Raw genomic sequence first — 53,546 nt, 5'->3', positions numbered from 1 at the left:
AGAGACGCAAATGAAGAAAGATGCGAGCGCTTGTCTCGAAGCAGAGGAAGGGCCTTAGCGCTGATGGTAGCCGGCTTACGTTCTAAAGTAAAATAAGTATTTTTAATACTTAATTTTACTTACTTAATGGCCAAAGCCATTAAGAACCAAAGAACCAAATGCCAGATAGTAATATACCGCAAGCTTTTTTTATTTAAGAACTAATAGAAAACAGATGAAATTGGGTCATACGAAAAAGCTTGAAAATAATACTTACAATAGTAAGATTATTTTCAAGCTTTCCTTGTACCTTTTAAATTAATAAAGAGTATAACATTTTATTTTCATTAATATATATATTTGATGGATCAAATTGATTTACGCGTTCTTTTAATTGAATGAGATCGTTATGGTGCTTAAGTTGAATACCAATGATAACAGTACCTGTTGTTTGAGAGGACTTTTTAAGATATTCAAATTTAGTAATATCATCTTGAGGACCTAGTACATCATTAACAAACTCTCTTAAAGCCCCTGGTCTTTGAGGAAAATTAAGGATGAAGTAATGTTTCATCTCTTCAAATAATAATGAACGCTCTTCAATTTCTTTCATTCTATTAATATCATTATTACCACCGCTTACAACACATACAACAGTTTTACCTTTAATTTTTGCTCTATAGTTTTCAAGAGCAGCTACACTTAAAGCGCCTGCGGGTTCAGCTACTATAGCTTGTTTAGAGTACATATCTAGTATAGTAGAACATACTGCTCCTTCATCTACTTGTACATAATCATCTACATTATGCTTAGCTATATCAAATGTAATATCTCCAACTCTGGCTACTGAAGCACCATCAACAAATTTATCAATGTGATCTAAAGTGATGACCCGTTTGTTTACGACTACAGATTCATACATACTGCAGGCGCCTGCAGGTTCAACACCAATAATTTGTGTGTTTGGGGAATAAGCCTTGAAATATGTGCTAATACCAGATATTAAACCTCCACCGCCTATAGCAGAAAATAAATAATCAAATTTTACTCCATCTGCTTCGGATTGTTCAATAATTTCTTTGGCAAGTGTTCCTTGACCTGAAATTGTAAATACATTATTAAATGGATCAATAAAATTCATTTCATTTTCTTTAGTATAAGCTAAAGCTTCTTCTAAGCAATGATCAAATGTATCACCAGTTAGCACGACTTCAACATTATCGCTACCAAAAAATTGAACTTGGTTTATTTTCTGAAGAGGTGTAGTAACTGGCATAAAAATTACAGCTCTAAGATTTAATTTCTTAGCAGTGTATGCCACGCCTTGAGCATGGTTACCAGCACTAGCACAAGTGATACCTCGATTTTTAGCTTCTTCAGATAATACTGAAATAGCATTATATGCGCCTCTTAATTTGAAAGAACGAACCCACTGTAAGTCTTCTCTTTTTAAATATACTTTACAATCATATTTTTGAGAAAGATAGTGGTCAAGCTGTAATGGCGTTTCTTTCACGATATCTTTGAGGCGTAAAAAAGCTTCATCTATATCTTGTGTCGAAACGGTTGTTTTAACTGTCATAATATTCCACACCCTTAAAATGTTTTTTCATATTTTTCTATTAGATCTTCATATTGTAAAGTAATGGCAATATCATCAAGTCCATTTACTAATTTATTCTTCCATGTTTCATCTATTTTAAATTCAAAAGTTTGTTCTGAAGATGATACGGTTTGCGAAGGTAGATCTACCGTAATTTCTTCAAATTGAGCCAGATGTTCTCGTGCTTCCTTATCAAGTGTAATAGGGAGCATTGCATTCTTCGTACAATTCATATAGAAGATATCACTAAAACTACCTGCGATAATAATATTAAAACCATAGTCTTTTAAAGCCCAAGCGGCATGTTCACGACTTGAACCACACCCAAAGTTGTCTCCCGTTATTAAAATAGAAGCATCTTTATATTCTGGCTTATTAGGGTTAAATTCTGGATTATCAGAACCATCAGGTAAATAACGCCATTCATCAAAGGCGAAGGGACCAAAGCCGGTTTTTGAAATACGTTTGAGATGAACTTTGGGTATAATTTGATCTGTATCTATATTGTCGTAGAAAAGGGGAACAACTTTACCTGTGTATGTTGTAATAGGTTGAATTTCCATCTATACGACCACCTTTCTTACGTCTACAAATTTACCGTTAATAGCAGCAGCTGCTGCCATAGCAGGAGATACAAGATGGGTTCGTGCACCTTTACCTTGACGTCCTTCGAAATTACGATTACTTGTGGAAGCACAGTGCACACCTTCAGGAACTTGATCGGGATTCATACCTAAACACATTGAACAACCTGGTTCTCTCCATTCAAAACCAGCTTCTTTAAAAATGACATCTAGACCTAGTGCTTCAGCTTCCTTCTTAACTGTTCTGGAGCCAGGCACTACAATAGCTGTGATATTAGGATGAACTTTATTACCTTTAACAATATGACTTGCTTCTACTAAATCAGAGAGTCTTGCATTCGTACATGAACCTAAGAATACATAGCCTAATTCAATATCTTCGGCTTTTTGACCTGGTTTGAGTCCCATGTAGTTATAGGCACGTTCATCATTAGAATCTTTAATTTCTGGGAAAGGAGAGCTAAAATTAACTCCCATTTCTGGATTTGTTCCCCATGTCACCTGAGGTTCTAAGTTTGAAACATCTAATTCAATAACTTTATCGAAGTACGCATCCTCATCGGAATATAAAGTTTGCCACCAATCAATAGATTGATCAAAATTAGTAGCGTAAGGACGACCTTTAACATATTCAAAAGTCGTCTTATCAGGTTGCATCATACCGTATTTTGCGCCTGCTTCAATTGCCATATTACAAATTGTCATTCGAGCTTCCATAGACAAACTCTTAATCGTTTCTCCTGTAAATTCAAGGGCATATCCTGTACCAAAATCAACGCCATATTGGTTAATTAAATAGAGTATTATATCCTTGGCATAAACGCCGGTAGGTAATTTACCATTTATATCGATTTTTAAATTCTTAGGTTTAGTTTGCCAAAGTGTTTGAGTAGCAAAGACATGTTCAACTTCACTTGTACCAATTCCAAATGCGATTGCACCAAAAGCACCATGTGTCGCGGTGTGAGAATCGCCACAAACAATTGTCTTTCCTGGTTGAGTTAAACCTGTTTCAGGTCCTACCATATGAACGATACCTTGTTCATCAGATCCCATATCAAAGATATGGACGCCAAAGTCTTTGGCATTCTTTTGTAGGGTAGTAATCTGTTTATTTGCTATTTCATCTTTTATGTTAAAAATGTCGATAGTCGGTACATTATGGTCTAAAGTAGCAAACGTGAGATCAGGTCTTCTTAATGAACGATTCTGAATTCTGAGTCCCTCAAAAGCTTGAGGAGAAGTAACTTCATGAATGAGATGTAGGTCTATATATAATAATTGTGGTTCACCTTCATTCCCATGTAGAACATGTTTATTCCATACTTTATCGAATAGTGTTCGTCCCATAATACTTCTCCTCCCTTTTATAAATAATTATTCTTTAGTAGTTTAAATATTTCAGAAGTTTTGTAACTTCCACCTAAATCTGCTGTAGTATGGCCAGACTTAATGAGTTTAAATACATGTTTTTCAAGTTCTATTGCGGCTTGTTCTTGATTTAGACTTTCTTTTAAACAAAGTGCCAAAGATAGCACCATACCAAATGGATTAGCTTTATCTTGGTTAGCGATATCAGGTGCCGAGCCATGAATAGGCTCATATAATCGTGTCCCTTGTTCCCCAAAACTTGCGGAAGGGGATAAACCAAGTGAGCCTGGTATTACTGATGCTTCATCACTCAAAATGTCTCCAAATAAATTTTCGGTAACAATAACATCAAATTGAGTAGGGTGTGTGATTAAATGCATGCTACAGGCATCTACTAACAAGTGGTTGACTTCAACATCTGGATAATCCGCTTTAACTTCATTCACCACTTGACGCCAAAGTTTACTTGAAGATAATACATTTTCTTTATCAACGGATGTTAGTTTTTTTCTTCTATTTTGAGCTAAATTAAATGCAACTCTAACGATTCTCTCTATTTCTTCACGAGTATAAGTAAGTGAATCTAGAGCTGAATGATTATCATAGTGACTTGGTTCACCAAAATAAATACCGCTAGTTAGTTCTCTGACAATCACTAAATCAGTACCTTCAACTCGCTCTTGTTTTAATGGAGATAAATGACTGGTACCCTCACTTACAATGGTTGGACGTATATTTACATATAAATTTAAAGCTTTTCTAAGTTTTAATAGCCCATGTTCTGGACGATTTTTAGGATTTGACCATTTGGGACCACCAATTGCACCAAGTAAAATGGCATCTGAAGATTTACATGCTTCTAATGTTTCATCAGTAAGAGGTGTACCATAGTTATCGATTGCCGCACCTCCAAAATGATGATGTTCTATTTGATACTGGAAGTCATATTTATGACTGATTAGTTCGAGAAGCTCTAATGTACCATTTATAATTTCTGGTCCTATACCATCGCCAGGTAAAGCTACGATTTTGTAACTCATGAATGAATACCTTCTTTCTTTTGTGTTTCAGAAATATATTTCGCATGAGCTTCTATATAGGCTTTACAAGAAGCCTGTAAAATATCATGATCAATTCCTATACCGTTGACTGGTGTACCTTCGATGATTAAACTAACGTGAACTTCTGCTTGCGCATCTGCACCTTCAGTGATTGAGTCAATCCTATAATCGATAAGTTCTGTCTTTCTTTGGAAAATACGATCAACAGCATTATATATAGATACGATTGAACCTGTTCCAATACTTGAATCTTGATAAGTTTTTCCATTTTTATCTTTAATCACGACCACAGCACTTTGTAGCCCTTTAGATACATATTGCAGTTGTAAATTTTCTAATTGATAAATCGCTCGTTGCTCATGCTCAGATCCTTGAATGATTGCATGGATGTCGCGATCAGAAACTGATTTTTTCTTATCAGCAACTTCTTTAAATTGTTTAAATAAGTTGATTTGATCCTCAGTGCTAATGTCATAGCCTAATGATTTTAGTTTCTCAGCAAAAGCATGCTTTCCAGACAATTTACCAAGAGGTAATTCAGTTGTACTTACTCCGACTAATTGAGGCGTCATAATTTCATATGTTTCACGATGTTTGAGTACACCATCTTGATGTATCCCCGATTCATGACTAAACGCATTTTGACCGACGATTGCTTTGTTTTTTGGAACTCGAATTCCTGCGTATCGTGATATGAGGTCTGATGTTTTCTTAGTTTCATCAAGTTTAATTTGGGATTCAATACCATAATGATCACGTCGAACATAAAGTGCTAATGCAACTTCTTCAAGCGCAGCATTACCCGCACGTTCACCAATTCCATTCACAGTACCTTCGATGCGTCGTGCACCACCTTCAATGGCTGCCAGACTATTAGATACAGCCATACCCAGGTCATCATGACAATGGGCACTGAAAACGATTGGTTGTTCAGAATGGATGGATTTGGTTAATGTTTTGAAAATTTGTTCATATTCTGTAGGATAACTGAATCCTACAGTATCTGGGATGTTAATAATGGTAGCGCCAGCATCAATAGCAGTTTGCACACAATCAATTAAGAACGGAATTTCGGTTCTAGTCGCATCTTCAGGGGAAAATTGTACTACTTCAAAAAATTGTTTAGCGTATGATACATGTTCTTTGATAGATGCTAATACTTCCTCTTGAGACATTTTTAATTTATGCTCTAAATGAATAGGGGATGTTGCAATAAACACATGTACTTGCGGTTTAGCAGCTAACTTTGTTGATTCATATACAGCGTCTATATCTGACTTTTTACATCTAGCTAAGCCACAAACTGCTGTAGTAGTTAATGCCTTTGCAATTGATTCAACTGATTTAAAACTTCCAGAGCTTGAAGCGGGGAATCCAGCTTCTATGACATCGACTCCCCATTTTTCTAATTGCTTAGCAATTTTCAATCTTTCGTCAAAGGTAAAGTTGACTCCCGGTGTTTGTTCTCCGTCTCTTAGTGTTGTATCAAAAATTTGAATATGGCTTTCCATTTTTAACATCTCCTTATTATTTTTGAATACTTTTAGCTTTAATAAATGGCATCATTTTTCTTAATTCACGACCAACCGCTTCGATTTCATGACCATGTTGTTGTTCACGTAATTGGTAAAATTCTTTAAAGCCATTTTCATTATCTTTAACAAAACGATTAGCAAAGTTACCGTTTTGAATATCTTCTAATACAGTTTTCATGTTGTTTTTAACTTCTGGAGTGATAACACGTGGTCCAGATACATAATCACCAAATTCAGCTGTATTTGAAATAGAGTAGCGAACGTTTTCCATACCGCCTTCGTACATTAAATCAACGATTAATTTCATTTCATGTAATACTTCGAAGTATGCTAATTCTTTTTGATATCCAGCTTCTACTAGAGTTTCAAAACCACTTTGAATTAATTTATGGATACCCCCGCAAAGTACAGCTTGTTCACCGAATAAATCAGTTTCAGTTTCTTCTTTGAATGAAGTTTCAATAACACCAGCACGTGTTGCGCCAATACCTTTGGCATAACTTAGTGCGATATCACGTGCGTGACCTGAAGCATCTTGTTGTACACCGAATAATGCTGGTACAGCAGTACCTTCTACAAAGGTACGTCTTACTAAATGACCAGGACCTTTAGGTGCTACTAAGAATACATCTACATCAGCAGGGGGTTGAATAACTCCAAAGTGAATGTTAAATCCGTGCGCAAAAGCTAATGCATTGCCTGCTTCTAAGTTAGGTTCAATTTCATTTTTATATACATTACCTTGGATTTCATCAGGTAATAAAATCATTACTACATCTGCTTGTTTAGTAGCCTCATTCACTGGATAAACATCAAATCCATCTTCTTTAGCTCTATCGAAAGAATGACCAGGTCGAATACCAACGACTACATCATAACCATTGTCTTTTAAATTTTGAGCGTGTGCATGTCCTTGTGAACCGTAACCAATTACTGCAATTTTTTTACCTTGTAAAGCATCTTTTTCAACTGATTGATCATAATAAACTTTTGTCATAGTGAATTCCTCCAATTACTTCCTAAAAATTCTTAATTTTCAAAATATTTATGTTATAAAAATATGTAAGATGATAGTTATGTCTCAATCATCAATTTTTTTACATCGCTAGCGCATCAAACAATTTTTTAAACACTCGTAACACTTAATACATTGATTTGTTGTTCTAACTTTTTTAATACAATATTGAAAGCAGCTTCGTCTTCAATATGTACTTTCAGTTCTAGATTAGAAATACCTTCATTATCTGACCTCTTAACATGCAGCTCATCAATGTTACATTGTAATCGAACAAATGCACTTGTAATACGATGTAATGTACTCACTTGGTCGGCGACCACAAATTGAATTGTACGTTTCATTATAATCCCTCCATCTCGTGATTAGATTTACCACTAGGTACCATAGGATTGACAGGTTCTACAGGAGAGATGCGAACTTCAATTAATGCTGGACCATTATGATTGAAAGCTGCATCGATTTGTGATTCAAGTTTGTCCGGTGAATCAATTAGATATCCATTGATACCATATGCTTCAGCCATTTTAATAAAATCAGGTTGATCATTAAATACTGAATGAGAGAAGCGCTGGTTAAAGAATTTGTCTTGCCATTGTTTAACCATACCTAACGTACCATTATTGATTAACACTATTTTCACGTTCAGGTTGTATTCAGGCAATAGCGCCATTTCTTGATTAGTCATTTGGAAACCACCATCTCCGACGAAGCATACGACAGTTTTATCAGGGGAAGCGAGTTGTGCACCAATCGCAGAAGGAATACCAAATCCCATCGTACCTAATCCGCCACTAGTTACCCATTGACCATGGTCTTTGAAAGGGTAGAACTGAGCAGCCCACATTTGATGTTGACCTACATCAGTAGTGACGATTGCATCGCCATTTGTAATTTTTCCGATGTATTCAATTGCCTTTTGAGGTTTACTAAATGTATCATCTTCATTTTTATCGTATTTAAATGGATGTTTTTGCTTATTCTGTTTACAATAATGAATCCATTCTTCATGATGAGCTGTTGTGACATTCTCAGAAGATAAAGCTTCTAAAACGAGTTTACAATCGGCAACAATACCTAAATCTGTTTGAATGACTTTATTGATTTCTGAAGGATCAATGTCTACGTGAACTATCTTAGCGTTTGGTGCAAATGCATCAGGTTTGCTAGCTAGTCGGTCATCAAAACGACTACCTAAATTAATGAGTAAATCACATTCAGTGAGTGCCATATTACTTGCATATGAACCATGCATGCCTCCCATTCCTAAGAACAGGGGATGTTCGTAAGGTATTGCACCAAGACCTAATAGTGTGGTTACGGTAGGGATTTGATGTTTAGTGACAAATTCTGTTAATAATTGATTTGATTTAGAATGATTGATACCTGAACCTGCGAGAATAATAGGCTTTTTAGATTTACTAATATATGAAACTAATGTCTTAATGTCTATATCTTCTGGTTCACTTTTAACTTGATAATGAGGCAAATTGATTTCATTTGATAAACCAACGTTTGTTGATGAAATTCCCATGTCTTTCGGGAAATCAATGACGACAGGACCTTTTCTTCCTGAATTAGCCACATGAAATGCTTCATGAACTATTTTTGGAATATCCTCAACATTTTTAATTTGATAATTTTGTTTAGTAATTGGTGTTGTCATAGAAAGTAAATCTGCTTCTTGGAAAGCGTCTTTTCCTATTCCTGGTGTTGCTACTTGACCTGTAAAAACGACTAAAGGTAAAGAATCACTATGTGCATCTGTGATACCAGTAATTGCATTTGTAGCTCCTGGGCCACTAGTGACAACAACTACACCAGTTTTACCTGAGACACGTGCATATCCTTCTGCGGCATGGGTTGCACCTTGTTCATGTCTTGCTAAGATATGCTTGATTTGCCCATCATAAAATGTGTCATAAAGTGGCAATACAGCACCGCCTGGGTAACCAAAAATAAAATCAACGTCCTCATGTTGTAAAGCTTCGACTAAAAGTTGAGAACCACTACGCATTTGATTAACAGTTTGTTGTTGAAGATATTCTGGTTCTTGTGATTCAGAAACATTAAATGTATCAGTATTTTCTTTACTAATCGCGGTTACCGTTGTAAAAGAGGGGCTTTCTTTTTGATTAGACATCGTAATCATCTCCTAATTAAATAAGGTTTTCTGGAACTTGCATAATACCACCTGTATTAGCACTTGTGACTAAAGAGGTGTATCTAGCCAGATATCCTGTTTTTACTTTTGCTTTAAATGGTTGTAGCTCTTCACGTCTGCGATAAAGTTCTTCTTGTGGCTGGTCAACATCTAACTTTCTATTTGTTAAATCAATTGTAATTTCATCTCCATCTCTAATTAATCCGATAGGGCCACCAGATGCTGCTTCTGGGGAAATGTGTCCCACAGCAATACCTCTTGTAGCACCTGAAAATCTACCATCAGTAATTAAAGCCACATCTTTTCCTAATCCTCGGCCAACAATAGAGGAAGTAGGAGCTAACATTTCAGGCATTCCCGGACCGCCTTTAGGACCTTCATAGCGAATAACTACAACATGACCTTCACGTACAGTATGATTGTCAATTGCTTCAACAGCTTCATCATGAGAGTTAAAACAAATAGCTTTCCCTTTAAAGACTTTAATAGAGGGATCTACACCACCTACTTTAATCACTGCACCTTTGGGAGCTATATTACCGAAAAGTACTGAAAGTCCACCTTCGTGATCATAGGGACTATCGAGAGGATGTATAACATCGAAGTTTGAAATTTCCTTTCCTTTATTATTTTCTTTTAATGTTTTACCAGTGACTGTAATTCTTTCTGGGTGTAACGTACCATCTTTTTTCATTAACTCATTGATAATAGCTGGAACACCACCAGCTTCATGTACATCGTGCATAGAGTAAGAAGAGCTAGGGGCGATTTTTGAAAGGTAGGGTGTTCTTTTCGCAATTTCATTAATACGTTCTAAGTCATAATCAATGCCTGCTTCATTTGCGATTGCTAATGTATGCAACACAGTATTAGTTGAGCCGCCCATTGCCATGTCTAATGCAAAAGCATCATCAATTGCCTCTCGTGTAACGATGTCTCTTGGTTTTATATCATTTTTAATATTATCTACTAATCGAAAAGCAGCTTGACGAATCATTTCACGACGTTGGTCACTAACTGCTAAAGCTGTTCCATTGTAAGGTAAGGCGAGTCCTAAAACCTCCATCAAACAGTTCATAGAATTTGCTGTGAACATACCAGCACATGAACCACAAGTAGGGCAGGCATTTTGCTCCATATCTAAAAATTCTTCTTTAGAAATAGACCCCTCTTTAAAAGCGCCGACTGCTTCAAACATTGAAGATAAAGTAAGTGCTTTACCGTGAGCAGATAGACCAGCTTTCATTGGGCCACCTGAACAAAAAATTGCAGGGACATTTGTACGTACCGCAGCGAGTATCATGCCCGGAGTGATTTTATCGCAGTTAGGAATATAAAACACACCATCGAACCAATGTGCATTAATTACTGTTTCAGCTGCATCTGCAATAATTTCTCTCGAAGGTAATGAATATCTCATTCCAATGTGTCCCATTGCGATGCCATCATCTACACCAATCGTATTAAATTCGAAAGGGATTGCACCCGCTTCACGAATAGCTTCTTTCGCGATATCAGCAAGTTCACTTAAGTGAACATGTCCTGGTACGATATCGATATAAGAATTACAAATTGCCACAAAAGGCTTATTCATATCTGTAGGTTTTTGAAGAGCGCCCGTCGCATGTAAAAGACTTCTTGCTGGAGCCTGTTGATCTCCTTTTTTGATCATGTCGCTTCGCATATTTGATTCCCCCGTATGAGTATTAAGAACAATAAAAAACGTCCCAATAATAATTGGGACGTTTGAAAGTCCCATTCAACTAGAAATAGGACTTAAACATTTAGTAGTTCAACTAACTAAAGTTCGAGTCCTAACGAGTATAATAAAATGATAATAATGTTTTGAGTTGTCGGTAGATAATGTGATGTATGATAAGTCATTTTATTATACTCCTTTCGTTGAATGGTAAAGTATTCTCAATAATTTGAATTGTCTTAAAATTTGATAAACTTAATTTACTACATGTGAAATAGCGTGTCAATAAAAATATAGAATTTTCTAACAATTATTTTAAGGATGTTTCTAGAATTTTCACAAAGAAATTTATAATAAAATTTGTTACAATGAATGAGTTAATAAAGGACGAAATAATAATGTATCTTCGTAAATAGGAGAATGAATGTTGATTACTATACACAATTTAGATGAGATGAAAGAATTTGCTGATGTTTTAGTGAAAAATTTAAAATCAGGAGATTTAATTTTATTGAACGGCGATTTAGGTGCTGGTAAAACGACTTTAACACAGTTTATAGGAAAAGCTTTAGGTGTGAAACGAACTATTAATTCACCAACATTTAATATTATTAAATCTTATAAAGGGAATGAACTCAAACTTCATCATATGGATTGCTATCGTTTGGAAGACCATGAAGAAGATTTAGGATTTGAGGAATATTTCGAAGACCATGCTGTTACGGTCGTTGAATGGAGTCAGTTTATTTCTGATTTATTACCTTATCAACATTTGACAATCAACATTAATGTTATAAATGAAAATGAACGTACAATAATGATTGAAGCACAAGGTGCACATTACGAAATGTTAAGGGAGGTTGTTATCAATGAATTATCTGCTCATTGATACATCTAATCAGCCGTTATCAGTTGCACTCATGCAGGATGAAAAAGTGTTAATTGAACAAACTACAAATATTAAACAAAATCATTCAGTTCAATTGATGCCTGAGATTCAAAAGTTATTTGAACAGTCTCAAGTTGATAAACAAGAAATCACAGACATAGTTGTTGCAGAAGGACCGGGTTCATACACAGGTTTAAGAATCGGTGTGACTGTGGCTAAAACGTTAGCTTACGCTTTACAAACTCGATTATATGGTGTGTCATCACTTAAAGCTCTTGCTGCAACTATTAAAGATGAGCATAGATTATTAGTACCTATCTTTGACGCAAGAAGAGAAGCGGTTTATACAGGTGTTTATCAATACGTTAATGGTGAATTAACTACAATCATTGAGGATGGATATTTATCAATTAATGATTTAAAAGATAAACTTCATGCGCTAAATCAAGAATATGTTTTTATTGGGTTTAATTTAGAAAATATAAAGCATTTATTAGATAGCGAAGTGATTGAAAGTTTACCTAAAGCTTCAGTTATGAAATCCTTAATTCAACAACCTGAAAATATCCATTCATTTACACCGAAATATCATAAATTATCAGAGGCGGAAAGAAATTGGTTAGACCAACAGAAGAACAATTAAATATTAGGAAAATGAGTGTTGAAGATGTTCCTCAAGTCTTTGATATAGAGCGCGAAAGCTTCAATGATAGTTCATGGACGATTGATGCCTTTTATCATGAAATAGAACAGAATCAATTTGCAACATATTTTGTAATTGAATATGATGATAAAATTATTGGATATTTAGGTATGTGGATTGTTATAGATCAAGCTCAAATTACAACAGTCGCCATTAAAAAACAGTATAGAGGGTACGGACTAGGTCAATTATTACTTAAATATGTTAAAAATTACGCAAGTCATACCTGTGAAGTAATGAGTTTAGAAGTTCATTTAGATAATGTAGTGGCGCAACATGTATATCAGAATTTAGGATTTGAATATGGTGGAAAAAGAAAAAATTATTATGGTGAAGGTGAGGATGCACTAGTGATGTGGGTGAATTTAAAATGACACAACAAACTTTAATTATAGGGATGGAAACCAGTTGTGATGAAACAAGTGTAAGTGTGATTAGAAATGGTCAAGAAATACTTTCTAATACAGTATTAAGTCAAATTGATAGTCATAAACGATTTGGTGGAGTTGTTCCTGAAGTCGCAAGTAGACATCATGTTGAAGGTGTAACAGCTACGATTGAAGAGGCACTTGACTCAGCAAACGTGACTATGCACGAGATTGATGCTATAGCAGTGACGCAAGGTCCAGGATTAATAGGTGCATTATTAATAGGAATAAATGCTGCAAAGACGCTCGCTTTCGCTTATGATAAACCTATTATTCCTGTTCACCATATTGCTGGCCATATTTATGCAAATCATTTAGAGCAACCACTTACATTTCCATTAATGGCTTTAATCGTTTCCGGTGGTCATACAGAGTTAGTCTATATGAAAGATCACCTGAATTTTGAAGTTATTGGTGAGACGAGAGATGATGCTGTTGGAGAAGCTTATGATAAAGTGGCTCGTACGATTAACTTACCTTATCCTGGAGGACCACAAATCGATCAGCTAGCTACTCAAGGTCAAGATGTTTATGATTTTCCAAGGGTTTGGCTTGAAAAGGATAGCTACGATTTTAGCTTCAGTGGATTAAAAAGTGCAGTCATTAATAAATTGCATAATCTAAGACAAAAAAATGAAGAAATTGTAGAAGAAAATGTTGCTACAAGTTTTCAAAACAGCGTTGTTGAAGTATTAACTTATAAAGCTATTCATGCTTGTAAATCTTATGACGTTAAACGACTTATTGTGGCAGGTGGTGTAGCAAGCAATAAAGGATTAAGAACATCACTCAAAGAAGCTTGTGATAATGAAGGCATTACTTTAACGATCCCAAGTCCATCCTTATGTACAGACAATGCTGCAATGATTGGAGCTGCGGGTCATTATCTTTATCAGGCTGGATTACGAGGTGATTTAGCTTTAAACGGTGAAAATAATATAGACATAGAAGATTTTACGATGAGTAAATAAACAAAAGAGCACTATAAAACGTATAAACTTAACTGTTAATATTACGTTATATAGTGCTTTTATTATTGTATAAATATTTCAATAGTTATTACTGTCAAAAGTCAACTTATTCATCTACTTGTGTTTTAGCGCGGTGATAAATATCATCTGGAAAATGAGTAATTCTAAGCAATTCAATCGCATTGCGCGTATTTGCTTTGCCTGGTTTGATTTTATAGTCAAAATAAATTTCATTGTTTTGAATAGACTCATTAAAGTGATAATTATGGTAATCCTTTTCTAATAGGGTGGACAATTCAATATCATGTGTAGCTGCAACAACTTGATAATTTGGCAGTTCATTTAAATAGCTGAGTACTGATTCAGAAGCAGCAATACGTTCAGTTGTATTAGTTCCTTTAAAAATCTCATCTATGAAACAGTAAATTTTAGCTTGTGTATGAATATTAAAAAGTCGTCTAATTGACTTTAATTCAGCCATAAAATAGCTGTCCCCTGAGAGTACATCATCTGCGTTAGCCATTGAAGTAAAAACGTAACCTGGTTGGTAGTTAAATGATTCAGCAGTAGCAATATTAAGGGATTGAGCCATAATAACATTCAGTGCTACAGCCTTCATGAAAGTCGATTTACCAGAAGCGTTCGAACCTGTAAGTAGAAGGTTGGTATCCAAGTTTAAATCATTAGGAACGGCCACTTCTTCATCTATTAGTGGATGAATTAAACTTTGAAAATGCATACCCTCCATGTATTGATCAGCATGAGGTATACAATAATGAGTTAACGTACGTCTATACATAGCTAAAGAGTAGTGATTATCTAGTGTACTAATATAGTCGTAACATTCTTCGACTTCATTTTGATATTTAAAATAACTATGTTGTATTAGATGAAATAAAACATAATCAACCATAAACATTAATTTGACAAGCATTATCGTACTGCCTACAACATCATTGGATTCTAATTGAGCTAGCAATCCACTAAAACGTCGAGAATTTTTAAAGTGATTAAAATTAATATTTATGTCAGGTGTTCCCTCTATCTTAGACAAAGCCTTACATTGTTTGATTACATTAGCAGTATAAAAGATTGATTTTAAATCCTGTTCATAAGTTTTCTTTAAATTTAAAGAAAGCACAATATTTAAGAAGAAGCTTCCAATAAATAAAAAGACTCCTATTTCTGGTGAAATAAATATAGATAAAAATGCAATTAAAGGTAATAAAGGACAAAACATTAAGAGATTGTTCTTAGGAATTGGTGTTAATTGATCTGGGAATAATGGGTATACAGTTTTGCCTATTTTAGAAAGTATGTAAGATACATTTAAACGAAAAGATTTATCCTCGCTATAACGCTTGATGAGTGATTGATTTTCAATCGAGAACATTCCTCTTAATGTAGCATATAATTTCATTTCTCCAATAGCGGTAAAATTAAAGTTTATTTTATGAAATAGAGCTTCAATATTTAAATCTGACCAAGTTTTATCATCTATAAGAGGATGTTGTTCAGTGTAATTATCCTTATACTCTTGGTATTGAGCATCAAACCTAGAATTAGGCCTTATAAATGTCTCTAATTTAGCTTTCCTATCCCAAAGCGTATTAATTTTAGCGATTGTTTTTCTCCTTTCGATAAATGAAACGGTGATATTTACAATCGCTATTAAAATAATAAAGATAAGAACGATGAGTCCAAACGTCTGATTATTAGTCATAAATGTCTCCTCAATATAGTTATAGTTAAATTATTTCATAAATAAATTTTAGACTCAAATCTTCATACTAAATATAAGATGTCAATAGGGAACGTGCGTACTTATCAACAAAATGTGTGTAAACTGTGGATAAACACTGTTGAAAAGTGTGGATATTACCGTGTATAACTCGAATAATTTTTAGCGAAAGTGTTAATTTACTTGTGGATAACTAGGATAAGTGTGTGGATAGCTATCAAATTAACAATATAGCGTGTGAATAAAATTTGTGTAATAACATACTAAAAGACACTAAAAAGTAAGAAATTCTACCTTTAAGTGTCTCAATAATAAATGGATATTTATAATTTTTCTTGTAATTCTTCCCATTCTAACATTACTTGTTCTAATTTTTGTTCGGTATTATTTTTTTCCTCAGCTAATTCTGCAGCTTTCATTGGATCATTAAATACTTCTGGCTGAGTTAATTGTGTTTCAATATAAGAAATATGAGTTTCAAATTCTTCAATCTTAGTTTCACATTGTTCAATCTGACGTTCGATTTTACGTTGATGACTTTTCTGTTGTTTTTGACTTGAATATGCTGAAGAAGAAATAGAAGTGTCATTATTGTTATTGGTTTTTGAAGAAGAATTCTTCAATTCTTCTTGAGCTTTTAGTGCAGCAGCTTCTTCAGTTTTCTCAATATAGTATTGATAGTCCCCGAGATATATCTGTCCACCTTCATGATTCAAATCAAATACTTTATTTGCAAGCTGATTAATAAAATATCTATCATGAGAAACAAATATTATTGTACCCTCAAAATGATTTAACGCTTGTTCTAACATTTCTTTTGAATCGATATCTAAGTGGTTGGTAGGTTCGTCTAAAATCAGCACATTGTCTTTTTGCAACATTAATAAAGCTAATTGCAAACGAGCTTTTTCACCGCCAGATAGGTCATTAATTATTTTTTTAACATCTTCTTGTACAAATAAGAAACGACCTAGTACAGCACGTACATCTTTCTCATTCATAGTAGGGTACTGGTCCCAAACGTAATCTAAAATTGTTTTATTTGATTTAAATTCAGCTTGTTTTTGGTCATAGTAGCCTATTTGAAGATTTGCTCCAAAAGTAATTTCTCCACCAAGTTTGTTTTGCTTATCGGCAATTGTTTTGATAAGTGTCGTTTTTCCTACGCCGTTTGGTCCTATCACTGCGATATGATCCCCCTTGAATACTTCGATATTAATAGGTTGAGTGATAGGTGAATCATAACCAATTTTTAGGTCACGAATATGCATGACATCATTACCTGTATTTCTTTCAAAGCCAAATTGAATATTTGCGCTTCTAGCGTCAATCATAGGCTTATCTATACGTTCCATTTTTTCTAACGTTTTACGTCGACTTTTAGCCATGCCACTTGTTGAAGCGCGTGTAATATTCTTATCAACAAATGTTTCTAATTTTTGAATTTCTTCTTGTTGCTTTTCATACTCTTGCATACGTTTTTCATAGTATTGGTCACGTTGCTCAATAAATTGTTCATAATTACCTACATAACGTTTAACGTCTCCAAGGGCAACATCATAAATTTGAGTAACTATTTTGTCTAGGAAATATCTATCGTGACTAATTATGATAATGGCGCCTTTGAAATATTTTAAATAATCTTCTAACCATTTAGTAGTCTCTAGATCTAAGTGGTTTGTTGGCTCATCTAGCAATAGTAAGTCGGGTTCATTCAATAACATTTGAGCAAGAGAAAGTCGTGTTTTTTGACCACCACTAAAATCATTAATGGGTTTATTAAAATCACTTTCAGTAAAATTAAGCCCGTGAAGAACTGTTTTTATTTTACTTTCATACTGATAACCTTCAAGTTGTTCAAACCGGTTTGTTAATGATTCATAACGTTCCATATGCTCTTGATAAGTTTTGGTTTCATATTCATTTGTATGTTGTGCCAACCAATCTGTTTCCTCTTTAATTAAGTTTTCCATATTTTTTATATGTTCAAATGGTTTTGACATCTCTTCGAAGACAGTAGCCGTGGAGTTAAGTGTCATTTGTTGCGTGAGGTAACCCATTTTTAAATTTTTTATTTTCGATATATGACCACTATCGTAACCTTCTACGCCGGCTATGATTTTCATTAATGTAGATTTACCTGCACCGTTTCGACCAACGACACCAATTCTTTCACCAGTTTTAACTTCAAAGTCTACATCAGTAAAAATATCTTCACCATCGAACGATTTCGAGATGTCATTAAGTTGTAAAAGTATCATTCGATTCTCACCTTTCTAATTCTATTAAATAGTTATAGACTATATGTAATCAATAAGATTTAAAAAATTTTAATTTTATGTGAATTTTAAATAGTTAAGCATTATTTTTTAATAATAGGGTACATCTACCTCATAAGGTATGACGATTAAGCTATTTATTGACTCAATTATCTTTATTTTACAGCATTCGCGCATTACATGAAACTGAGATATTTATTTTTAAAAATCAATAATGTATAATATTTAAGTATTCATTGAAGGCAATTATTTGTTTATTTAAACGCCTTACAACTTGCCCGATAAAACGTTTGAATACATAAATATAATTCATTCAAACTTTAAGGGGGACATATTGGATGCCAGAAAATATTAAAATTCCTCGTGCTACATTAAAGCGTTTACCTTTATATTATAGATTTGTGAGTACATTAAAATCTAAGGGTATCGACCGTGTGAATTCTAAAGCAATCAGTGAAGCTTTACAAATAGATTCGGCAACGATTCGTCGTGATTTTTCATATTTTGGTGAATTAGGTAAAAAAGGCTATGGTTACAACATCGATAGTATGCTTGAATTTTTCAAGTCTGAACTAAGTGAAAGTGATGAAATTAAAATTGCGATAGTAGGTGTTGGTAATCTAGGTCGCGCGTTACTTACTTATAATTTTTCAATACACGCTGAGATGACAATTACTGAAGCTTTCGATATTAGAGAAGATCTAATTGGAGAGAAAGTGGGTAAAGTCGTTGTTAAAAATATCAATGAAATTCAATCTACATTAGCAGCAGAAGAAATTGACGTTGTGATATTAACGACTCCTGAAAGTGTAGCACAACAGGTTGCTGATCAACTCGTTGAAGCGGGTGTGAAAGGTATACTTAACTTTACGCCAAGCAGAGTTAAAACACCACAAGATGTACAAGTTCACCATATTGATTTGGGTATTGAACTACAATCACTATTGTTCTTTATGAAGAACTATAGTAATAATAATTAATAACTTTTAGCATCCTAATTTAGGATGCTACTTTATTATGTAAAAATGATATAGTATACGTAATAAAATAAAGGGGGCACAAGCCATAATGAAATTTGAAGCAAACTGTACATTTAAAGCACATATCCCTCAAATGATAAGGGTTCCTGGAAAATTAGTAATCAATGAGAATACTTTACAATTCAAAGCTTATGGCAAAGAATATACTCCATTTGATATAGAGTTAGATATTAATAAAGTTGTGAGATATAAGTGCTCGAAAGGACTGCTGGGAAGTAAATTATTTGTTTACTATAACAATCATGAGTGGTATAAATTTAGTCATTTTTCAAAAGAGGATTTAAAATCATTGAGTAAAGAATTGAAAATACATTAGGTTTCAAAAAATATTGAACTTGCAATTTTTCATTTTTTCTAATATAATACCTTAGTATTTATATCGGAAATAGGTGATTAAATGACATGGATGATAATTAGTGGACTTATTGTCGGAGCGTTATTAGGGTTCGTAATGCAACGAACAAGATTCTGTCTAGCGGGCGGTTTCAGAGACATGTATGTCCAAAAAAGTCATAAAATGTTTTATGCATTGCTCGTAGCTATAACAGTTCAGAGTTTGGGATTACTCATATTAACGAGCTTAGGTATTATTGAAGTGCCTACGCATACATTTCCAGTATTAGGGACGATTATAGGATCATTTATATTTGGCGTTGGTATTGTATTAGCTGGTGGCTGTGCCACAGGTACGTGGTATCGTGCTGGCGAAGGTTTAATTGGAAGTTGGGTGGCATTAATTTTATATGCTATAACTTCTGCAATTACTAAAACAGGAGTACTCCTTCCTGTTATGAATATGATTAATAAGCCTACGAACGTGAATGCGAGTGTAAGTCATTCAACAGGGCTTCCTAATTGGGTACTTGTTTTAATTTTAGCAATTATTACAATTACAATGGTTGTGAAAACTTTACGTAAACCGAAAGTGATGGTGCCTAAGTTAAAACAAAAATATACAGGTATTAGACACTATTTATTTGAAAGAAAATACCATCCATTTATAGCTGGTATTGCCGTAGGACTTATTGCTTTACTAGCATGGCCCATGAGTGAATCAACTGGTCGACCTTATGGACTTGGGATTACGACTCCATCTGCTAATTTGATTAACTTTCTAATATCCGGTGACACTAAGTTCATCGATTGGGGCGTTTTATTAGTGCTCGGTATCTTTATTGGTTCATATATTGCTGCTAGAGGGTCTAAAGAATTTAAATGGAGACTTCCAGATAAGAAGACGATTCGTAACAGTGCTATTGGTGGCATATTGATGGGATTTGGTGCTTCAGTAGCTGGTGGATGTTCAATTGGTAATGGGTTAGTAGAAACCGCAACAATGAGCTGGCAAGGATGGTTAGGTTTAGCATCAATGATAGTTGGTGTATGGTTCATGAGTTATTTTATTTTTATTAAACCAATGAAAAAGTTTCAACAATCATCTAATGAAAAATCTAAACGTAAACAAGTGAGTCAACAAACTCAGACAACATAAGGTAAGGAGGATAAGAAATTGGTACATGAATTAGGTACTGTAGGAATGGTGTGTCCATTTCCACTTATTGAAGCGCAAAAGAAAATGGAAGAGTTAGAGCAAGGCGATGAATTAAAAATAGACTTTGATTGTACGCAGGCAACAGAAGCCTTACCAAACTGGGCAGCTGAAAATGGATATCCAGTCACTAATTATGAACAATTAGATGATGCTTCTTGGACGATAACTATTCAAAAATCTTAAATTTACTTTAGACGCAAGCTAGTGATATCATACGATGTCACTGGCTTTTTTATTTTAATATATTCAAATACTCAAGTTATGATGTCACTTAATCTTACGCTTAGTGTAATTTTATCTTACCGATTTTTGCACTTCTACTAAACACTCTTTATGATGTTGCTAAAGGAAGTGGTAAGAATGAATATGGATGATACAATTTTCTTATTTCTATGTGCATTATTAGTTTGGTTAATGACTCCAGGATTAAGTTTATTTTATGGAGGTCTAGTCCAATCTAAGAATGCATTAAATACAGTAATGCAAAGTATGGCTGCAATAGTTATCGTTACCTTTGCGTGGATGATTATTGGTTTTTCTATTAGTTTTGATCAAGGTAATGATTGGTTAGGTGGCTTAAAATTTCTAGGTCTAAACCATGTAGGCTTTGCTATTTCTAAAACTATTAGCCCTCATGTCCCTCTCGCACTCTTCATGTTATTCCAAATGATGTTCTGTACTATAGCAGTTTCTATTTTATCAGGTTCAATTGCTGAAAAAATGAGATTCATCCCTTATCTTATTTTTGTCGGTTTATGGGTTGTGTTTATCTATAGTCCAGTAGCTCACTGGGTGTGGGGCGGCGGATGGATTAGTAAACTCGGTGCTATTGATTATGCCGGGGGTACAGTTGTACATATTACCTCAGGGGTGTCTGGTCTTATATTAGGGATAATGATTGGTGTAGGTAAAAAGCAAGAGAAACATACCCCACATAACTTACTAATAACTCTCATCGGAGGTATTTTAGTATGGTTGGGGTGGTATGGCTTTAATGTAGGTAGTGCATTTACTTTCGACCAAATCGCAATGATTTCATTTGTTAACACAGTCATCGCTGCAAGTGCAGGTGCGCTAGGATGGTTAATTTTAGAGTATGCTTTGAAAAAAACGACAAGTCTTTTAGGATTATTATCAGGCGCTTTATCAGGTCTCGTTGCTATTACTCCAGCAGCAGGTTATGTTAACTATTTAAGTGCCATGATCATAGCTATAATTGGTGGTATCGGTTGTTATGTCGTTATTAATTTAATTAAAGTGAAGTTACAGTATAATGATGCTCTAGATGCATTTGGTATTCATGGTGTAGGGGGAGTATTAGGCGCAGTTTTAACAGGTGTGTTCCAGTCTCATAAAGTAAATGATGCTATTGAAAATGGACTCATATATACAGGTAACTTTAAAGTCATTTGCATTCAATTAGCAGCAGCAATAGCAACTGTCGTATTTAGTGCAATAGTTACATACATGATAGCTAGAGTAATTAAATCATTCACTCCTTTAGCAACTACTGAAGAGGAGGATAAAACAGGTCTTGATGCAATCGTTCATGGAGAAAAGGCCTACTTCTATGGCGAATTGAACAAATTCAATCGCCGAATGAAATTTTAAAAATTATTTTCAAAAAAAATACACTCACCTTCATATCAATTAAACTTTAGTATTTAAAATGGAATTGATTTAAGTATTTAAAGCGATTACATATGTGATAGAATAAGTTTAAGTTATTGAATATATGATAGGTGAGTTTTCTTATGAAAAATATTTCTGATATCGCCAAGCTAGCGGGTGTATCAAAAAGTACTGTTTCAAGGTTTTTAAACAATGGATCCGTTAGTAATAAAACAAAAGAAAAGCTGACAAAAATTATTAAAGAGTATGATTATCAACCTAATCAATTTGCTCAAAGTTTAAGAGCAAGACGTACCAATCTTATAGGAGCAATTATTCCACGTATGAATTCATTCGCAGTTGATGAAACTATTAAAGGTGTCATCAACCAATGTCATTTACATAACTATCAACTCTTATTAAATTATACTGGACTTGAACTAGAAGCAGAACTTGCAGCATTAGAAACATTATCAAGAAGTAAAGTAGATGGTATTGTTTTAATGGCTACAAACATTACTGAACAACATATCCAAATTATAGAAAAGATTAACGTACCGGTTATTATTGTAGGGCAAGAACATGCACAATTGCATAGTATATATCATGATGATTACCAAGCTGGATTTGAAATAGGTATGAGAATAGGTCAAAAAGGACTACACGAAGTCACTTTATTTAGCGTTAGTGAACGTGATGTTGCTGTTGGTATTAAACGTAAAAAGGGACTAATAGATGCTCTAAAACAATATAATATTGAACCTAAGATTTATGAAACTACATTTAAATATGAAGAAGCTCTGGTAGATGTTGAGAGATATTTATCCAATATAACGGAAGTTGATGCAATTGTCGGTGCAACGGATTCAATTGCCTTAGCAATTCACAAATTTTGTGCGGATCATAAGAAAGATCTATCTCCTCATGCAATTTTTGGATTTGGTGGTGATCCAATGACACAAGTAGTGTCTCCGATAATTGAAACAATTCACTTAAATTATAAAGAAGCAGGAGAGCAAGCACTTAAAGAAATTAATCAATTATTAAATCATCAAACTACAGAACTTAAAATAAAAATTCCTGTCATTAAGTAAAAGGTGAGGGATTTTTATTTTATAATAATTTGGAACCGATACCACTACGATGATTAAATTTGTTAAGATATATACTTAAGAAAATTTATTTATCATAAAAGTATTGTGGTTTTCATTTCATAAATAAGCGTTCTTAACAAAAATTCTACATCGTAGTGTTAAGCTAATATGTTAAAATAATAAAGTTAAGTAAAAGTCAAATCAGTCGAGATTAGGAGTGAAAACATGGCGGAATGGACACGTGAAGCACGTTATCAACGAATAGAGGATGTTGATACAGAGACATTTAAAAATTTAAAACAACGAGTCGATGCTTCTCCTTATAGACAGACATACCATATTCAGCCTGAAACAGGATTGCTCAATGATCCAAATGGTCTCATTTATTATGACGGCTATTATTACATATCACATCAATGGTTCCCTCTAGGGGCGGTTCATGGTTTGAAATATTGGTTTAATTATAAAAGTGATGATTTAGTACATTTCAAAGCACAAGGTCCTATATTAGAGCCTGACACAAAATATGATAGTCATGGTGTCTATAGTGGTAGTGCATTTGAGTTTAATGGTCATCTTTATTACATTTATACCGGTAATCATAGAGACAATCATTGGAAACGTACCTCCAGTCAAATGATTGCTCGCGTTAAAGAAGATGGTTCAGTTGAGAAGTTTCCTAAATCTGTAATTCATGGACAACCTGATGGATACACAAGTCATTTTAGAGATCCTAAAGTGTTTAAAAAAGATGATCAATTATATGCAATTATAGGAGCCCAAAATAATAATGAACAAGGGCGGTTACTACTATATCAAAGTGATGATGTTGTTAACTGGACATTTCTTGGTGAAATTCAAACGAATTTAAATCATTTTGGTTACATGTGGGAATGCCCTGATTATTTCGAATTAGATGGACAGGGTGTTATTTTATTTTGTCCGCAAGGGATTGAAGCGGATGGAAATAAATATCGCAATATTTATCAATCTGGCTACATGATCGGTCATTTAAATATTGAAAATATGACATTTGATCATCAAGAGTTTCAAGAGTTAGATAGAGGCTTTGATTTTTATGCACCGCAAACATTTATAGATAAAGATGGAAAACGCATATTAATTGGTTGGATGGGCTTACCAGAAAGTGATTATCCGACAGATAGTGAAGGTTGGGCACATTGTTTAACGATTCCACGAGAACTTACTCTCGAAAATGGTAAATTAAAGCAACGACCATTAAAAGCTCTAGAAACTTTAAGAACGAACAAAGAGACTGCATTAGGGTATGCAAATAAATTTAACCGCAAATTGCACCCCTATGAAGGCAAACAATATGAAATGATTATTGATATTTTAGAAAATGATGCAACTGAAATTTATTTTGAGCTTAGAAGTTCTAGAAATGAGTCTACGTTGATTACCTATAATCAACGTGAGAATTCGCTCACATTAGATCGGTCAGAAAGTGGTTTATTACCTACAAATGTGGATGGCACAACGCGTTCAACTATTTTAGATACACCTTTAAGCCAGTTACACATTTTTGTAGATACGTCGAGTATAGAAATATTTTGTAATAATGGTGAACGTGTACTTACATCCCGTATTTTCCCAAGTGAAGCTTCTACGGGTATCAAAGCATCTACTGAGTCAGGACAAGTATATTTACAATTTACGAAATTTGAACTAAAGGGATGATATATAATGAGAAGGTTGTTTGCAATAGGTGAAGCACTTATCGATTTTATACCACATGTCACAAATTCAGAACTTAAAGACGTAGAACAATTTAGTCGTCAGGTAGGTGGGGCACCTTGTAACGTAGCAGCAACAGTGAGTAAACTAGGTGGTCATTCCGAAATGGTCACTCAATTAGGACATGATGCATTTGGTGACATTATTGTTGAAACCATTGAACGCATTGGTGTAGGTGTAGACTATATTCAACGTACCAATGAAGCAAATACAGCACTAGCTTTTGTAAGTTTAAAAGAAGATGGTCAGCGAGATTTCTCGTTTTATCGTAAGCCTTCTGCTGACATGCTTTATGATCCCTCACATATTGAAGATATAGAGGTTACTGATCAAGACATTCTACATTTCTGTTCTGTGGATTTAGTTGAAAGTTTAATGAAACAAGCACATTCAAAAATGATTGAGAAATTTGAGAAGGCTAATGGAACGATAGTATTTGATCCTAATGTACGCTTACCTTTATGGGAAGACCCAGAAGCATGTCGTCAAGCAATTCATGAATTTATTCCTAAAGCGAATGTAGTAAAAGTTTCAGATGAAGAACTAGAATTTATAACAGGAATGAAAGATGAAACTAAAGCTATACAGTCACTATTTAAAGGTAACGTGGCTGTAGTGATTTATACAAAAGGTCCTAAAGGGGCACAAGCGTTTACTAAGCACCAATTTACTACAGAACATCAAGGTTTCAAAGTTAAAGCTATAGATACTACAGGCGCCGGTGATGCCTTTATAGGAGCCGTTATTAGTCGTATATTATCTTCAGATATTATTGATGTTGCTCAATTATTTGAAAATGAAGGTAATAGCATTCTCGAATTTGGTAATAAAGTGGCAGCTATAACAACTACAAGGTATGGCGCCATTGAAAGTTTACCGACAATAGAAGAAATTGAAAAAGGGTCCTAAACTCATAAAGAAACCCAGCTTATTCACTATAGAGTGATAAATAAGCTGGGTATTTTAAAGTGTGTTAGATTTTTTTAACATTACGCACAGACGCGAAACAATTTTCACCATTTTTGAAATAAACGATACGCTCTTTAGAATCAATCGATTCAATGTTATGTCTATTCACTACAAAGCTGTTATGACATCTAAAGAAACGTTCATCAAGTTGAGCTAACTCTTTAAGATTACCGTAAAATTCAATTTGACGGTTATCTAAGTGTGCGATTAATCTGTGTGACTTAGTTGAAGATTCAAAGAACATAATATCGTCATATTGAACATACACAGAGTTACTACCACGTTTTAACTCAATTGTTTCAACATTACTTTCTTTAGATAGCAACTTAAGACGTGTATGAGCAGTTTCAAGACAGTCAATGATTCTTGTTTTTAGTTCTGAAGGATCATCTTTGAAAATGAAGTCCATAGCAGCCACTTTATAAACAAAAGTGAGATAAGTAAGTTCGCTGTGACTTGTTACAAAAATAATGTTACCCACAGGGTCATGTTTACGAATTTCACTACCAAGTTTAATACCATTCATATCAGCTTCTAATTGAATATCTAAGAAATAACAACCAATATCATTCATTTCTTTTGATTGCTCAAGCACTTCATAAGGATCATCAGTTGCGAGAGCTAGTTCCATAGGTTTTTCTTCTATCATGATGTAATTTTTGATAATTGAAACCATGTTTTCTCTTTGTCTAGGATCGTCTTCGCAAACGAATATCTTCATCTATATTTCACATCCTTATGCTTCCGTATTAATAATTTCTACTTTTTGAACAAAATATCCATTTTCGATAACAGTATCTAATAGGACGTTCTCATTTTGGTCAGTCAGTTCTTTAAGCGTAGATAGACCTAACCCTCTGTTATCGCCTTTAGTTGAAAAGCCTTCTTCAAATAATTCATGTATTTTAGGGGTATCATCGCTACATTTATTCATCACAATGAATGTAACAGATTCTTCATTATTAATAAAAGCAATTTGAATAAGTGGATCATCAAGAACTTCTGAAGCTTCAATGGCATTATCCAAAATAATTCCTGAAATACGGCTGAACTCTATAGTGTTCATTTCGATTTTATCAATTTCATCAGGAACCTCTATACTAATCGGTATTGCTTTCTCTTGAGCTTGAAGAATTTTAGTAGTAATTAACCCTTTAATTTCTCTAACTTTAAGATTTTCAATACCATTTATTTTTATAGAGCGCGTTTTCATATTATCCTTCATGGGAACAATTTGTTCATTGAAATATTTTTTAAGACCTTGCATATCATCTTCACGAATAAACTCTGAAAGCGTAGAAAGAATATTGACGTAATCATGTCGGAACTTACGCATCTCATTATTGATACTTTCGATACGTAGCGTATACTCATAGTACGTTTCAATTTCTTCAAGATTACGCTTATACTTCATTTCACGTAGAGTGAAAGTTGAAAGCACAAATATTAAAATGCTTAAAAATATAATTAAACCTACAAATATAAAAGCATATAAAGTAAGGCTATCATTAGCGCTTAAATCAGTCTGAGAAATTATGTAAAAGAAAACAAATGAAAATAATAAAACTATGGTAATAATGGTAATATATTTCTTATTTAAAGATAAATAGGATCCTTTAAGTTTTTTAAATAAAAATTTAAGTATATAAGCTAATAATATAGCTATTACAACAAAAATTACAAAATGTAAAGAGATGGAAATAGAATTATTATTGATTATTTCTCGCGTGTTTAAATACAAAGTTACCGATAGAAAATTAGTTAGGTATAAAACTATATTACTTATTAATACTGCTAAAAATGAATAAAGCTTAATTTTTTTATAAAAGAAGATGAAAATAACTACAACTAAAATAGGTAATGTTTTACTACCTAAAATAGAAAAAGTATAAACAGAAAGGATTATTATTCCAGAAGTGAATAAATAATCCTTATAGTTGAATTTAATATCTAATATTATTTTAATAATAAGAAATAATAGTAATGTCTGAACACCAGCATATGGAGCGTAGTTTAAAGCATCCATTTATAACACACTTTCTAATTATTTATTCATAAAGCTTTGATAATTCATCAGGTACTTCTGGCTCATCGTAGTATAGAGCACAAGGGTTAGCACCAGCTACAAAACCAATAAATTCAAATATGATAGTAAAAAATTTGAGAACTAAATTGAATAAAGCATCCATAATCATAAATCCTCCTTAGGGGAAAAAATAGATAATAGAGTTACAGACTCTATTATTTCGCCAAATAAAATAAGTTTATTAATTGGCTCAGTAGTTAATAATGATACCGCTAAAATAAAACTATATAGAATAATGGAGAGTATTTTTTTACGCCTTATTAAGCGCTTAGGTATGGGTTGTTTTTTGGTAGCTACAGGCGCATTCTTGATAACTATAGTAAAACCTATTAATGCTAAAAATAATAAAACTACATATTCTACGTCAAATTTTATTATTAAATAAGGGAATATAATAAAAAGAATAATATTCTGAATATGACATAATAGGGATGATTTAGCGTGTGCACCATGAGCATTACTTCTAATTAAAAAATAACTGATATGAGTTAAAAGTGTGTAATAAAAAGTCTGGAATATCAGTGCTAACCCGTATACAACAATAGTCTTTTCAATATTTGAAAAGACGACTTGCATACCTAAACGAACTTTCAAAAATTGTATACGATCTAGGTTATTCCTATGCTGTAAATAGTTAGCAAATTCATCAATTTTTCTATCTATTATTTTCACTCGCCTACTACTCTCCTCATAATACATTATACAATTTTGCGCAACTCATTTTAAATATTATGCCTAACTGTTTAAAAAATATACCTAAGTGTTATTTTTAATTCCCAAGTGATATTTTAACATAAATAGAAATACACTTAAGTACATTTTTTGATGAGTTAAGGAATTATCGTACTTTAATGTAAAAACCATGTTTTAATAGACTCATATCACAGAGATGTGATAGAAAGATAGTTGAAAAATTTGCTTAATCTTAATTGAATGATTCTTCCCAAATCATTCAAATCCATTATTTAGTTGGAAGGAGTGAAGTGTAATGGCTGCAGATATCGTATCTACAATCAGTGATTTCATTAAATGGATCATTGATACAATTAAAAAATTCAAAAAATAAGTTTTGAATTCTTTCATTGTAACTTTGTTTTCTTCGTATAGTATGACTAAGTAATGGGTTGTTAAGCCATCCCAACTTAATAACCCAAAGTTAATAGCAAGTGAGCAACATTTGCTATAAAGCTGTAGTTTCCTTGGACTCAGTGTTACGTATTATTCTTAGCTACCTTTAATTAGGTAATTATTTCTAGCATGTAAGCTATCGTAAACAACATTCAATTTATCATTAATAAAATAGATAAATTCACTAAAATTTTTTCATAATTAATAACATCCCCAAAAAATAGATTGAAAAAATAACTGTAAAAACATTCCCTTAATAATAAGTTATCAAAGCCGTGAGTCCCTCCCAAGCTCACGGCTTAATTTTATTTATATAAATTAGGTTTTAGATTTCTAAATACAGGTATAGACTCTCTTTGTTGATCAACCAATTCTAAATCTACATTAGTGGTGAGGACACCTTCATCACTGCCCAATTCTTGAACAATCTCACCATTTGGATTGATAACTGTCGAATATCCAGCGTACTCCGTGTTTCCATCATTACCGCAACCATTAGCTGCAACTACATACATATCATTTTCAATAGCTCTTGCTTTAAGCAATGCCAACCAATGATTAAGTCTAGCACTAGGCCATTGTGCAACGTAAAATGCAATTTTAGCACCATTTTTAGCTGGATATCTTAACAATTCAGGAAACCGTAAATCATAGCATATGATTTGTGTAGCTAGGGTACCATCTGACAATTGAAAAGGTTCAGGTACTTTATTGCCATCAGTCAGAAACTCAGGTTCTCTAAGCATTGGTACAAGATGGACTTTATCGTACTCATTTATTAGCTCACCATCTTTATTCACTGAAAATGCTGTATTATACACGTTATTGTCTTTAATATTTGATACAGAACCTGCAATAATATCAACATTGAATTGTTTAGCCAGTTGAGCTATAAATGAAAAACTTCGTTTTAAATTAGTATCTGCTTTATCCTTTAATTCTTCTAAAGCGTATCCGTTGTTCCACATTTCAGGTAAAACAACGACCTCCGTATCCTCGTTTAAGTATTCTTTAAACCACTTTTGTATTTTGGATTCATTTTCATTAGCATTTCCATAAGTTACATGAAATTGAAAAAGTTGAATTTTCATTTTCTTCACTCCCTATTACGAGTTATTTATAAGATACTAAAGTTAAGTATTAAACGCAAAAAAGCGTCTGTGTAATACCTACACAGACGCAGTTAATTTAATTATTTTTTAATAATAAAACGATCTTCTACAGGTTTGATTTCTTTTTCCTTCGCATTCTCACGTACATCACCGAAAGGCATTTGTGCGATTAATTTCCATGTATTCGGAATATCAAATTGGCTTGCAGTAGATTCGTCTACAATTGGATTATAGTGTTGTAAAGATGCACCGATGCCTTTAGTAGCTAAAGCAGTCCAAATAGCATACTGATGCATCGCGTTAGCTTGGTTTGACCAAATTTCAAAGTTTTCATAGAAGTTAGGCATTTTATCTTGTAATGCATTAATAACACTTTGATCTTCATAATAAAGAATTGTGCCATGAGAATGTTTGAAATTATCAATTTTTTGGCGAGTAGGTTCAAAATCTCTGTCAAAACCCATTGTTTCTTTTAAAATAGATTTTGTATTTTCCCAGAATTGTTCATTTTTGTCATTCAAAAGTAAAACTATTCTTGTTGATTGAGAGTTGAATGCAGAAGGTATATGCTTTACAGCATGTGCGATTAATTCTTCTAGTTCTTCATCACTAATAGATATTGTTTTTTCTAAATTATAAATAGTTCTTCTAGTTTCAATTGCTTCGTTAAATGATTGTTCATTTTCAGTATTATTAAAAATCCCCATTTTTAAAATACTCCTTTGCTTTTGATTTATACATACTATAATAATTATACTTTTCATAATGTACAAATAATTACTATGAAATTTCAACAAGATTAATATTCATTTTCAAAAGTCTTATTTGAATGCAAAAATCTAATATTTTCTATATACTAAAGATGATAAAAGAATTTAAAGAGGAGGTGATTGACTTATGAATAACAATAAAATCAAGCATTCGTTTGTATTAACAGGTTTTGCATTTATGTTGAGTACACCCTTATTTGATAATCATGCACATGCAGCAGAGGAGAATATAAAGCCCATTTCTTCGAATAATGATATCAATAAAGCAGAATCTGAAAATCAGACTTTTAGTGACGACAATTCAATAAGTCATCAGCCTCAATCTAATGAAAATAACATAAATCCACTTGCAACTTCTGAAAATGATGAGAACGGAGAGTCTGATTCGGATGCAATAAATGATTTAAATTCAGACTCAGACAACGACACGGATCCAGATAGCGATTCAGCCTCAGACAGTGGCTTAGATTCAGATAGCGATTCAGATTCAGATAGTGACTCAGACTCAGACAGTGCTTCCGACTCAGATAGCGATTCAGATTCAGATAGTGCTTCTGACTCAGATAGTGATTCAGATTCAGATAGCGACTCAGACTCTGACAGCGATTCAGCCTCAGACAGTGGCTCAGATTCAGATAGTGCTTCTGACTCAGATAGTGATTCAGATTCAAATAGCGACTCAGACTCTGACAGCGATTCCGACTCAGGCAATGATTCAGATTCAGACAGTGCTTCTGACTCAGATAGTGATTCGGACTCTGACAGCGATTCAGATTCAGACAGTGCTTCCGACTCAGATAGTGACTCAGCGTCTGATAGCGATTCAGATTCAGACAGTGACTCAGCTTCTGGACATGATCATACATCTGATCATGGTCACGATAACCCTTCTGGTGGGGGTAGTGATGATAATTCGCACCCGGGTGGAGGACACTCTGGCTCACATCATAATAATCCCGGTAGTTCAAATGGACACGGTTCAGGAGATAATCATCCTTCTGAAGGAAATGATAATAGTAGTTCAAGTGGTCATAATAATGGCAGTGGTGATGATAATTCAGATCAAAGTGGCGAACATCATCCATCTAATTCAAATAATAACGAGCAACCTTCAAGTAATCATACGGGAGGTAACTCATCAAATACAAATCATCATGCTAGCAATAGCAATAATTCTTCCACAATACATCCTGAGGATAGTAATGGTGGATTGTTAAATCCTAATAAAGGTAATGAGGATAATGAAAATAGTAGCAATGGTGGTACCCCATTAAAAAGAAACTCTAATGCCAAAGATGATTTAAATTACTCACAATCTAATCATCAAACGCCTAATTATGATAGAAATCAATTTATTTGGAATAGATCAGGATCAGTTATAAATCATAGAAGCAATTCTCAGAATTTTAATAAAGATGAGCAAAGTAAAGATTCTGAAGAAAATTCTTTATTAGATAGATTTAGAAGCTTAGCAAGTGGTGCATACAAATATAATCCATTTTTAATTAATCAAGTTAGAAATTTAGATACAGAAAATGGAGAAATTACTGATAGTGACATCTATAGTTTATTTAAAAAGCAAAACTTTAGTGGAAATGAATATTTAAATTCTTTACAAAAAGGTTCAAACTATTTCAGATTTCAATATTTTAATCCACTAAATGCAAGTAAGTATTATGAAAACTTAGATGAACAAGTATTAGCTTTAATTACCGGTGAAATTGGTTCCATGCCTGATTTAAAGAAACCTAACGATAAAGACAAAGGGAGTCGTAGTGCTTTTAAAAATCACAGCGCAGATGAAATCACTACAAACGACAACGAGCAATCCGATGATTACAACAAAAACAAAAAATTAGATCGTGTGCTTATCACTTTAGGCAGTGCGATTGTAGCAATTTTTGCCGGTGTAGTAGGTATGTTTATTTATAATAGAAGAAAAAATCAACAGTAACAAAGAAAGCATCTAATCATGTACGTTTCGCAACATTTTACATGATTAGATGCTTTTTTAGTTTAATATGAAATGTAGAATAAAGTTAGCATGTTCTTGAGCTTTTTTTAAAGCTTCGCCACCAAAAACTTGCATAAAAACGACTGTACCATTTTGTAACATATGAATACCAATTGGAACAGCAATTCTTTTAGTAAAAACATAAGCAAGTGAAAAGATCATGCCCATACCAAAATACATAGGAATAAATTTCATATCATTGTGTGCAAGGGCAAATACAAGTGAACTTACTATAGAAGCAATCAGAAAGCTAACAACGCGATTGGCTTTAATTGCATTATATAATTCGCCAAAGAAAACCTTTCTGAATACAAACTCTTCTAAAATAGGGCCGACGATAGAAATTAAAATGATAAAAATAGGCATTTTTTTAGCAATTGCCATTAAACGTTCAGTGTTTGGACTTGTCTGCTGACTACCCATGATTGTAAAGTATATCAAGCTTATAATAACTTGATATACCATAACAAGACAAAAACCTAATAGTGCCCAAGGAATGATGTATCTCTTAGGTTCCTTTCTACCAGCTTCAAGAGTAGTAGGATTTTTTACCTTTAAATTTATTAAAATTATGATAATAGCAGCTAATATAAAAAGAGAAACTTGCGTGAATATCATGAATTTAGCAGTTTTAATTTGAGACATATGACCAAGTAAATGACTTCTAAGTATAAAACCAGGTAACATTTGAGCCAAGCCATACGCGAGTACCGTTAGTAAGGACACCCAAAGTCTTCTCATAACTTACCTCCATCTATTTCTAAGTATAGTTTATTTTATCGTAAATAATATAGATGTACAAAATTTATTCGCTAACCTTTTTGCTTGAATTATTGACCAAATTTGATTAATATAAAAATAGCTTAGCACTCTAATAATTAAAGTGCTAAATCACATGTGAATGAAGGAGGAACAATCATGCTTAAACCATTAGGAAATCGTGTGATTATTGAAAAGAAAGAGCAAGAACAAACAACTAAAAGCGGTATTGTATTAACAGATAGCGCTAAAGAAAAATCAAATGAAGGTGTAATCATCGCTGTAGGTCCAGGACGCCTACTAGACAATGGTTCACGAGTTGCTCCTGAAGTAAGTGAAGGTGACACTATTGTGTTCCAACAATATGCTGGAACAGAAGTTAAACGTGGTGACGATACTTACTTAATTTTAAATGAAGAAGATATTTTAGCAGTAATTCAATAATTATAAATTTATATTAGACAGATAAAACATCTATGTAAGAAATCTTAATAAATGGAGGTCATTTCGAGTATGGCAAAAGATTTAAAATTCTCAGAAGATGCACGTCAAGCAATGCTAAGAGGTGTAGATAAATTAGCAAATGCTGTTAAAGTAACAATTGGTCCTAAAGGTCGTAATGTTGTCTTAGATAAAGAATATACAACTCCATTAATCACAAATGATGGGGTTACGATTGCTAAAGAAATTGAGTTAGAAGATCCTTATGAAAATATGGGCGCAAAACTTGTTCAAGAAGTTGCAAATAAAACAAATGAGATTGCTGGTGACGGTACTACAACTGCAACAGTTTTAGCTCAATCAATGATTCAAGAAGGCCTTAAGAACGTAACAAGTGGTGCGAACCCAGTTGGTTTGAGACAAGGTATTGATAAAGCCGTTAAAGTAGCTGTAGAAGCATTACATGACATTTCTCAAAAAGTTGAAAACAAAAATGAAATTGCACAAGTAGGTGCTATTTCAGCTGCTGATGAGGAAATCGGTCAATACATTTCTGAGGCGATGGATAAAGTTGGCAACGACGGGGTCATTACTATTGAAGAATCAAATGGTTTCAACACTGAACTTGAAGTCGTTGAAGGTATGCAGTTCGATCGCGGTTATCAATCTCCATATATGGTAACTGATTCAGATAAAATGATTGCTGAACTTGAACGTCCATATATTCTTGTTACAGATAAAAAAATCTCTTCATTCCAAGATATTCTACCTTTATTAGAACAAGTCGTTCAATCTAGTCGACCAATTTTAATTGTGGCTGATGAAGTAGAAGGTGACGCTTTAACTAATATTGTTTTAAACCGTATGCGTGGTACATTTACTGCTGTTGCTGTAAAAGCTCCTGGTTTCGGTGATCGTCGTAAAGCAATGTTAGAAGACTTAGCTATCCTTACAGGTGCTCAAGTAATTACAGATGATTTAGGTCTAGAATTAAAAGATGCATCAATCGATATGCTAGGTACAGCTAATAAAGTAGAAGTCACTAAAGATAATACAACTATTGTAGATGGTGACGGTGATGAAAATAGTATCGACGCTCGTGTAAGTCAAATTAAAGCACAAATTGAAGAAACTGATTCTGATTTCGATAGAGAAAAATTACAAGAACGATTAGCTAAATTAGCTGGTGGTGTAGCAGTTATCAAAGTAGGTGCTGCAAGTGAAACTGAATTAAAAGAGCGTAAACTTCGAATCGAAGATGCTTTAAACTCAACACGTGCCGCAGTTGAAGAAGGTATTGTTGCTGGTGGTGGTACAGCCTTAGTTAATATCTATAAAAAGGTAAGCGAAATTGAAGCAGAAGGCGATGTTGAAACAGGAGTAAATATTGTGCTTAAAGCATTACAAGCTCCAGTACGTCAAATTGCTGAAAATGCAGGTTTAGAAGGTTCAATTATAGTTGAACGATTAAAAAATGCAGATGCTGGTGTAGGATTCAACGCAGCGACGAATGAATGGGTAAATATGCTTGAAGAAGGTATTGTAGATCCAACTAAAGTAACTCGTTCAGCACTTCAACATGCAGCGAGTGTAGCAGCAATGTTCTTAACAACTGAAGCAGTAGTAGCTACGATTCCTGAAAAAGAAAATAACGAACAACCAGGTATGGGCGGTATGCCAGGAATGATGTAAAATAGCCCTCAAACGTTGATTTGAAGGCATTTTATAATTATTTATGACATAATATTGACATAAAAATTTTAAAATAATTCTTTACTGACGTTTTCCATGAGGTTACTAAATCTTTGGGAAGCGTCTTTTTTGTATGATTTTGTAATGTTTGCATAGATGTTCATAGTCGTTTGTATATCCTTGTGGCGTAATCGTTCTTGTATCTCTTTGATATGCACACCAGCTTCTATTAAAAGGCTGCAATGGGTATATCTGAATGAGTGCGTTGTAATGTTCTTATTAATATCAGTCTGTGACATAATCGCTTGAATCCACTGTGACAGCTTCTTAATGACAAGTGGGTATCCGTTATTATCTGTGAATATGAAATCATTATCCACGTACAACTCATTTTTCCATTTGTCTTGCACATTCACTTTGTAATCTTGAAGTAACTTAATAACGTTAGGATCTATTGAAATTTTCCCGATAGATGATTCAGTTTTCGGTGTGAGTATTTGATAATTTTTCTTATTGTTATTCGGATTGTAATAAGTCTTGGTTATACTCACAGTACATTCTTTATAGTCGATATCAGACCATTTAAGCGCTAATACTTCACCTGCACGCATACCAGAATACGCAAGGAAGGTAAATAATTCAAAGCTATTCAGCGGCTTGTGGTGGTGCTTAGCAACGCTTAGAAACTCGAATAATTCATCTTTTTCAAGAAATTTTTGTTGTAAGCTATTCTGTTCTAAATCCTTAACAGTAGGCTTAAATTTAGCCCTCTTAATTCCCTCAATAGGTGACTTAGCAATTATTTTCATATCCAACGCATACTTAAATATAAGATTGGTTGAGCTTACAATACTATCAACATAATTTTTACTAAACTGAGTGCTTATATCGTCCACAAACGCTTGATAGTCACGTTTAGTTATTGTTTGTATACTTCTATTACCAAATTGTTGTTTAGCGTGATATATGGCTTTTTCTCTTGCTCTAACACTACTTATTTTTGTATCTCTACTATAATGATTAATCCATTCATCAGCTACATAGTTAAATGTAGTAGTTGATGGTGCGATATACTCACCATTTCTTATTTGTCTTTCAACTAATTCAGCAGCATTCTTTGCATCTGATTTTCTTTTAAATCCAGTCTTAGATACATATTCATATTTTCCAGTTACAGGGTTTTTACCTAATGATATACGGTAGCGCCATAATTTATTGTTTAGTTGGTCATAGCTTGCCATAATTATCACCTTTATTTTTTGTGTGTTTGATATCACTTATCTTTTCAAACATTTTCTTTTTTTCTTCATCTTCAAAGGGACTTCTCTCAACTAAAGACTTTAATTCTTCCACTAAATCTTCGAATACATTATCCTCTTTTTCTAATTTCTGGAATTCAACCTCTGAGAATTTAATATTAAAATTAGAGTCTAGATTAACGTCTTTTAATTCTTTTTTTATAACATCTTCTATATCAATAGAATCATTATAAGTCATTATGAAATCTTTTTTGAAGCCTTTCACTTCTAATTTATTCAATATATCTTCATACACCACACTATGTAAAAAGAATCTACTTGAATTTTTTAACGTATTATCTGTTTCTGTAACGTTTAGATTGGTGTCGAATTCGAATTCTATTCCGTCAATATCATAGATCAAAGATACTGAAAAGCTCGAGTTTTCTTCAGTTAACTCATATTTTAACGATATAGGAACTTCTTCTATCAAAACATCTTTTATTTTCATTTCAACTGGTGAATAAACCAATAATTCGCTCATATCTATATCGAAATACTTACATAATTGGTTAATAGTTTCATATCGTATGCTTTGATTATCATTTCTTATTAAAGATAGCAATGTAGGTCGAGTAATTCCGGTTTTACTTGCTATTTCACTTTGTGTTTTATCGTTTTCTTCCATCAATTTGTTTAAAGTACATATAATCATGCTTACACCTCATTTTCTTAATTTACATTCATTATGAATGATTCTTTTACAAATTGCCAGAATTTTATAAGTGCGTTTAATGATTGACGGCACATTCATTTAGAATGATTATTTTACAAAAATATTAATTTTTGTTAAAAGAACTTGCACTATTTTTAATATTATGTATAATGATAATTGTAAACAAAACATTCGAATTTTGTATTTTTTGAATGATGTTAATTCATTTATAAAGAGGTGATAAAAATGACAGTGGTAATCAAGAGTAGGCATCTAAAAGAATTAATGTTTTTGAAAGGATACAACCTTTCAAATCTAGCAGATGAAGTAGGTATTTCAATATCATACATGAGTCAAATCATGAACGGAAAAAGAAAACCTAGTGCGATGCTAGCCGGAAAAATTTCTAAAGTATTTAACGTAAGTGTACAAGAGATATTCACTATCGAAAAATAGGAGGCGTAACACATGTTTAATATCGGCATTGATGAAGATGAAGCACGTGACATGCTACAACAAGCAATTGATGAACGTGTAGAAGAATTGGCAAAAGAGAAATACTTTATGACTTATAACGAGTTATCAAAATATCTTAATTTATCTAAACCTACTATAGAAGATTTGCTAATCAAAAACGGAATGAAATATTTTCGTGTAGGTGTGACGTACCGTTTCAAGAAGTCTGATGTAGATGATTTCATGGATCATATTACTTCGCAGATGGATATTACTAACAACGATCTAAAAAGTTTAAAGAAGGTGAATACAATATGAAATTATTCGGAACACTTATCGCAGCAAGCTCATTGACTTCATTTACAGTAGGTTATGTGACAGAAGATATTTTTAATAGTATGGCTTTATATAGTCCACTAGCTATTACATCATGGGCAATAACAGAATGGTTTAATGATAGAAAAATTAGAAAACAATTAATGGAGGTTGAATAAGATGAAGGTTAGAGAGTTTAAAAGTAAATATGGTAGAGAAATTGCACTCATGCTTATAAATGATCGTGTTAATAATAGAAATTTGAGTAAAGATGATAGACAAGTACATGAGATGGAACTTATTCAAGCATATATGAAATCTCAAGACATCAACGCTGAATATATTGGTGAATTAGACATTTTGGATATGATTCAAGATTTTGAAATGATGATTCAGATGTCAGTATATGCAACAAATATCTTAAAGAAAATGCAAGTTAAAAATTATGATATGACACATGAAATTAGTTACTTCTCTCGAGAAGACGACTTAAACAATCTCTATCTTGCTAAGCTAGAAATTGAAAAGTTAATCAAAGCGATCGAGAAAAACAGACCAAATTACATTAATTTTTATAAGGAGACCAAATAACATGTTATACACGGAAAAAGTACAAGAGAGCGTGGAATTTGCAGATTTGAGAAATAAGGTTCAATCAGTATTAGATTATCTTGGAATGGAAACATCAGAATTAGAAGATGGAAGAGAGTATGCAATCAAGAAGAATCAGCCTATATATCACCAAGCTATTAATAACAACATTAAGCAAAATTATATTGTCTCAAGCACTTTACAAGCGATTAGAACAGACATTGAGAACATGTATGATGATATTCAAGCTGATATTAAGCAAGAAAAAAACGCATTATCTACTGCCGACCAAAGCGAAGATAACGCGTAAGAAATGAATGTTAAAGAAACTTTATGTATTTTAATTATAGCAAAAATTACGTTATGTATCTACAAAAACAACAAGAGGGGGATTTGATGGCTATAAAAACCAAAGATTCAATAATAGATGTGAATGAATTGGAAATACCGAATGAACTTAAACAATTGAATCAATGGGGGCTGTGGCGTGCTGAATGGAACGAAAGCCGTCAAGAATACAAAAAAGTACCTTATCAAGTAAATGGTGTAAAAGCTAGCTCAACGAATAAAGATACTTGGAGTAACTTTCAAGATGTTTATTCACTTTATGATAGTAGTAATGGTTACGATGGTATAGGTTTTATATTAAGCAAAGAAAGTAAATATATTTGTCTTGATATAGATAACGCTGTAGATGCTGAAACACATCAATTACAAACAGAATTAGGACTTGAAATGACAGAACTCACATACTGTGAATTAAGTCCAAGTGGTACAGGTTTACATTGCTTTTTCAAAGGTACATTACCAGAAAACAGGAAAAGTAAGCGTACTGATTTAGATATAGAGCTGTATCATACTAGTAGATTTATGACATTTACTGGTTACACTATCGGAGGTTCAGAAATTAGCGACGATCAAGGCGTGATTGATAATTTAGTAGAACGATTCTTTAAAGCAGAACCTAAAAAGCAAAATATAAGAATTGCTAAAACTGGTAGCAGTATTTTTACAGATGATGAAATTGTAAGAATGATGACTAAAAAAAGTAAATATAAAAAATTGCTTGCTGGTGAGTATGAAGGTATTTTTGATAGCCCTAGTGAAGCTGTGCAAAGCTTGTTAAGAGTATTGGCATTTTATACTGGTAGAGATAAGTCGCAAATGGAAAGTATCTTTTTAACATACAATAATCTTACTGATAAATGGGATGAAAAGCGTGGAAATTCAACTTGGGGTAATAATGAACTAGATACAGCTATAGCTAATCAAGAAACAATTTATGAGCCTAATTCGAGAGGAACAGGGCAATCGCTTAGATATACGATATCACTGATTCGTAAAGAAGAATTAGCATTTATGAAAGCTGAATTTGAGAAAGCGAAAGAAAATGGTGAAGCATCAGGTAGACCACCACAAACAATTGGCACAAATAGATGTGCTATATTGCTTAACGATGTAATGAAATTTGTGATATTCGATTTAGAAGAAAATACAAAATTAGCAATGTATCAAAGTGAAAAAGGTATCTACACACAAAATACTGCAATTATTAAACGTATTATTTCTTGGTTAGAACCTAGACACAATGAGAAAAAAGCATTAGAAGTCATCTATCATTTAACTAATATGGTAGACGTGGTAGACAAAACAAATGAACCACATTTAATACCAGTCAATAATGGTGTGTTTAATAGAGAAACTATGAAATTGGAATCTTTTACACCTAACTATGTGTTTACTACTAAGATTTCAACTAATTATATTGACAATCCTAAAACACCAGTAATTAATGGTTGGACTTTTGATAACTGGTTAGATGAAGTCGCATGTGGTGATAGAGAAGTATTCACATTATTATGGCAAGTTATTAATGATTCATTAAATGGAAATTATACACGTAAAAAAGCGATATTCCTAGTTGGTGATGGTAACAATGCTAAAGGCACTTTCCAAACGTTGCTTACTAACTTAATCGGTTTTGATAATGTGGCAAGTCTTAAAGTTAATGAATTTGACCAAGAGTTTAAATTAGGAGTGCTAGAAGGTAAAACACTTGTGATTGGTGATGATGTTCCCGTAGGCGTGAATATTGAGGATAGTTCGAACTTTAACAGTGTAGTTACAGGTGATCCTGTGCTTGTGAATATAAAAAACAAACAACCATATCGAACTGTTTTCAGAACTACTGTGATTCAATCAACTAATGGCATGCCTAGATTTAAAAATAAAACAGGTGGGACAAACAGACGGCTTTTAATAGTACCATTTAACGCAGATTTTAACGGTGCAAAAGAAAATCCAGATATCAAAGAAAAATACCTTACTGATAAAAAGGTACTCGAATATGTACTTCACAAAGCTATAAATTTAAATTTCAATAAGTTTATTGTTCCTAGAGCATCAGCTGAATTATTAGAAGAATATATTCAAGACAATGATCCAGTATATGATTTTAAAGTCACAGAGTTTGATAAATGGAAAATTGATAAAGTACCTAAAACAGTTGTCTATTATAAGTATAAAGTTTTCTGTGAACGTAGTGGTTATAGAGCACTTTCTGAAAGGAAATTCTGTAAAAGTTTTGAACGTTATCTTGATAAATCTTGGAAGGTTGAAAGACCTAGATATTATTCAGTTAATGATTTACAAGCAAAAGTGGGTCATTTCGAACCTACACTTTTACCACACGGAGAACAAAAAATTTCCTATGTGAACACAAATTTAAAAGTAGTGTAAATGAGGTGTGTGCATGAAACTGTGCATGAAATAGCAAAAACAAACAAAAATTCGTGCACAGCTGAAATTCATTGATATAACAGCGTTTATAAGACATTTAATCACAATTACAAAAGTTACTGTGCATGAAATATTTTAACTCGTGCTCACCTTCAAACCGTTGGTAATACAGGGTTTGTAGTCCTAACTGTGCATGAATTTTCAATTTTAAAGAAGTTAATATACAAATAACTATAAGAAGTAGGGCATTAATATATAAGAAGTTTTTTCAGAAATTTGATGCACTCGTGCACAGTAAAGTACATTACCCCTTGTGAGAGTAAGGTTTAGAGGTGAGCATGAACTGTGCATGTTGTGCACGAAGTGGTGTTTTTGTGCACGAACTAAGTTAAGTAACGGACAAAAAGGAGAATAAGAAAATGAGATACCTATACAACAGTGGCAATAGATATGGAACAGTAGTAACTAAAAACAATGTAAATCGTGTGATTATAGAAATAACTTATTAAACATATTTCAAAACAGGAGGACTAATAAATTATGGTAAACCATTTAATACCGACTGATCCATTCAAATTAAATAATAAGAAACTCAATTTTAATGATATTAAGAATTTAGAAATTGCTAATAAACCTATTTGTCACATCTATAAAACACAGGGCAAGTATCACTATTTAGAAATAGACTTTATAACATGTGATTGGTGTTTATCGAGTGAAGGTCAAGCACACCTACAATCTAAATTGAATATGGAGCTACTGTCTTTATGGTTAAGAGGTTATAACCTTAAGCTCAACTATACAAGTGTGGGGCACATGACAATCTTCTTAAGAGCAGACTTTCAGACAATTGAGTTTCTTATTAATCAATTGAATATGATGAGTAGCATTGATGCATATTGGTATCAGTATCGAATAGGTAATTGTATGCAGTACATCGAGAGAGACGAAGGTTATGTATCACCAATAAAACATGTGAAGAACAATGTTAATAAAGTGAAAGCATGAGGGAGTATGACATGTCTAAAGATGAATTGAAAGTATATATTATCAACTATATTAAATACCATACCGCAGTATCCTTTGTTGATTTAGAAGAACTGTTTGAATCATTGCATATTGAATATCAAGGTGAGTTTACATTCGTTCATGTAGACAATGAGAACATAGTGTTGTGGCATGGGTGGAGTATGGAAGTCATTAATATAGTAGGTAATTTACTAACATCAGAACAACTTGAACTAGAACGAACAGATGTAACAACTTATGCAAGCCATGGTATGTATCTAGATCTACCTATTATGACAAATCCATTTGATGATTCAGATACACGTTGGTTACCTGTGACACTGAAGTTAAGCGACACGATGAACACACTATTACATTAGGAGATGTTGCATGATGATATACAGTAAGTTGATAGCACGTTATTTATTATATTGTGAAACATCTGAAAGAGTCGTTAAAGGGATTAGTTATAAACATTATCTTGATTTGAAAAGTAAGCAAATATAATGGGGATTATCACGCCCCCCCCTTGAAATCAAATTACTGTTTTTTTCAAATAGAGGGAACGGCGAAGGTGTTTCGATTCCGTAATAATTTCGATTTATTACACATATAACCCCCCCTATCCCAGCAAAAAATCAACATTTCCTGCGCTGGCTTAATAAATATGGTTAACAGGATAACTATAAATAAAACAAAGGAGGGAATTAAATGAGCAATATTAATGTATTTGAATGGAATCATGTAAAAAGTAAGATTAAGGAGATACGCCAAGAAATTGATGATGTGAAACAACAGGGTTCCGTCGATAAAGAAAAGAATAGACAACTTACAAGTGTACTTAGAGAATTAAGTGTACTTGAGGACATGGTGAATCAATTGATGGATTATCAAAAAGAGCATAGCGCAGTAAATAAAATTAGAAATCTACTTAAAAAGTATAAATGAGGAGCGATATAAATGGCAATTAAAACTAATAAAAGACCAACTATAAAAGAAATATTTCCAACGCATATCACTGTTATACAAGACATGGTGAGTCAAAGTAAACGAATCAATAATGAAACTTCATATCAAGATAAAATTAACAGTTTGTATAACAAATTGGAAGAAGGTAACTTAAGTACACAAGAATATGAATTGACTTTAAATGAGATAGATAATTTAAGACGTGAGAAAGCTACTAATCCTAATGTGAATGGACAAATTGTAATTAATTTACCGAATAATGTTAAATCACTAGATCAATTACAGAAAGTAACTAATAGTGAGACAGAAAAGGCTAATAAAGTTGTCAAAACGGTTGAGAATGAAAATGATAGTTTAAAACAACAAATTAATGAGCTCAAAGAAAAAATTGAACTTAATCAGGCGTATATTGGTGAAATTACAAATCAGCAATCTATAAATGATGTAGCTAAACCAATCATAGAAGGAAAGTCTAAGTATTATGATTCGAAACAATTCTATAGTGATTTTATGTGGCAAAAAGCTACTGGTTTATTGCAGAAAAAAACATTAGGTAAAAAGATGATTAATTACCCAAATTTAGCACCAAGCAAAAAATAGTATTTAAAGGCGTTGACTTTATTGTCAACGTCTTCAATCTATTTTAAAATCAGGGAGGCTGACCATGATATTAAAACAAAATAAATCAACATTGTATTATATAGAAGAACAAAAAATTTCAGAGTATGAACTGTTACTAAAATACAATCCACTTATTATAAACCGTAAAATTAGATCTATAGAGATGCAAATTGAAGAAAGCTATTATTTAAATGTATCACATATGACTTGCGATGAAGTGAGTGGTGTTATTACGGTTTCATATCCTTTAGAAAAATTAGTTGTTTGGATTATTCAACAAAGAGAAGATTTACAACGGTTTAAAAATAAAAGTTTTAAACGTATGAATCAACTGAAACAGATTATTAGTGAGTATACAAAACAAGAGCAAAAAGAAGTCATGGATTATATGCGCTCTCATGGACGAATAAAGGCATATGAGACGATTGATAAATTACAAAAAGATTTATATCATTCAACTCATTTGAGTAGAGTTAGCAAGCAATCGTAGTATAAGGAATGTGATAATGACATGTATTATGACAAAACGACATTAAAGCAATTTATACTTAACTACCATACCGTAGAAAAAAATGATGTTTTAAATAATGAATATAATGATGATGTGGATGATTTCTTTGAAATTAATCATCAAGAAGAAACAAATCTTTTCGATAACCATAATATAGAAGAAGTTATCTTTTATAATGAACTAGAAGATATTGTCGAGCGAGTCGGGACAGACAAAGAGTATTTTATATTTATATTATTAGCAGAAGGGTATTCATACAAAGAAATTGGTAATGTATTTAATGTGACTGCAGGTAGAATAGGGCAAATGTTTAATAATTTATTGGAAAAGCTATCTTAAGAGGTAGCTTTTATTAATTTAAGGTGAAAGCAAGACAAGAAGAACAAGAAAGGATTCAAGAAATGGACTTAATAGCACAAAAAGTTCAAACATTATTACCAATTGACATATCAAAACAAAGAATAATGAAGCAAAATAGAATCTTTGATGAAATGATTAATTTTTATCGCTATCAAGATAGACCATTTGTAAACAAGGTGTGATATTTTTTGGAATGGATAAATATAGAAAAGCTTTTTGAAAGTATATTAGTATTTACGAGTATAAGTATCGGTCTGTTTGGAACTTTTTTGGCTACAATTTTTACATTTAAAGATAAAGAACCTATGAAAAGTATAATTTCTAGTATAAAAAAAATAAAAGTTTTAAAAGCTTTTTAATCACAATAGTAATAACGAGTTTGCTATTAGTGCTACTAACAGTTATTTATTCATCAATTAATGTAGAGGCTATTAAATTTAAGTATCTTATTTATTACTATGCTGGAGTTATACTTACATTTGCCTTGTTTTTTATTTATTTATTAATGATTACATTTTTTTATATTTCTAGTATATGGATATTTATGAGAGATGATTAAAAAAGGGCATATCGTTTAAAAAATAAAGAAAACCAAGTAGCAAATATATAATCATAAAATATTTATTACAGCCACTCTTCGGAGTGGTTATTTTTGTTTAATAAATAACATAACGTGGTAATGTATAATTACAATTTTTGTTAGGCATATTGTCGCTACGTTTAAATATTTGTAGGGTAGGCACTTATGTGCTTGCCCTGTTTTTTTGTGTTGCTAAATATAAAAAATAAGATATACTTTTAAATATATATAAAGTAAAGGAGACAGAGAAAATTGGGCTTTATTGCAACTATTATAGTTTTAGTTTGTAGTTTTTATATTTTTAAAAACTTATTTATAATTTTAGGTAATTATGTAGGTGAATTCGTATATTCAAATAATATTTCGAGGTCAGAGGATGGAAATCAATTTATAGCTTTGGTAAGTACTTTAGTTCTTACTTTTTTATCACTAGTTCTTATTTTAGTAATTAGCTATACGATATTCAAAGGTTTTTACTTACTACCAATAATAGCAATCAGTTTGTATTTTAAATTTGGAACTGATGCTGGTAAACAAACAGATTAAAATGCATTAGCCTCAAAAGGGCTATTTTTTTATTTACATACACGAACAAGTGTTCTATTATATTCATGAGGTGATTATATGATTCCAAATTTAGATTGGAATAAAAACTTTCAAGAATTTCAAGAAATATTAAATTCTGGTATTAATCCAGAGTGGTTGTACAATGCCAAAGCGAATATGATTTTAAATCCTGCATACACAGGAGAAGGTAAACAATTTTTCTTCACAAAAGATATTATAAAAGCTAGTAAAACGATTCCATTTTTTTGAGGTGATTATATGAAACCAATCAATCCAGATGTACCAGATGAATATAAATGCACAAGTGATTACCGAGAAATACCTAGAGAATATCTAAATTCACGTATACCAGAAGGGCGTGGAATTGTTAAGTGGCAGGCGTTTAAGACGATGCCGGAACAATATGAACAACTAGAACAATACATACAAGACCAAAATAAGATAGATAAACCTATATTAGACGACGATCAATTGAATGAGCTTAATAACACATTAATTTTCAAAATGTATAACGACCCATCTATTGAATTGCGTTACTTCGAAAATGGATATATTAAAAATAAAGTAGGTTATATTCATAAAGTAGATGTTCATACAAAAACACTACATATGTATGAAGATACTGGAATGAGTGTATTGAATTTAAAAGATATTGTGGAGATAAAATAAGCCCACCTAAATGAAAAGATGGGGTTAACTATTTGATTTCTATAATATTTAAACCTTCTGAAAATTCAGGGGGTTCGAAGAAACTAGAAACATATTCGAAAGTTTCTTTAGTATCGAATTGTTCTCTTTCTGGTTCTTCACTACGTCTTATATTAATTTGTTTCAAACATTTATCATCACTTATATTGAGAAAAATTAATTGATGATTTGCATTAATTTCTGAAGCTACACTTAATAGCCATTTTCTTTGAGTTTTAGTGTTACCTGGAAAATCTAATACTACATTACTACCGACTTTTAAAATTCGCTGGATGTGCTCTTTCAATAATGGTTTTATTAACTTTGAGTAACTTAAGTAATCATCAAAATCATTTATTTGATTTGGATATAATTTTTCTAACCATTCATCTTCAGACAATAAAACTGCATTTTCAGTTTGTGCTATCTCTTTAGATCTAGTTGATTTTCCTGCTCCCATTTTTCCTGAGAAAAAATATAAAGTTCCTAAATTATTCAAATTTATGTACCTCCGATTTTTTTGAAAAGTGTGTAAACGAATTCTTCTTGTGTTGATATTAATTATATGAAAAATTATATTAACAAACAACCCCCCACTCATTTATATGAATAGGTGGGTTGTTTTGTATGTCAATTAAGATGAAAAATAATAAGGGTAGGTGGACTACCCTTATTATTAATTTATAGCCATCCGAGACTTTTAGCAATTGTGAAACCTAAACCAACTATACCAATAGTCCAACCTATAATTGTGTTTCTATTTTGCTTTGCTTCTTTGTCTAATTCTTTATTGTTTTTTAGTAAAATATTTTCAACTTCAGAATTAGTAGGTAACTTACTAATAGAATTTTGCATTTCACTGCGTAAATAATTAGAATTAGTATTCATTTCTGTACGTAAACTATTCATATTATTGCTCATATCAGTTCTGATGCTATTCATGTTGTTATTCATATCAGTTCTCATAGCACGCATTTCATCTTTGAATTCTTTTATTCCATTATTAAATTCATCTCTAGTTACATAGTTGTTCATATCGCCACCTCCGGATTCATCGTTTTTATTTAATTCCATTATATCATCTTTTTGATTTTTAGTATCATTCATAAAATTGACTGGAATATCACCATTTGGATATATTCTGTTTAATAAAGTTTTGTGAGGTACAGGCTCTAAATTACTCATTATTAATCTCCTTGTGATGATAAATAGGTATTTTAGTACTTAAAATTTCGTTCTGTTGTGGCCAAGTCATCCAATTCATAAAAGTATCTTTGTCAATTTCTTCTTTACCAATTTCTTCAGGCAAGACTAATACTTTTAATTGTTGATAAATATTAGTGAAATCGTAACTTCTATTATTAGGTTCAAATTTATATAACGTGAATTGGATTGTTTCATAAGGTTTTTTCATGGTTTCGGCATTTAAATTTAATGTCCAAAAATTACGTAAATCAAAACCGATACCTCCAACCTTATCGTATAATAGAATTATTAAATATAATTCATTATCTGTATTATAAGGATTATCAATTTTGTCTAAACCACTCAAAGTGAATTTAATACCTAATTCTGCGTGTTCATATAACAATGAAAAGTCTAGCAATGGATCATGTTCAGGTTTGCCTGTTTGACCTATGTAAAACTGTAAATTACTTAGTGTAGGTTTTATTTCTAAATTACTATTTCCAACACCCATTCTACATACCCCCTTATTTAATTTTTTTATATTCAAACACACGCAATGCCTCAAACTGAAATTATTAAAATTCGTGCAACTTATTAATGGATATTGTAAAAAAGATAATGATTTAATTGTACTATATCTAAAAAATAATGGTGATAACAAAAAGTTATGATTAATATAAAAATTTAAGAATTTGTTTATATTTAATGATAATATGGACATAATTATAGAACGTCAAACGAACAACTATACGTTAATTTATTTCTCGATGCAGCACAGGGCGAATGTGAGAGTGGGAAATTGTAATGTAGTATCAAATAAAAGTGAAATTATATCTTTTATAAGCTGAAAATATATAGCGCATGATACCATTAATTGTTGTTCATTTCTTCATTCATTATTTCTGATACACGATCATTGTATTCTTCTTGTGACAATCCTTCAAAATCTTTTTGTCTTGTGAGTTCTTCTATTTTATTCTTGGCTTCTTCCGACATACCTTCAGTTGAAAAATCACCAGCAGGCATTTTATTTAAATCTATTTTTTGATTTTGATCTGTATTCTCATTTTGATTATTTGGAGTAAATGTACCCATTGGTGTTTCTATTGAGTGATTATTTTTATTAGCTATTCTTTGTACTTGTTCGTTTAATAGTTTCTCATATTCTTCATTTGAAACATTATTTGCATTAGGCATATTGTTTTCTAGAAGTTGATATTCTTCATTTGTCATACCTTTAGGCGGAATACCTCCAAAGGGTCTATTACCTTGTTGAGTAGGCCCTTCATTATTGTTTATATTAGGATTTTGTTGTTGCGTATTATTTTTATTTTCCATTTTTTGTTTTTCTTGAGAAGTTTCATTTGGTTTGTCTTTATTATTAGCTACTTCTTCATTAGATTTTTCGTCCTTATTATTTGATTTATTATCTTTCTTGTCTGATTCTTTTTCTTTATCAGTCTCCTTATCTTTATCTTCAGATTTAGTTTCTTTCTTATCGTCTAGTTTACTTTCTTCTTCATTACCACATGCAGCTAATATCAGAAAGCTTGCTAGTAACATAAAGAATAACTTTTTCATATCACATTCTCCTTTAATAATAGTGTTTAAATACTATTGTACTATTCATAAATATTAATGAGAATATCTTATCGTAATTTATTATTTAGCTTAATGTTATATCAATTTCATTTAAATTATTAAACATCAAATGCACAAACAATACGTTTATTCATTTCTCGATGCAGCACAAGGTGAATGTCAGAGTGGGATATTTGATAATTATGAGCAATTCTTACGGGCGATGTAATCGAGTGCTCGCTTGAAATGTGGTACGTATCAGAATTTCGTTGTGCAACAGTTGCACGGCGACCAATTAGAAAATTTAGAGACCTCAAAGTTGAGGAATCACACGGCTCAATTATGAGCTTTGGTTAGACAAAAAAGTTTAACCAATATGTAAAAGTACACACAAAAAAAGTGCGCGTACTATTACTCAAAAAAGAGTAACAGCAAACGGACAAAATTGTCTGTAACTAAAAAGTCCGACGTCGGACCATTTCAAATGTTGAACAGGTTCAACAATTTATATGTGAGGTGAAACAAATGGCATATCATTTTAATAATAGAATATCTATCATTGGTATCACGGAAGAAATGAATGATGAAGGTGGATTTGAAGAAGTAGAAGCTGAAATCGCTAAACCATGGGCAGACATTAAGACAATGCGAGCAGGTGAGTTTGAAGCAATGGGATTCAGTGTCACAAATGTACCAATAAGATTTATTATTCGTTATCGTAAGGGTATCGAGTTAGATCATAAAATTAAATACAATGGAGATATGTATAAGATTGAATCTATCGAAAATGACGATGGTAAAAATTATACATTAACGATATTTGCAAATAGAAATGAAATGTAACATTAAACCATTACCTTATTACGGAGTAGAGGTTTTTTGTGTTCTGAGAAATGCCTTATGTTGCATCGAGAATTGATAAAGCGGGTATACGGTTGGTTGATTACGTCCATAAAGAAAGCACACCTAAATGAATAGGTGTGTTCCGAGGATCGATGACAATAAAGCAATTTTATTTTAGTATGTTCTTACTTTTGGCACTTTATAATTTTTTATAAATCTTTCGATTTCTTCAAAAGATTTTGAGAATAATATTTTGTCTCTATCTTCTTGAGTTAAAAATTGATTTGAAACCATTTGGTCATAAAATTGTTCAATAAGTGAATAATAGTTGTTTGTATTGAAGAAAATACAAGGATTGTCATTTTGTCCAACTCTTGTCCATGAAACAACTTCCGTTATTTCTTCTAGTGTTCCAGGACCACCTGGTAAGGCTATACATACATCGCCTTTTTCTAAAATGGTTTCTTTTCTTTCAGACATACTTTCGACGATTATTAATTCGTCTAATTTATCATGTGCTAATTCCCTTTCTTGTAAAAAAGTAGGCATTACGCCGATTGTTTTTCCGTTATTATGTATTACAGTATTTGCTAATATACCCATTAATCCAGCATTGCCACCACCGAAAACTAAAGAGTGATTATTTTTAGCTATCCATTCCCCTAATTGAATAGCACTATTTTCATACTCTTTTTGATTTCCTTTGCTGGCTCCACAATAGACTATAATATTCATTTTTACTACTCCTTTTTTCATTTTTTATGTTAAACAAGATGGAACAATTTTTGAGGCGATATTTGAAACGAGTTTTTCTAGTCATGGTAATAATTATATGAAAAATTGTTTTATAAAACAAGGCCACCTATATTGATAGGTATCTCACGCATACGGTAATGAATATGTATATGTTGCCCCAAAAATATGTTGTTTTTGCAATTTTAACATTTAACACTTGAATATAAAGAACTGTGAATGTTGATATATAATATATATATATATAAATTCTTTTTTGAAATTGTAAGAAAACACAATTTGTATTGTAAAAAGGATAAAGATAAAATAAAAGGAAGTGATACATAATGCGATGGAGTCGTTGTCCAAGATGTAATTCCGGTAGGGTGGTTCAAAGATCTAGTGGATGTTTATCTAAACTAGCGCTGATATCTTTATTGTTCGCTGCTATGTCAATCTTTGGAATGTTTATGTCGGGAGATTATGCAAAGTCACCTTTTGAATTAATAGCGCCGTTTGTGATGGCAATTTTAATACCTGTATTTTTTATATTTATTTACATAAAGTTCGGTCGTTCATTATTTTGCAGAGACTGTTATTATAATTTCAGACCAAAAAAAGAGTGAATAAAATTTTATATGTTAAAACTGATATTATAAGTACAATAGTAGTTTCTGTCATGACATAATTATGACATAATGGAATGGAAAAACTGAAATAAATGGTATGTATCAAAACATAAAACATTGATTTAACAGTGTTTTATCCATATATTTATAGTTGTTTTTGTATATACAGAATGCCAGGAATGATGTAATTAAATCATTATGGTTGTCATTATTACTCCTTTTAGAGATTATTTTCTCTGAAAGGAGTTTTTTTATCTATTATTTTCTGTAATTATTGTAATTAGAGTATTTTAGTTCGTAAAAATATATTATAATAAAATTAACGATAATGCGAAGGAGAATTAATGTATTTATGTAATGTTTTATAAGCTTTTATTATAAGTACTCATAATAAGTTAGATAAACGCTATCGTTTAAAAATTTTGGGAGGATATTACAACTATGAAAAACAACAAGCCTAGAGATTTAAAACAATTTCCATCTTTACCAAGTAAAAAATATTTTAGCTACGGCACAGCGAGTGCTTTAACTTTAGCTTTATATCTTTTTGCGGGCAATGGTTCCGCTCAAGCTGAAGAAATTAACAAGACTAATAGCACTACATCACCTAAAACTATTCAAACTGAAAGCAATAAAACTAATACATCAACTTCCAATAATGAGACTCATCATAAATCATCTAAAAATTTAAATGATTATATTGATGGAACTCCAAATGAAGATCCTGACGAAGATGAGGACAGTGGAACATATGAAGTTCCTATCTTATACGTTACTGTATGGTTGGATGATCAAGGTAATATCATTAAAGATGCAGTAGAAGATAATAAAACGCCTGCCTCTGAAAGAGTGCCGATAAAAATTCCTGGGTACCAACATTTTAGAACATCAATTTCTGATGGTATAACTAAATTTATTTATAGAAAAGTAAATACATCTCAAACAGCAAACACAGCCACAAGTAGTTCAACAAAAAAGGATGACACTAAACCATCAGAAGTAAATTCTGAAAAACCAACGACTCAAAAAGATTCAGAACAACCAAAACAATCAGAACCTGTGAAACCAACGACACAGAAAGAGCCAGAGCAACCGACTCAATCAGAACCGACAAAACCAACGACACAAAAAGAGCCAGAGAAACCAGCACAACCAGAACCATCAAAAC

General features: G+C 32.4%; 59 protein-coding genes and 1 pseudogene. 35 read left to right on the top strand and 25 right to left on the bottom strand.

Annotation, left to right across the window (positions count from 1 at the left end; genetic code table 11):
- Positions 1 to 292: 292 nt before the first annotated feature.
- The 9 genes from ilvA to ilvD all read right to left on the bottom strand — a co-directional run bounded on the left by ilvA (position 293) and on the right by ilvD (position 10,996).
- Entirely contained in the window at positions 293 to 1,561 is a 1,269-nt protein-coding gene (gene ilvA / locus HMPREF2706_RS11500; RefSeq protein WP_023349990.1) for a threonine ammonia-lyase IlvA, read from the bottom strand.
- Positions 1,562 to 1,575: 14 nt separating this feature from the next.
- Positions 1,576 to 2,145 carry a 3-isopropylmalate dehydratase small subunit gene (leuD, locus tag HMPREF2706_RS11495; protein ID WP_002436916.1) on the bottom strand — a complete coding sequence of 190 codons (570 nt, stop codon included), beginning with the start codon at positions 2,143 to 2,145 and terminating at the stop codon, positions 1,576 to 1,578.
- Positions 2,146 to 3,516 (bottom strand): 3-isopropylmalate dehydratase large subunit, encoded by a 1,371-nt coding sequence (gene leuC, locus HMPREF2706_RS11490; protein WP_002436896.1) that lies wholly within the window; start codon positions 3,514 to 3,516, stop codon positions 2,146 to 2,148. It lies immediately after the preceding gene.
- A 17-nt stretch (positions 3,517 to 3,533) separates the two neighbouring features.
- A complete protein-coding gene (gene leuB / locus HMPREF2706_RS11485; protein ID WP_049428080.1) occupies positions 3,534 to 4,577 on the bottom strand; it encodes a 3-isopropylmalate dehydrogenase in 1,044 nt (347 codons plus the stop codon).
- The gene (locus tag HMPREF2706_RS11480) at positions 4,574 to 6,109 is read right to left on the bottom strand and encodes a 2-isopropylmalate synthase (RefSeq protein ID WP_049428082.1); all 1,536 of its coding nucleotides are present in this window, start codon (positions 6,107 to 6,109) and stop codon (positions 4,574 to 4,576) included. Before HMPREF2706_RS11480 ends, leuB begins: the two co-directional genes overlap by 4 nt.
- Before the next feature lie 16 nt (positions 6,110 to 6,125).
- Positions 6,126 to 7,130 carry a ketol-acid reductoisomerase gene (ilvC, locus tag HMPREF2706_RS11475; RefSeq protein ID WP_049428083.1) on the bottom strand — a complete coding sequence of 335 codons (1,005 nt, stop codon included), beginning with the start codon at positions 7,128 to 7,130 and terminating at the stop codon, positions 6,126 to 6,128.
- Positions 7,131 to 7,258: 128 nt separating this feature from the next.
- Positions 7,259 to 7,492 (bottom strand): ACT domain-containing protein, encoded by a 234-nt coding sequence (locus HMPREF2706_RS11470; protein ID WP_002436904.1) that lies wholly within the window; start codon positions 7,490 to 7,492, stop codon positions 7,259 to 7,261.
- Positions 7,492 to 9,165, bottom strand: a complete 1,674-nt coding sequence (gene ilvB / locus HMPREF2706_RS11465) for a biosynthetic-type acetolactate synthase large subunit (protein WP_227489937.1) — start codon at positions 9,163 to 9,165, stop codon at positions 7,492 to 7,494. The genes HMPREF2706_RS11470 and ilvB overlap by 1 nt, the downstream gene beginning before the upstream one ends.
- Positions 9,166 to 9,307: 142 nt before the next feature.
- Positions 9,308 to 10,996, bottom strand: a complete 1,689-nt coding sequence (gene ilvD, locus HMPREF2706_RS11460; RefSeq protein ID WP_070597551.1) for a dihydroxy-acid dehydratase — start codon at positions 10,994 to 10,996, stop codon at positions 9,308 to 9,310.
- 442 nt (positions 10,997 to 11,438) lie between these two features.
- On the opposite strand from ilvD, the gene tsaE reads away from it, so the two are divergent.
- The 4 genes from tsaE to tsaD are packed head-to-tail and all read left to right on the top strand — an operon-like array spanning position 11,439 to position 14,002.
- Positions 11,439 to 11,900: a tRNA (adenosine(37)-N6)-threonylcarbamoyltransferase complex ATPase subunit type 1 TsaE gene (gene tsaE / locus HMPREF2706_RS11455; protein ID WP_168997727.1), complete on the top strand. Its 462-nt coding sequence runs from the start codon at positions 11,439 to 11,441 to the stop codon at positions 11,898 to 11,900.
- The gene (tsaB, locus tag HMPREF2706_RS11450; protein WP_002436924.1) at positions 11,881 to 12,543 is read left to right on the top strand and encodes a tRNA (adenosine(37)-N6)-threonylcarbamoyltransferase complex dimerization subunit type 1 TsaB; all 663 of its coding nucleotides are present in this window, start codon (positions 11,881 to 11,883) and stop codon (positions 12,541 to 12,543) included. Before tsaE ends, tsaB begins: the two co-directional genes overlap by 20 nt.
- Positions 12,516 to 12,977, top strand: coding sequence for a ribosomal protein S18-alanine N-acetyltransferase (gene rimI, locus HMPREF2706_RS11445; protein WP_049428088.1), 462 nt, complete (start codon positions 12,516 to 12,518; stop codon positions 12,975 to 12,977). Before tsaB ends, rimI begins: the two co-directional genes overlap by 28 nt.
- Positions 12,974 to 14,002: a tRNA (adenosine(37)-N6)-threonylcarbamoyltransferase complex transferase subunit TsaD gene (tsaD, locus tag HMPREF2706_RS11440; protein ID WP_070862404.1), complete on the top strand. Its 1,029-nt coding sequence runs from the start codon at positions 12,974 to 12,976 to the stop codon at positions 14,000 to 14,002. Before rimI ends, tsaD begins: the two co-directional genes overlap by 4 nt.
- 106 nt (positions 14,003 to 14,108) lie before the next feature.
- Here tsaD and HMPREF2706_RS11435 read toward each other — a convergent pair whose 3' ends face one another.
- Complete coding sequence (locus tag HMPREF2706_RS11435; protein ID WP_049428090.1) at positions 14,109 to 15,725, bottom strand: MutS-related protein; 1,617 nt, start codon at positions 15,723 to 15,725, stop codon at positions 14,109 to 14,111.
- A gap of 341 nt (positions 15,726 to 16,066) precedes the next feature.
- Positions 16,067 to 18,004 carry an ABC-F family ATP-binding cassette domain-containing protein gene (locus HMPREF2706_RS11430; RefSeq protein ID WP_049428092.1) on the bottom strand — a complete coding sequence of 646 codons (1,938 nt, stop codon included), beginning with the start codon at positions 18,002 to 18,004 and terminating at the stop codon, positions 16,067 to 16,069.
- Positions 18,005 to 18,360: 356 nt separating this feature from the next.
- Here HMPREF2706_RS11430 and HMPREF2706_RS11425 point away from each other — a divergent pair, with 356 nt between their 5' ends.
- The 8 genes from HMPREF2706_RS11425 to HMPREF2706_RS11390 all read left to right on the top strand — a co-directional run bounded on the left by HMPREF2706_RS11425 (position 18,361) and on the right by HMPREF2706_RS11390 (position 25,986).
- Complete coding sequence (locus tag HMPREF2706_RS11425) at positions 18,361 to 19,002, top strand: redox-sensing transcriptional repressor Rex (protein ID WP_002436898.1); 642 nt, start codon at positions 18,361 to 18,363, stop codon at positions 19,000 to 19,002.
- An 88-nt stretch (positions 19,003 to 19,090) separates the two neighbouring features.
- A complete protein-coding gene (locus HMPREF2706_RS11420; protein WP_002436909.1) occupies positions 19,091 to 19,378 on the top strand; it encodes a hypothetical protein in 288 nt (95 codons plus the stop codon).
- Positions 19,379 to 19,459: 81 nt separating this feature from the next.
- Positions 19,460 to 20,554 carry a YeeE/YedE family protein gene (locus tag HMPREF2706_RS11415; protein WP_049428095.1) on the top strand — a complete coding sequence of 365 codons (1,095 nt, stop codon included), beginning with the start codon at positions 19,460 to 19,462 and terminating at the stop codon, positions 20,552 to 20,554.
- 18 nt (positions 20,555 to 20,572) lie between these two features.
- Positions 20,573 to 20,797, top strand: a complete 225-nt coding sequence (locus HMPREF2706_RS11410; protein ID WP_002469616.1) for a sulfurtransferase TusA family protein — start codon at positions 20,573 to 20,575, stop codon at positions 20,795 to 20,797.
- A gap of 177 nt (positions 20,798 to 20,974) precedes the next feature.
- Positions 20,975 to 22,225 (top strand): ammonium transporter, encoded by a 1,251-nt coding sequence (locus tag HMPREF2706_RS11405; RefSeq protein ID WP_049428097.1) that lies wholly within the window; start codon positions 20,975 to 20,977, stop codon positions 22,223 to 22,225.
- A 143-nt stretch (positions 22,226 to 22,368) separates the two neighbouring features.
- On the top strand, positions 22,369 to 23,319 hold the full coding sequence (locus HMPREF2706_RS11400; protein ID WP_037551080.1) for a LacI family DNA-binding transcriptional regulator: 951 nt from the start codon (positions 22,369 to 22,371) through the stop codon (positions 23,317 to 23,319).
- Between the two features lie 225 nt (positions 23,320 to 23,544).
- A complete protein-coding gene (locus tag HMPREF2706_RS11395; RefSeq protein ID WP_049428100.1) occupies positions 23,545 to 25,020 on the top strand; it encodes a sucrose-6-phosphate hydrolase in 1,476 nt (491 codons plus the stop codon).
- Positions 25,021 to 25,026: 6 nt separating this feature from the next.
- Entirely contained in the window at positions 25,027 to 25,986 is a 960-nt protein-coding gene (locus tag HMPREF2706_RS11390; protein ID WP_049428102.1) for a carbohydrate kinase family protein, read from the top strand.
- A 64-nt stretch (positions 25,987 to 26,050) separates the two neighbouring features.
- On the opposite strand, the gene agrA is transcribed toward HMPREF2706_RS11390, so the two are convergent.
- Genes agrA through HMPREF2706_RS11370 form a run of 4 tightly spaced genes read right to left on the bottom strand, consistent with a single transcriptional unit; the run spans position 26,051 to position 28,804 of the window.
- Positions 26,051 to 26,767, bottom strand: a complete 717-nt coding sequence (gene agrA / locus HMPREF2706_RS11385; protein ID WP_002436958.1) for a quorum-sensing response regulator AgrA — start codon at positions 26,765 to 26,767, stop codon at positions 26,051 to 26,053.
- Positions 26,768 to 26,782: 15 nt separating this feature from the next.
- Positions 26,783 to 28,072 carry a quorum-sensing sensor histidine kinase AgrC gene (gene agrC, locus HMPREF2706_RS11380; protein WP_070597560.1) on the bottom strand — a complete coding sequence of 430 codons (1,290 nt, stop codon included), beginning with the start codon at positions 28,070 to 28,072 and terminating at the stop codon, positions 26,783 to 26,785.
- Positions 28,073 to 28,094: 22 nt separating this feature from the next.
- Positions 28,095 to 28,235 carry a cyclic lactone autoinducer peptide AgrD gene (gene agrD, locus HMPREF2706_RS11375; RefSeq protein WP_049428106.1) on the bottom strand — a complete coding sequence of 47 codons (141 nt, stop codon included), beginning with the start codon at positions 28,233 to 28,235 and terminating at the stop codon, positions 28,095 to 28,097.
- 2 nt (positions 28,236 to 28,237) lie between these two features.
- On the bottom strand, positions 28,238 to 28,804 hold the full coding sequence (locus HMPREF2706_RS11370) for an accessory gene regulator AgrB (RefSeq protein WP_049428109.1): 567 nt from the start codon (positions 28,802 to 28,804) through the stop codon (positions 28,238 to 28,240).
- A 316-nt stretch (positions 28,805 to 29,120) separates the two neighbouring features.
- Between HMPREF2706_RS11370 and HMPREF2706_RS12480 the strand changes: the two genes are divergently transcribed.
- Positions 29,121 to 29,198, top strand: coding sequence for a delta-lysin family phenol-soluble modulin (locus HMPREF2706_RS12480; RefSeq protein ID WP_049307263.1), 78 nt, complete (start codon positions 29,121 to 29,123; stop codon positions 29,196 to 29,198).
- A 367-nt stretch (positions 29,199 to 29,565) separates the two neighbouring features.
- Here the strand turns inward: HMPREF2706_RS12480 and HMPREF2706_RS11365 are convergent, their stop codons facing one another.
- On the bottom strand, positions 29,566 to 30,351 hold the full coding sequence (locus HMPREF2706_RS11365) for a carbon-nitrogen family hydrolase (RefSeq protein ID WP_037551089.1): 786 nt from the start codon (positions 30,349 to 30,351) through the stop codon (positions 29,566 to 29,568).
- Between the two features lie 101 nt (positions 30,352 to 30,452).
- Positions 30,453 to 31,079: a nitroreductase family protein gene (locus HMPREF2706_RS11360; RefSeq protein WP_049428113.1), complete on the bottom strand. Its 627-nt coding sequence runs from the start codon at positions 31,077 to 31,079 to the stop codon at positions 30,453 to 30,455.
- A gap of 190 nt (positions 31,080 to 31,269) precedes the next feature.
- On the opposite strand from HMPREF2706_RS11360, the gene HMPREF2706_RS11355 reads away from it, so the two are divergent.
- A complete protein-coding gene (locus HMPREF2706_RS11355; RefSeq protein WP_070862403.1) occupies positions 31,270 to 33,096 on the top strand; it encodes an SdrH family protein in 1,827 nt (608 codons plus the stop codon).
- A 57-nt stretch (positions 33,097 to 33,153) separates the two neighbouring features.
- On the opposite strand, the gene mroQ is transcribed toward HMPREF2706_RS11355, so the two are convergent.
- Positions 33,154 to 33,897: an intramembrane glutamic endopeptidase MroQ gene (mroQ, locus tag HMPREF2706_RS11350; RefSeq protein WP_049428117.1), complete on the bottom strand. Its 744-nt coding sequence runs from the start codon at positions 33,895 to 33,897 to the stop codon at positions 33,154 to 33,156.
- 177 nt (positions 33,898 to 34,074) lie between these two features.
- On the opposite strand from mroQ, the gene groES reads away from it, so the two are divergent.
- Positions 34,075 to 34,359 (top strand): co-chaperone GroES, encoded by a 285-nt coding sequence (gene groES / locus HMPREF2706_RS11345; RefSeq protein WP_002435917.1) that lies wholly within the window; start codon positions 34,075 to 34,077, stop codon positions 34,357 to 34,359.
- A gap of 69 nt (positions 34,360 to 34,428) precedes the next feature.
- Complete coding sequence (gene groL / locus HMPREF2706_RS11340) at positions 34,429 to 36,048, top strand: chaperonin GroEL (RefSeq protein ID WP_002435951.1); 1,620 nt, start codon at positions 34,429 to 34,431, stop codon at positions 36,046 to 36,048.
- A 68-nt stretch (positions 36,049 to 36,116) separates the two neighbouring features.
- On the opposite strand, the gene HMPREF2706_RS11335 is transcribed toward groL, so the two are convergent.
- Both HMPREF2706_RS11335 and HMPREF2706_RS11330 read right to left on the bottom strand, forming a co-directional pair.
- Positions 36,117 to 37,289: a tyrosine-type recombinase/integrase gene (locus tag HMPREF2706_RS11335; protein ID WP_070862402.1), complete on the bottom strand. Its 1,173-nt coding sequence runs from the start codon at positions 37,287 to 37,289 to the stop codon at positions 36,117 to 36,119.
- Complete coding sequence (locus HMPREF2706_RS11330; protein ID WP_070862401.1) at positions 37,276 to 38,001, bottom strand: helix-turn-helix domain-containing protein; 726 nt, start codon at positions 37,999 to 38,001, stop codon at positions 37,276 to 37,278. The genes HMPREF2706_RS11335 and HMPREF2706_RS11330 overlap by 14 nt, the downstream gene beginning before the upstream one ends.
- Before the next feature lie 246 nt (positions 38,002 to 38,247).
- Between HMPREF2706_RS11330 and HMPREF2706_RS11325 the strand changes: the two genes are divergently transcribed.
- The 17 genes from HMPREF2706_RS11325 to HMPREF2706_RS11250 all read left to right on the top strand — a co-directional run bounded on the left by HMPREF2706_RS11325 (position 38,248) and on the right by HMPREF2706_RS11250 (position 47,387).
- Positions 38,248 to 38,457 carry a helix-turn-helix transcriptional regulator gene (locus HMPREF2706_RS11325; RefSeq protein ID WP_070862400.1) on the top strand — a complete coding sequence of 70 codons (210 nt, stop codon included), beginning with the start codon at positions 38,248 to 38,250 and terminating at the stop codon, positions 38,455 to 38,457.
- Between the two features lie 12 nt (positions 38,458 to 38,469).
- On the top strand, positions 38,470 to 38,775 hold the full coding sequence (locus tag HMPREF2706_RS11320; protein ID WP_070862399.1) for a helix-turn-helix domain-containing protein: 306 nt from the start codon (positions 38,470 to 38,472) through the stop codon (positions 38,773 to 38,775).
- On the top strand, positions 38,772 to 38,951 hold the full coding sequence (locus tag HMPREF2706_RS11315) for a hypothetical protein (protein ID WP_070862398.1): 180 nt from the start codon (positions 38,772 to 38,774) through the stop codon (positions 38,949 to 38,951). Before HMPREF2706_RS11320 ends, HMPREF2706_RS11315 begins: the two co-directional genes overlap by 4 nt.
- Position 38,952: 1 nt before the next feature.
- Complete coding sequence (locus tag HMPREF2706_RS11310; RefSeq protein WP_070862397.1) at positions 38,953 to 39,363, top strand: hypothetical protein; 411 nt, start codon at positions 38,953 to 38,955, stop codon at positions 39,361 to 39,363.
- A 1-nt stretch (position 39,364) separates the two neighbouring features.
- Entirely contained in the window at positions 39,365 to 39,673 is a 309-nt protein-coding gene (locus HMPREF2706_RS11305; RefSeq protein WP_070862396.1) for a hypothetical protein, read from the top strand.
- Between the two features lie 86 nt (positions 39,674 to 39,759).
- A complete protein-coding gene (locus HMPREF2706_RS11300) occupies positions 39,760 to 42,102 on the top strand; it encodes a phage/plasmid primase, P4 family (protein WP_070862395.1) in 2,343 nt (780 codons plus the stop codon).
- A gap of 540 nt (positions 42,103 to 42,642) precedes the next feature.
- Positions 42,643 to 43,110: a hypothetical protein gene (locus tag HMPREF2706_RS11295; RefSeq protein WP_070862394.1), complete on the top strand. Its 468-nt coding sequence runs from the start codon at positions 42,643 to 42,645 to the stop codon at positions 43,108 to 43,110.
- 11 nt (positions 43,111 to 43,121) lie between these two features.
- Positions 43,122 to 43,490, top strand: coding sequence for a hypothetical protein (locus HMPREF2706_RS11290; protein WP_070862393.1), 369 nt, complete (start codon positions 43,122 to 43,124; stop codon positions 43,488 to 43,490).
- Positions 43,491 to 43,821: 331 nt separating this feature from the next.
- Positions 43,822 to 44,058 (top strand): hypothetical protein, encoded by a 237-nt coding sequence (locus HMPREF2706_RS11285; RefSeq protein WP_070862392.1) that lies wholly within the window; start codon positions 43,822 to 43,824, stop codon positions 44,056 to 44,058.
- A gap of 12 nt (positions 44,059 to 44,070) precedes the next feature.
- Positions 44,071 to 44,679: a hypothetical protein gene (locus HMPREF2706_RS11280; protein ID WP_070862391.1), complete on the top strand. Its 609-nt coding sequence runs from the start codon at positions 44,071 to 44,073 to the stop codon at positions 44,677 to 44,679.
- Positions 44,680 to 44,743: 64 nt separating this feature from the next.
- Positions 44,744 to 45,190, top strand: coding sequence for a spore coat protein (locus tag HMPREF2706_RS11275; RefSeq protein WP_070862390.1), 447 nt, complete (start codon positions 44,744 to 44,746; stop codon positions 45,188 to 45,190).
- A 21-nt stretch (positions 45,191 to 45,211) separates the two neighbouring features.
- The gene (locus HMPREF2706_RS11270; protein ID WP_070862389.1) at positions 45,212 to 45,550 is read left to right on the top strand and encodes a sigma-70 RNA polymerase sigma factor region 4 domain-containing protein; all 339 of its coding nucleotides are present in this window, start codon (positions 45,212 to 45,214) and stop codon (positions 45,548 to 45,550) included.
- A gap of 23 nt (positions 45,551 to 45,573) precedes the next feature.
- A complete protein-coding gene (locus HMPREF2706_RS12265) occupies positions 45,574 to 45,753 on the top strand; it encodes a hypothetical protein (RefSeq protein WP_070862388.1) in 180 nt (59 codons plus the stop codon).
- A 6-nt stretch (positions 45,754 to 45,759) separates the two neighbouring features.
- A complete protein-coding gene (locus HMPREF2706_RS12260; protein ID WP_176746165.1) occupies positions 45,760 to 45,930 on the top strand; it encodes a hypothetical protein in 171 nt (56 codons plus the stop codon).
- A 473-nt stretch (positions 45,931 to 46,403) separates the two neighbouring features.
- Entirely contained in the window at positions 46,404 to 46,697 is a 294-nt protein-coding gene (locus tag HMPREF2706_RS11260) for a hypothetical protein (RefSeq protein ID WP_070862387.1), read from the top strand.
- 78 nt (positions 46,698 to 46,775) lie between these two features.
- Positions 46,776 to 46,967, top strand: a complete 192-nt coding sequence (locus HMPREF2706_RS11255; RefSeq protein WP_002455580.1) for a hypothetical protein — start codon at positions 46,776 to 46,778, stop codon at positions 46,965 to 46,967.
- A gap of 9 nt (positions 46,968 to 46,976) precedes the next feature.
- Positions 46,977 to 47,387, top strand: coding sequence for a YolD-like family protein (locus HMPREF2706_RS11250; RefSeq protein ID WP_002455579.1), 411 nt, complete (start codon positions 46,977 to 46,979; stop codon positions 47,385 to 47,387).
- A gap of 28 nt (positions 47,388 to 47,415) precedes the next feature.
- On the opposite strand, the gene HMPREF2706_RS11245 is transcribed toward HMPREF2706_RS11250, so the two are convergent.
- The 4 genes from HMPREF2706_RS11245 to HMPREF2706_RS11230 form a co-directional block, all read right to left on the bottom strand.
- Complete coding sequence (locus HMPREF2706_RS11245) at positions 47,416 to 47,904, bottom strand: P-loop nucleotide/nucleoside kinase family protein (RefSeq protein WP_002455578.1); 489 nt, start codon at positions 47,902 to 47,904, stop codon at positions 47,416 to 47,418.
- Positions 47,905 to 48,086: 182 nt separating this feature from the next.
- On the bottom strand, positions 48,087 to 48,590 hold the full coding sequence (locus tag HMPREF2706_RS11240) for a hypothetical protein (RefSeq protein ID WP_002455577.1): 504 nt from the start codon (positions 48,588 to 48,590) through the stop codon (positions 48,087 to 48,089).
- A complete protein-coding gene (locus HMPREF2706_RS11235; protein WP_037554460.1) occupies positions 48,583 to 49,104 on the bottom strand; it encodes a hypothetical protein in 522 nt (173 codons plus the stop codon). The genes HMPREF2706_RS11240 and HMPREF2706_RS11235 overlap by 8 nt, the downstream gene beginning before the upstream one ends.
- A gap of 359 nt (positions 49,105 to 49,463) precedes the next feature.
- Positions 49,464 to 50,174, bottom strand: a complete 711-nt coding sequence (locus tag HMPREF2706_RS11230) for a hypothetical protein (RefSeq protein ID WP_070862386.1) — start codon at positions 50,172 to 50,174, stop codon at positions 49,464 to 49,466.
- A 525-nt stretch (positions 50,175 to 50,699) separates the two neighbouring features.
- Here HMPREF2706_RS11230 and HMPREF2706_RS11225 point away from each other — a divergent pair.
- Entirely contained in the window at positions 50,700 to 51,017 is a 318-nt protein-coding gene (locus HMPREF2706_RS11225) for a phage head closure protein (RefSeq protein ID WP_037554456.1), read from the top strand.
- Between the two features lie 174 nt (positions 51,018 to 51,191).
- On the opposite strand, the gene HMPREF2706_RS11220 is transcribed toward HMPREF2706_RS11225, so the two are convergent.
- Positions 51,192 to 51,752 (bottom strand): LOG family protein, encoded by a 561-nt coding sequence (locus HMPREF2706_RS11220; RefSeq protein ID WP_002455574.1) that lies wholly within the window; start codon positions 51,750 to 51,752, stop codon positions 51,192 to 51,194.
- Between the two features lie 1,067 nt (positions 51,753 to 52,819).
- Here HMPREF2706_RS11220 and HMPREF2706_RS11210 point away from each other — a divergent pair.
- Positions 52,820 to 53,546, top strand: a pseudogene (locus HMPREF2706_RS11210) (cell wall anchor protein); the annotation flags it as partial.

Origin of the sequence: Staphylococcus sp. HMSC067F07 (assembly GCF_001837405.1) — a bacterium.
In the GTDB taxonomy this organism is placed as follows: domain Bacteria; phylum Bacillota; class Bacilli; order Staphylococcales; family Staphylococcaceae; genus Staphylococcus; species Staphylococcus capitis.
The sequence above is the reverse complement of the archived record's forward strand: the minus strand, read 5'-3'. Positions and strand labels throughout refer to the sequence as shown.

What these genes read in the sequence shown, in the direction of transcription:
- tsaD (WP_070862404.1), top strand. Translation starts at nt 12,974, where the DNA reads ATGACACAACAAACTTTAATTATAGGGATGGAAACCAGTTGTGATGAA.
- HMPREF2706_RS11470 (WP_002436904.1), bottom strand. Translation starts at nt 7,492, where the DNA reads ATGAAACGTACAATTCAATTTGTGGTCGCCGACCAAGTGAGTACATTA.
- HMPREF2706_RS11275 (WP_070862390.1), top strand. Translation starts at nt 44,744, where the DNA reads ATGATATTAAAACAAAATAAATCAACATTGTATTATATAGAAGAACAA.
- HMPREF2706_RS11240 (WP_002455577.1), bottom strand. Translation starts at nt 48,590, where the DNA reads ATGAGTAATTTAGAGCCTGTACCTCACAAAACTTTATTAAACAGAATA.
- HMPREF2706_RS11355 (WP_070862403.1), top strand. Translation starts at nt 31,270, where the DNA reads ATGAATAACAATAAAATCAAGCATTCGTTTGTATTAACAGGTTTTGCA.
- HMPREF2706_RS11290 (WP_070862393.1), top strand. Translation starts at nt 43,122, where the DNA reads ATGTCTAAAGATGAATTGAAAGTATATATTATCAACTATATTAAATAC.
- ilvD (WP_070597551.1), bottom strand. Translation starts at nt 10,996, where the DNA reads ATGCGAAGCGACATGATCAAAAAAGGAGATCAACAGGCTCCAGCAAGA.
- HMPREF2706_RS11285 (WP_070862392.1), top strand. Translation starts at nt 43,822, where the DNA reads ATGAGCAATATTAATGTATTTGAATGGAATCATGTAAAAAGTAAGATT.
- agrA (WP_002436958.1), bottom strand. Translation starts at nt 26,767, where the DNA reads ATGAAGATATTCGTTTGCGAAGACGATCCTAGACAAAGAGAAAACATG.
- HMPREF2706_RS11365 (WP_037551089.1), bottom strand. Translation starts at nt 30,351, where the DNA reads ATGAAAATTCAACTTTTTCAATTTCATGTAACTTATGGAAATGCTAAT.
- HMPREF2706_RS11315 (WP_070862398.1), top strand. Translation starts at nt 38,772, where the DNA reads ATGAAATTATTCGGAACACTTATCGCAGCAAGCTCATTGACTTCATTT.
- HMPREF2706_RS11325 (WP_070862400.1), top strand. Translation starts at nt 38,248, where the DNA reads ATGACAGTGGTAATCAAGAGTAGGCATCTAAAAGAATTAATGTTTTTG.
- ilvB (WP_227489937.1), bottom strand. Translation starts at nt 9,165, where the DNA reads ATGCGTAGTGGTTCTCAACTTTTAGTCGAAGCTTTACAACATGAGGAC.
- HMPREF2706_RS11335 (WP_070862402.1), bottom strand. Translation starts at nt 37,289, where the DNA reads ATGGCAAGCTATGACCAACTAAACAATAAATTATGGCGCTACCGTATA.
- HMPREF2706_RS11320 (WP_070862399.1), top strand. Translation starts at nt 38,470, where the DNA reads ATGTTTAATATCGGCATTGATGAAGATGAAGCACGTGACATGCTACAA.
- HMPREF2706_RS11480 (WP_049428082.1), bottom strand. Translation starts at nt 6,109, where the DNA reads ATGGAAAGCCATATTCAAATTTTTGATACAACACTAAGAGACGGAGAA.
- ilvC (WP_049428083.1), bottom strand. Translation starts at nt 7,130, where the DNA reads ATGACAAAAGTTTATTATGATCAATCAGTTGAAAAAGATGCTTTACAA.
- mroQ (WP_049428117.1), bottom strand. Translation starts at nt 33,897, where the DNA reads ATGAGAAGACTTTGGGTGTCCTTACTAACGGTACTCGCGTATGGCTTG.
- HMPREF2706_RS11250 (WP_002455579.1), top strand. Translation starts at nt 46,977, where the DNA reads ATGAAACCAATCAATCCAGATGTACCAGATGAATATAAATGCACAAGT.
- leuB (WP_049428080.1), bottom strand. Translation starts at nt 4,577, where the DNA reads ATGAGTTACAAAATCGTAGCTTTACCTGGCGATGGTATAGGACCAGAA.
- agrD (WP_049428106.1), bottom strand. Translation starts at nt 28,235, where the DNA reads ATGGATGCTTTATTCAATTTAGTTCTCAAATTTTTTACTATCATATTT.
- HMPREF2706_RS11225 (WP_037554456.1), top strand. Translation starts at nt 50,700, where the DNA reads ATGGCATATCATTTTAATAATAGAATATCTATCATTGGTATCACGGAA.
- leuC (WP_002436896.1), bottom strand. Translation starts at nt 3,516, where the DNA reads ATGGGACGAACACTATTCGATAAAGTATGGAATAAACATGTTCTACAT.
- HMPREF2706_RS11280 (WP_070862391.1), top strand. Translation starts at nt 44,071, where the DNA reads ATGGCAATTAAAACTAATAAAAGACCAACTATAAAAGAAATATTTCCA.
- HMPREF2706_RS11425 (WP_002436898.1), top strand. Translation starts at nt 18,361, where the DNA reads ATGCCAGAAAATATTAAAATTCCTCGTGCTACATTAAAGCGTTTACCT.
- HMPREF2706_RS11430 (WP_049428092.1), bottom strand. Translation starts at nt 18,004, where the DNA reads ATGATACTTTTACAACTTAATGACATCTCGAAATCGTTCGATGGTGAA.
- HMPREF2706_RS11405 (WP_049428097.1), top strand. Translation starts at nt 20,975, where the DNA reads ATGAATATGGATGATACAATTTTCTTATTTCTATGTGCATTATTAGTT.
- HMPREF2706_RS11390 (WP_049428102.1), top strand. Translation starts at nt 25,027, where the DNA reads ATGAGAAGGTTGTTTGCAATAGGTGAAGCACTTATCGATTTTATACCA.
- HMPREF2706_RS11220 (WP_002455574.1), bottom strand. Translation starts at nt 51,752, where the DNA reads ATGAATATTATAGTCTATTGTGGAGCCAGCAAAGGAAATCAAAAAGAG.
- HMPREF2706_RS11300 (WP_070862395.1), top strand. Translation starts at nt 39,760, where the DNA reads ATGGCTATAAAAACCAAAGATTCAATAATAGATGTGAATGAATTGGAA.
- HMPREF2706_RS11330 (WP_070862401.1), bottom strand. Translation starts at nt 38,001, where the DNA reads ATGATTATATGTACTTTAAACAAATTGATGGAAGAAAACGATAAAACA.
- groES (WP_002435917.1), top strand. Translation starts at nt 34,075, where the DNA reads ATGCTTAAACCATTAGGAAATCGTGTGATTATTGAAAAGAAAGAGCAA.
- HMPREF2706_RS11310 (WP_070862397.1), top strand. Translation starts at nt 38,953, where the DNA reads ATGAAGGTTAGAGAGTTTAAAAGTAAATATGGTAGAGAAATTGCACTC.
- HMPREF2706_RS11255 (WP_002455580.1), top strand. Translation starts at nt 46,776, where the DNA reads ATGATTCCAAATTTAGATTGGAATAAAAACTTTCAAGAATTTCAAGAA.
- HMPREF2706_RS11400 (WP_037551080.1), top strand. Translation starts at nt 22,369, where the DNA reads ATGAAAAATATTTCTGATATCGCCAAGCTAGCGGGTGTATCAAAAAGT.
- HMPREF2706_RS11270 (WP_070862389.1), top strand. Translation starts at nt 45,212, where the DNA reads ATGTATTATGACAAAACGACATTAAAGCAATTTATACTTAACTACCAT.
- agrC (WP_070597560.1), bottom strand. Translation starts at nt 28,072, where the DNA reads ATGGATGCTTTAAACTACGCTCCATATGCTGGTGTTCAGACATTACTA.
- HMPREF2706_RS11420 (WP_002436909.1), top strand. Translation starts at nt 19,091, where the DNA reads ATGAAATTTGAAGCAAACTGTACATTTAAAGCACATATCCCTCAAATG.
- tsaB (WP_002436924.1), top strand. Translation starts at nt 11,881, where the DNA reads ATGAATTATCTGCTCATTGATACATCTAATCAGCCGTTATCAGTTGCA.
- HMPREF2706_RS11415 (WP_049428095.1), top strand. Translation starts at nt 19,460, where the DNA reads ATGACATGGATGATAATTAGTGGACTTATTGTCGGAGCGTTATTAGGG.
- HMPREF2706_RS11305 (WP_070862396.1), top strand. Translation starts at nt 39,365, where the DNA reads ATGTTATACACGGAAAAAGTACAAGAGAGCGTGGAATTTGCAGATTTG.
- leuD (WP_002436916.1), bottom strand. Translation starts at nt 2,145, where the DNA reads ATGGAAATTCAACCTATTACAACATACACAGGTAAAGTTGTTCCCCTT.
- HMPREF2706_RS11235 (WP_037554460.1), bottom strand. Translation starts at nt 49,104, where the DNA reads ATGGGTGTTGGAAATAGTAATTTAGAAATAAAACCTACACTAAGTAAT.
- HMPREF2706_RS11360 (WP_049428113.1), bottom strand. Translation starts at nt 31,079, where the DNA reads ATGGGGATTTTTAATAATACTGAAAATGAACAATCATTTAACGAAGCA.
- HMPREF2706_RS12480 (WP_049307263.1), top strand. Translation starts at nt 29,121, where the DNA reads ATGGCTGCAGATATCGTATCTACAATCAGTGATTTCATTAAATGGATC.
- HMPREF2706_RS11395 (WP_049428100.1), top strand. Translation starts at nt 23,545, where the DNA reads ATGGCGGAATGGACACGTGAAGCACGTTATCAACGAATAGAGGATGTT.
- HMPREF2706_RS11230 (WP_070862386.1), bottom strand. Translation starts at nt 50,174, where the DNA reads ATGAAAAAGTTATTCTTTATGTTACTAGCAAGCTTTCTGATATTAGCT.
- ilvA (WP_023349990.1), bottom strand. Translation starts at nt 1,561, where the DNA reads ATGACAGTTAAAACAACCGTTTCGACACAAGATATAGATGAAGCTTTT.
- groL (WP_002435951.1), top strand. Translation starts at nt 34,429, where the DNA reads ATGGCAAAAGATTTAAAATTCTCAGAAGATGCACGTCAAGCAATGCTA.
- HMPREF2706_RS11295 (WP_070862394.1), top strand. Translation starts at nt 42,643, where the DNA reads ATGGTAAACCATTTAATACCGACTGATCCATTCAAATTAAATAATAAG.
- HMPREF2706_RS11435 (WP_049428090.1), bottom strand. Translation starts at nt 15,725, where the DNA reads ATGACTAATAATCAGACGTTTGGACTCATCGTTCTTATCTTTATTATT.